The 57,671-nt window shown below is 60.1% G+C and carries 52 protein-coding genes and 2 pseudogenes (2 of these 54 only partly in view); 28 read left to right on the forward strand and 26 right to left on the reverse strand.

The window, feature by feature from the left end; genetic code table 11:
• The 7 genes from C5L13_RS09520 to C5L13_RS09550 form a co-directional block, all read right to left on the reverse strand.
• On the reverse strand, window positions 1-420 hold the 5' end (the start) of the coding sequence (locus tag C5L13_RS09520; protein ID WP_105383022.1) for an ABC transporter ATP-binding protein. 642 nt of this gene lie to the left of the window's left edge; only the first 420 of its 1,062 coding nucleotides appear in the window; the start codon lies at window positions 418-420; its stop codon lies off the left edge, out of view.
• A gap of 30 nt (window positions 421-450) precedes the next feature.
• A complete protein-coding gene (locus C5L13_RS09525) occupies window positions 451-1,272 on the reverse strand; it encodes a carbohydrate ABC transporter permease (RefSeq protein WP_105383023.1) in 822 nt (273 codons plus the stop codon).
• Window positions 1,272-2,210 carry a carbohydrate ABC transporter permease gene (locus tag C5L13_RS09530; protein ID WP_105383024.1) on the reverse strand — a complete coding sequence of 313 codons (939 nt, stop codon included), beginning with the start codon at window positions 2,208-2,210 and terminating at the stop codon, window positions 1,272-1,274. Before C5L13_RS09530 ends, C5L13_RS09525 begins: the two co-directional genes overlap by 1 nt.
• The gene (locus tag C5L13_RS09535; protein WP_105383151.1) at window positions 2,210-3,541 is read right to left on the reverse strand and encodes an ABC transporter substrate-binding protein; all 1,332 of its coding nucleotides are present in this window, start codon (window positions 3,539-3,541) and stop codon (window positions 2,210-2,212) included. The genes C5L13_RS09530 and C5L13_RS09535 overlap by 1 nt, the downstream gene beginning before the upstream one ends.
• 53 nt (window positions 3,542-3,594) lie before the next feature.
• Entirely contained in the window at window positions 3,595-4,254 is a 660-nt protein-coding gene (locus C5L13_RS09540) for a GntR family transcriptional regulator (protein WP_105383025.1), read from the reverse strand.
• A 22-nt stretch (window positions 4,255-4,276) separates the two neighbouring features.
• Entirely contained in the window at window positions 4,277-5,161 is an 885-nt protein-coding gene (locus tag C5L13_RS09545; protein WP_105383026.1) for a dihydrodipicolinate synthase family protein, read from the reverse strand.
• A 163-nt stretch (window positions 5,162-5,324) separates the two neighbouring features.
• Window positions 5,325-5,810 carry an Lrp/AsnC family transcriptional regulator gene (locus C5L13_RS09550; RefSeq protein WP_105383027.1) on the reverse strand — a complete coding sequence of 162 codons (486 nt, stop codon included), beginning with the start codon at window positions 5,808-5,810 and terminating at the stop codon, window positions 5,325-5,327.
• A gap of 122 nt (window positions 5,811-5,932) precedes the next feature.
• On the opposite strand from C5L13_RS09550, the gene C5L13_RS09555 reads away from it, so the two are divergent.
• The 11 genes from C5L13_RS09555 (at window position 5,933) to ehuA (ending at window position 17,861) form a co-directional block, all read left to right on the forward strand.
• Window positions 5,933-7,411, forward strand: coding sequence for an NAD-dependent succinate-semialdehyde dehydrogenase (locus C5L13_RS09555; RefSeq protein ID WP_105383028.1), 1,479 nt, complete (start codon window positions 5,933-5,935; stop codon window positions 7,409-7,411).
• Window positions 7,412-7,425: 14 nt separating this feature from the next.
• Entirely contained in the window at window positions 7,426-8,829 is a 1,404-nt protein-coding gene (locus C5L13_RS09560) for an aspartate aminotransferase family protein (RefSeq protein WP_105383152.1), read from the forward strand.
• Between the two features lie 174 nt (window positions 8,830-9,003).
• A complete protein-coding gene (gene ehuR, locus C5L13_RS09565; RefSeq protein WP_105383029.1) occupies window positions 9,004-10,452 on the forward strand; it encodes a MocR-like ectoine utilization transcription factor EhuR in 1,449 nt (482 codons plus the stop codon).
• A 66-nt stretch (window positions 10,453-10,518) separates the two neighbouring features.
• Window positions 10,519-11,538, forward strand: coding sequence for a hydroxyectoine utilization dehydratase EutB (eutB, locus tag C5L13_RS09570; RefSeq protein WP_105383030.1), 1,020 nt, complete (start codon window positions 10,519-10,521; stop codon window positions 11,536-11,538).
• Complete coding sequence (eutC, locus tag C5L13_RS09575) at window positions 11,535-12,548, forward strand: ectoine utilization protein EutC (protein ID WP_105383031.1); 1,014 nt, start codon at window positions 11,535-11,537, stop codon at window positions 12,546-12,548. The genes eutB and eutC overlap by 4 nt, the downstream gene beginning before the upstream one ends.
• A complete protein-coding gene (gene doeA / locus C5L13_RS09580) occupies window positions 12,545-13,723 on the forward strand; it encodes an ectoine hydrolase DoeA (RefSeq protein WP_105383032.1) in 1,179 nt (392 codons plus the stop codon). The genes eutC and doeA overlap by 4 nt, the downstream gene beginning before the upstream one ends.
• Before the next feature lie 4 nt (window positions 13,724-13,727).
• Entirely contained in the window at window positions 13,728-14,741 is a 1,014-nt protein-coding gene (gene doeB, locus C5L13_RS09585) for a N(2)-acetyl-L-2,4-diaminobutanoate deacetylase DoeB (protein WP_105383033.1), read from the forward strand.
• A 61-nt stretch (window positions 14,742-14,802) separates the two neighbouring features.
• A complete protein-coding gene (gene ehuB, locus C5L13_RS09590) occupies window positions 14,803-15,654 on the forward strand; it encodes an ectoine/hydroxyectoine ABC transporter substrate-binding protein EhuB (RefSeq protein WP_105383034.1) in 852 nt (283 codons plus the stop codon).
• A gap of 59 nt (window positions 15,655-15,713) precedes the next feature.
• Entirely contained in the window at window positions 15,714-16,379 is a 666-nt protein-coding gene (gene ehuC, locus C5L13_RS09595; RefSeq protein ID WP_105383035.1) for an ectoine/hydroxyectoine ABC transporter permease subunit EhuC, read from the forward strand.
• Window positions 16,380-16,392: 13 nt separating this feature from the next.
• The gene (ehuD, locus tag C5L13_RS09600; protein ID WP_105383036.1) at window positions 16,393-17,085 is read left to right on the forward strand and encodes an ectoine/hydroxyectoine ABC transporter permease subunit EhuD; all 693 of its coding nucleotides are present in this window, start codon (window positions 16,393-16,395) and stop codon (window positions 17,083-17,085) included.
• Window positions 17,082-17,861: an ectoine/hydroxyectoine ABC transporter ATP-binding protein EhuA gene (gene ehuA, locus C5L13_RS09605; RefSeq protein ID WP_105383037.1), complete on the forward strand. Its 780-nt coding sequence runs from the start codon at window positions 17,082-17,084 to the stop codon at window positions 17,859-17,861. The genes ehuD and ehuA overlap by 4 nt, the downstream gene beginning before the upstream one ends.
• A 461-nt stretch (window positions 17,862-18,322) precedes the next feature.
• On the opposite strand, the gene C5L13_RS28720 is transcribed toward ehuA, so the two are convergent.
• The gene (locus tag C5L13_RS28720) at window positions 18,323-18,490 is read right to left on the reverse strand and encodes a hypothetical protein (RefSeq protein WP_158693424.1); all 168 of its coding nucleotides are present in this window, start codon (window positions 18,488-18,490) and stop codon (window positions 18,323-18,325) included.
• Window positions 18,491-19,185: 695 nt separating this feature from the next.
• Between C5L13_RS28720 and C5L13_RS09615 the strand changes: the two genes are divergently transcribed.
• Genes C5L13_RS09615 through C5L13_RS09625 form a run of 3 tightly spaced genes read left to right on the forward strand, consistent with a single transcriptional unit; the run spans window position 19,186 to window position 23,095 of the window.
• Entirely contained in the window at window positions 19,186-20,181 is a 996-nt protein-coding gene (locus C5L13_RS09615) for a zinc-dependent alcohol dehydrogenase (protein WP_205836820.1), read from the forward strand.
• 20 nt (window positions 20,182-20,201) lie between these two features.
• Window positions 20,202-21,161, forward strand: a complete 960-nt coding sequence (locus C5L13_RS09620; protein ID WP_205836821.1) for a Gfo/Idh/MocA family protein — start codon at window positions 20,202-20,204, stop codon at window positions 21,159-21,161.
• On the forward strand, window positions 21,158-23,095 hold the full coding sequence (locus tag C5L13_RS09625) for a glycoside hydrolase family 36 protein (protein ID WP_105383041.1): 1,938 nt from the start codon (window positions 21,158-21,160) through the stop codon (window positions 23,093-23,095). The genes C5L13_RS09620 and C5L13_RS09625 overlap by 4 nt, the downstream gene beginning before the upstream one ends.
• 5 nt (window positions 23,096-23,100) lie before the next feature.
• Here the strand turns inward: C5L13_RS09625 and C5L13_RS09630 are convergent, their stop codons facing one another.
• The gene (locus C5L13_RS09630) at window positions 23,101-23,787 is read right to left on the reverse strand and encodes a PIG-L deacetylase family protein (protein ID WP_105383042.1); all 687 of its coding nucleotides are present in this window, start codon (window positions 23,785-23,787) and stop codon (window positions 23,101-23,103) included.
• 29 nt (window positions 23,788-23,816) lie between these two features.
• Here C5L13_RS09630 and C5L13_RS09635 point away from each other — a divergent pair, with 29 nt between their 5' ends.
• Window positions 23,817-24,680 (forward strand): DMT family transporter, encoded by an 864-nt coding sequence (locus C5L13_RS09635; protein WP_105383043.1) that lies wholly within the window; start codon window positions 23,817-23,819, stop codon window positions 24,678-24,680.
• 105 nt (window positions 24,681-24,785) lie between these two features.
• Here the strand turns inward: C5L13_RS09635 and C5L13_RS09640 are convergent, their stop codons facing one another.
• From C5L13_RS09640 to C5L13_RS09665, 6 genes are all read right to left on the reverse strand, one after another.
• On the reverse strand, window positions 24,786-26,063 hold the full coding sequence (locus C5L13_RS09640; protein WP_105383044.1) for an amylo-alpha-1,6-glucosidase: 1,278 nt from the start codon (window positions 26,061-26,063) through the stop codon (window positions 24,786-24,788).
• A 16-nt stretch (window positions 26,064-26,079) separates the two neighbouring features.
• The gene (locus C5L13_RS09645) at window positions 26,080-27,120 is read right to left on the reverse strand and encodes an ABC transporter ATP-binding protein (protein WP_105383045.1); all 1,041 of its coding nucleotides are present in this window, start codon (window positions 27,118-27,120) and stop codon (window positions 26,080-26,082) included.
• Between the two features lie 10 nt (window positions 27,121-27,130).
• Window positions 27,131-27,985, reverse strand: a complete 855-nt coding sequence (locus C5L13_RS09650; RefSeq protein ID WP_105383046.1) for a carbohydrate ABC transporter permease — start codon at window positions 27,983-27,985, stop codon at window positions 27,131-27,133.
• Entirely contained in the window at window positions 27,982-28,830 is an 849-nt protein-coding gene (locus tag C5L13_RS09655) for a carbohydrate ABC transporter permease (protein WP_105383047.1), read from the reverse strand. The genes C5L13_RS09650 and C5L13_RS09655 overlap by 4 nt, the downstream gene beginning before the upstream one ends.
• Before the next feature lie 77 nt (window positions 28,831-28,907).
• Window positions 28,908-30,176, reverse strand: a complete 1,269-nt coding sequence (locus C5L13_RS09660; protein WP_105383048.1) for an ABC transporter substrate-binding protein — start codon at window positions 30,174-30,176, stop codon at window positions 28,908-28,910.
• Between the two features lie 41 nt (window positions 30,177-30,217).
• Window positions 30,218-31,255, reverse strand: a complete 1,038-nt coding sequence (locus C5L13_RS09665) for a LacI family DNA-binding transcriptional regulator (RefSeq protein WP_105383049.1) — start codon at window positions 31,253-31,255, stop codon at window positions 30,218-30,220.
• Window positions 31,256-31,634: 379 nt separating this feature from the next.
• Here C5L13_RS09665 and C5L13_RS09670 point away from each other — a divergent pair, with 379 nt between their 5' ends.
• Window positions 31,635-31,841, forward strand: coding sequence for a hypothetical protein (locus C5L13_RS09670; RefSeq protein WP_105383050.1), 207 nt, complete (start codon window positions 31,635-31,637; stop codon window positions 31,839-31,841).
• 89 nt (window positions 31,842-31,930) lie between these two features.
• On the opposite strand, the gene C5L13_RS09675 is transcribed toward C5L13_RS09670, so the two are convergent.
• From C5L13_RS09675 to C5L13_RS09700, 6 genes are all read right to left on the reverse strand, one after another.
• On the reverse strand, window positions 31,931-33,244 hold the full coding sequence (locus tag C5L13_RS09675; protein ID WP_105383051.1) for an HlyD family type I secretion periplasmic adaptor subunit: 1,314 nt from the start codon (window positions 33,242-33,244) through the stop codon (window positions 31,931-31,933).
• Window positions 33,231-35,078, reverse strand: a complete 1,848-nt coding sequence (locus C5L13_RS09680; RefSeq protein WP_105383052.1) for a type I secretion system permease/ATPase — start codon at window positions 35,076-35,078, stop codon at window positions 33,231-33,233. Before C5L13_RS09680 ends, C5L13_RS09675 begins: the two co-directional genes overlap by 14 nt.
• A 17-nt stretch (window positions 35,079-35,095) precedes the next feature.
• The gene (locus C5L13_RS09685) at window positions 35,096-35,881 is read right to left on the reverse strand and encodes a hemolysin (RefSeq protein ID WP_105383053.1); all 786 of its coding nucleotides are present in this window, start codon (window positions 35,879-35,881) and stop codon (window positions 35,096-35,098) included.
• Window positions 35,882-35,971: 90 nt separating this feature from the next.
• Window positions 35,972-38,656 (reverse strand): TonB-dependent receptor, encoded by a 2,685-nt coding sequence (locus C5L13_RS09690; RefSeq protein ID WP_158693425.1) that lies wholly within the window; start codon window positions 38,654-38,656, stop codon window positions 35,972-35,974.
• Between the two features lie 149 nt (window positions 38,657-38,805).
• Window positions 38,806-39,540 carry a FecR family protein gene (locus tag C5L13_RS09695; protein WP_158693426.1) on the reverse strand — a complete coding sequence of 245 codons (735 nt, stop codon included), beginning with the start codon at window positions 39,538-39,540 and terminating at the stop codon, window positions 38,806-38,808.
• A 365-nt stretch (window positions 39,541-39,905) separates the two neighbouring features.
• Window positions 39,906-40,415, reverse strand: coding sequence for an RNA polymerase sigma factor (locus C5L13_RS09700; protein ID WP_158693427.1), 510 nt, complete (start codon window positions 40,413-40,415; stop codon window positions 39,906-39,908).
• A 182-nt stretch (window positions 40,416-40,597) separates the two neighbouring features.
• On the opposite strand from C5L13_RS09700, the pseudogene C5L13_RS29245 reads away from it, so the two are divergent.
• The 7 genes and pseudogenes from C5L13_RS29245 to C5L13_RS09730 all read left to right on the forward strand — a co-directional run.
• Window positions 40,598-40,815 (forward strand): annotated as a pseudogene (locus tag C5L13_RS29245) (AraC family transcriptional regulator); the annotation flags it as partial.
• A 59-nt stretch (window positions 40,816-40,874) separates the two neighbouring features.
• Window positions 40,875-42,080 carry an MFS transporter gene (locus tag C5L13_RS09705; protein ID WP_105383057.1) on the forward strand — a complete coding sequence of 402 codons (1,206 nt, stop codon included), beginning with the start codon at window positions 40,875-40,877 and terminating at the stop codon, window positions 42,078-42,080.
• A gap of 92 nt (window positions 42,081-42,172) precedes the next feature.
• Window positions 42,173-42,289, forward strand: a pseudogene (locus tag C5L13_RS29535) (nuclear transport factor 2 family protein); the annotation flags it as partial.
• A 221-nt stretch (window positions 42,290-42,510) separates the two neighbouring features.
• Window positions 42,511-42,735, forward strand: a complete 225-nt coding sequence (locus tag C5L13_RS09715) for a hypothetical protein (protein ID WP_105383058.1) — start codon at window positions 42,511-42,513, stop codon at window positions 42,733-42,735.
• Between the two features lie 79 nt (window positions 42,736-42,814).
• A complete protein-coding gene (locus tag C5L13_RS09720; protein ID WP_105383059.1) occupies window positions 42,815-43,087 on the forward strand; it encodes a hypothetical protein in 273 nt (90 codons plus the stop codon).
• Between the two features lie 207 nt (window positions 43,088-43,294).
• Window positions 43,295-44,017 carry a response regulator gene (locus C5L13_RS09725; RefSeq protein WP_105383060.1) on the forward strand — a complete coding sequence of 241 codons (723 nt, stop codon included), beginning with the start codon at window positions 43,295-43,297 and terminating at the stop codon, window positions 44,015-44,017.
• Window positions 44,014-45,507, forward strand: coding sequence for a HAMP domain-containing sensor histidine kinase (locus C5L13_RS09730; RefSeq protein WP_105383061.1), 1,494 nt, complete (start codon window positions 44,014-44,016; stop codon window positions 45,505-45,507). Before C5L13_RS09725 ends, C5L13_RS09730 begins: the two co-directional genes overlap by 4 nt.
• Before the next feature lie 64 nt (window positions 45,508-45,571).
• Here C5L13_RS09730 and C5L13_RS09735 read toward each other — a convergent pair whose 3' ends face one another.
• The 4 genes from C5L13_RS09735 to C5L13_RS09750 form a co-directional block, all read right to left on the reverse strand.
• Window positions 45,572-46,393 carry an alpha/beta hydrolase gene (locus tag C5L13_RS09735; RefSeq protein ID WP_105383062.1) on the reverse strand — a complete coding sequence of 274 codons (822 nt, stop codon included), beginning with the start codon at window positions 46,391-46,393 and terminating at the stop codon, window positions 45,572-45,574.
• Window positions 46,394-46,436: 43 nt separating this feature from the next.
• Complete coding sequence (locus tag C5L13_RS09740) at window positions 46,437-47,267, reverse strand: alpha/beta fold hydrolase (RefSeq protein WP_170117239.1); 831 nt, start codon at window positions 47,265-47,267, stop codon at window positions 46,437-46,439.
• A 494-nt stretch (window positions 47,268-47,761) separates the two neighbouring features.
• Entirely contained in the window at window positions 47,762-48,316 is a 555-nt protein-coding gene (locus C5L13_RS09745) for a type 1 glutamine amidotransferase family protein (protein WP_105383064.1), read from the reverse strand.
• A gap of 87 nt (window positions 48,317-48,403) precedes the next feature.
• Window positions 48,404-51,142 carry an ATP-binding protein gene (locus C5L13_RS09750; RefSeq protein ID WP_245571187.1) on the reverse strand — a complete coding sequence of 913 codons (2,739 nt, stop codon included), beginning with the start codon at window positions 51,140-51,142 and terminating at the stop codon, window positions 48,404-48,406.
• Between the two features lie 497 nt (window positions 51,143-51,639).
• On the opposite strand from C5L13_RS09750, the gene C5L13_RS09755 reads away from it, so the two are divergent.
• The 5 genes from C5L13_RS09755 to C5L13_RS09775 are packed head-to-tail and all read left to right on the forward strand — an operon-like array spanning window position 51,640 to window position 56,687.
• Window positions 51,640-52,467: a metallophosphoesterase family protein gene (locus tag C5L13_RS09755; RefSeq protein WP_105383065.1), complete on the forward strand. Its 828-nt coding sequence runs from the start codon at window positions 51,640-51,642 to the stop codon at window positions 52,465-52,467.
• Entirely contained in the window at window positions 52,464-53,630 is a 1,167-nt protein-coding gene (locus C5L13_RS09760; protein ID WP_105383066.1) for an ABC transporter ATP-binding protein, read from the forward strand. The genes C5L13_RS09755 and C5L13_RS09760 overlap by 4 nt, the downstream gene beginning before the upstream one ends.
• Window positions 53,623-54,555 carry a carbohydrate ABC transporter permease gene (locus tag C5L13_RS09765; RefSeq protein ID WP_105383067.1) on the forward strand — a complete coding sequence of 311 codons (933 nt, stop codon included), beginning with the start codon at window positions 53,623-53,625 and terminating at the stop codon, window positions 54,553-54,555. Before C5L13_RS09760 ends, C5L13_RS09765 begins: the two co-directional genes overlap by 8 nt.
• On the forward strand, window positions 54,552-55,388 hold the full coding sequence (locus C5L13_RS09770) for a carbohydrate ABC transporter permease (RefSeq protein ID WP_105383068.1): 837 nt from the start codon (window positions 54,552-54,554) through the stop codon (window positions 55,386-55,388). The genes C5L13_RS09765 and C5L13_RS09770 overlap by 4 nt, the downstream gene beginning before the upstream one ends.
• Window positions 55,389-55,415: 27 nt before the next feature.
• A complete protein-coding gene (locus tag C5L13_RS09775) occupies window positions 55,416-56,687 on the forward strand; it encodes an ABC transporter substrate-binding protein (protein ID WP_105383069.1) in 1,272 nt (423 codons plus the stop codon).
• 71 nt (window positions 56,688-56,758) lie between these two features.
• Here the strand turns inward: C5L13_RS09775 and C5L13_RS09780 are convergent, their stop codons facing one another.
• Window positions 56,759-57,671: the 3' portion of a substrate-binding domain-containing protein gene (locus tag C5L13_RS09780; RefSeq protein WP_105383070.1), read on the reverse strand. Its footprint extends 68 nt past the window's final position; the window shows 913 of its 981 coding nt (coding positions 69-981); its start codon lies off the right edge, out of view; it ends in the stop codon at window positions 56,759-56,761.

Consider the following 57,671-nt stretch of genomic DNA (forward strand, 5'->3'; position numbering starts at 1 on the left):
CTGGCGTTGACCGCCAGAGAGCTGGCGCGGATAACGCTCCAGCAGGCTCTCCAATCCCAAAATGGACGCAGCTCTATCGACTTTCGCCCTGGTTTCTTCCGCACCGGCCTTCTTCAACTTCAATGCGAAGCCCATGTTGTCCTTGACCGTCATGTGCGGATAAAGCGCGTAATTCTGGAAAACCATGGCGATATCCCGATCTCGGGCAGGCAGGTTGCTGACCTCGCGCGTGCCGATACGGATCTCGCCATCGCTCAATTCCTCAAGCCCGGCAATCATGCGCAGCAGCGTAGACTTGCCGCAGCCGGACGGGCCGACGAGTGCGACGAACTCCCCGTCTTGGATATCGATGTCGATGCCGTGGATCACACGGACTGCGCCGAAACGCTTCTGAACATTCTGAATATTGACCGATGCCATGGATATGATCCCGTGATGAAGCGTTTGATCTCAGCCGCCCTTGACGGCGCCGGCGGTAAGGCCCGCAACGATCTGTTTCTGTGCGAACATGGTTAGCAGCAGCACCGGCAGCGTCACGATCAAGGCGGCTGCCGCAAGAGGCCCCCAACTGACCTGCTCGAAGGAAAGCATGTTGTAGACGGCGACCGGCAAGGTGCGGGTCTCGCGGCTTGCCAGTACGATGCCGAAAACGAAATTGTTCCAGGAGAAGATCACCGCCAGGATGAAGGACACGACGATGCCGGGCTTTGCGATCGGTAGTGCGACAAGGCGGAAGACCTGCCAAGACGAGGCGCCATCGATGCTCGCAGCCTCCTCGAGTTCCTTGGGAGTGGTTTCGAAATAGCCGATCATAATCCAGACGACGATCGGAACGGTGACCACCAGGTGAATGATGATCTGCGGCCAGAGCGTGCCGAGAAGGTTCAGCCACTGGAACAGCAGGAAAAGCGGAATAAGGAAGGAGAGACCTGGCGTCATGCGGGCGATCATGATGACGACAGCCGACTTCTCCGCCTTGAGACGAGCGATGCCGTAGCCGGCCGGAACGCCGATCAGCAGCGCCAGAATGGTTGCGGCACCGGTGACCAGAACTGAATTCCAGAAGTAGAGGAAAAAGTTGTTCTCCTCGAAAACCCTCACATAGTTCGACCACGCAAACCGCTCCGGTATCAGGATCGGTGGGTAGGCACCGTTGTCGATCTCGTATTTCAGCGATAGCGAGATCATCCAGAGGAAGAACAGGACGACCGGCGATATCATAACCAGCGCCACGAAGAAGAGGCCGATGCGGTCGAGTGTCTTGCGTTTCATCAGCGTTCCTCCATCTCCGACCAGTTGGTGCGCTGGCGAACCATCAGCAGCACGAAGGAGAGCGCCACAATGGCTATGAAGAAGATGACGGCCATGGCTGAGCCGTACCCGATGTCGTAGTAGGCAAATGACGTGTTGTAGAGGTAGATGTTGATCGTTTCCGATGCCGTACCGGGTCCGCCCTGGGTCATCGCATAGATGATGTCGAAGCTTTTGACGGCGTCGATGGAGCGGATGATCAGGGCAATCATCAGGAATGGTGCGATCATCGGCAGGGTAAGATAGCGGAACTTTTGCCACGCGTTGGCACCGTCGATTTCCGCGCTCTCATAGGGTTCTCGCGGTATGGAGGCCAGCCCACCGAGCACGATCAGCATAACGAGCGGCGTCCACTGCCAGGTCTCGACCAGCACCAACGAGGGAATGACGGTAGACTGGTTGTAGATCCACTCCAGCGGCCCGATTCCGACGAGGGACAGCAGGTAGTTCAGCACGCCGAGCTGCGGATGAAACATCATCGTCCATACGAGCGCGATGGCAACCGGGGTCGCCATCATAGGCATGACGAATACGCCCCGCAGGAAACCGCGCAAGGGGAATTGCGCGTCGAAAACCAGAGCCGCTAGGGTTCCGAGAAACAGCGGCGCCACCACCGAAAGCACGGTGTAGAGAAGGGTGTGCCACAGGGATTCCCAGAACCGGGCGTCGCCGGCCAGCCGGATATAGTTGTCGAACCCGATGAAGCTCTGTTCCTGCCCCAGGGTCCACCGATGCGCGCTCATCCACAAGGTGAAGACCCAAGGAAACACGATCACGGCTGAAATAACGACAAGTGCCGGTATGACGAACGGCCAATAATTGGGAGCAAGCCGCACGGGCTTGCTCCCTTTTTCACGGCCGCTGCGTGCCGCCGTATTTTCCATGCCCACCGAGGCCATTATCCCTCGCTTCGCGCTAGAACCGGTGCAAACTGCTCCGTGGCCTTTTTGAGCTCGGTTGCCGGATCAGCGCCGCCGATCATGTTGGTGAGGCCAACGCCGAAGCTGTCGCGGAACTCCGTTACTGGAATGATGACGGGAAGCGCCAACTGCGAAATCTTGCCCGAACCAACGACGGCATCAAGCCAGGCAGCCGGCATCTTCACGCCCTCGCGCACCTTCCGGTCTTCCAGAATGGATTGGCGGAACGGAACGCCGGCACCGGCCTGAAGCAGCCGTGCGCCCATCTCATGCGAGATAGCCCATTGGCAGAAGAGATAGCCGGCTTCCTTCTTGGTACTGGCTTCCACGACACCGAGACCATCTCCGAAGGTGCCGGACGCTTGTGCCGACGGTCCCTTGGGCATGACACCGTAACCGACCTTGCCGACGACGCGGGATTTTTCAGGGTTTTCGATCGGCGGAGCGAAGCCCACGCCATCGAACCACATCCCGATCTTGCCCTGCAGGAAAGCAGACTGCGCTTCCGCCCAGTTGAAACCGGAAACGCCAGGAGGTGCCGCCTTCGTCATCAGGCGCTGATAGAGCTTTGCGGCCTCCACGGCTTCTTTCGAATCCGTTGCAAGCTTTCCGTCGGCACCGATGGGCTTTGCCCCATACCCCAGCATCAGCGAGGTCCAGACGGGGGTATTGGCGTTCTTGAGGCCCCGCGCGACGAAGCCATAGGTGTTGGTAGAGGGATCGGTGAGCTTTTCAGCCGCTGTCACCATCTCCTCGAAGGTTTCAGGATATTTCAGACCCTTTGCCTCGAAAAGCTCCTTGTTCCAGTAGATAATCCAGTAGTCGACCGAAAACGGGAGCGAACGCAGCACGCCGTCCGCATCCCTGGCAAACTGCATGCCGGCATCTGCGAAATCTGCTTCAACGAGAGAAGGATCCGTGAGCGAGGGATCTTTCAGAAAGCCGCTGATATCGGCCAGCCATTTGCCCTTTTCAAACTGCCGTTTCTGAACATGGTAGCTTAGGTGCACGACATCGAAGCTCGGCTTGCCCGAGGACAACTCTATCACGACCTTCTGGCGCTGCTGCTGCTCAGGCGTGGCCTCGGCATTGACCTTGATGCCCGTAAGTTCCTGGAACTCTCCCAGATATTTGATCAGCGTTTCGCTGCGCGGGCTCTTGACCAGATTGACCTCGAGCGTGGTGCCTGCGTGCTTCTTCCAATTGATCGCGGCCGATGCCGGGCGGATGCCAAGCAGGGCACTTCCGCCGATTGCCGTTGTACCCGCCAGAAACCCGCGGCGTGTAGGCTTGAGCAATGAATGTGTCATTTCCTTCTCCTCCATCTAGCCGGAAATTCTCCTCACCCCGGCTTGCTGCTTCTTTAAATTGCCAATGCCCTATCCCTTGCGCTGCGGATATGAGCCGTCAGCCGCTCCACGGCTTCTTCTACGGATCGCCTCTCGATGGCTTCGAGAATGGCGAGATGTTCCTTCATAACCGACCTCACGTGGCCGGCGATGCGGAAGCGCTCCTGATTGATGAGGCGCATTTTGATCGAATTGACGCGGTAGGCGTTCGAGATGATCGAGTTGCCGAGCGAGTCGATGAAAGCATCATGCATGCCCCAGTCCACAGCCTGGGCATGCTGATCCAGTTCCGGTGAAACGTTGCCGTTTTCTGCCGCCTCGGCGATGTCGCGATGCTCCTTAAGAAGCCTTGCGATCGTTTCGTCAGAGGCAGAAAGGGTAAATAGGGCCAAGGCTTCCTTTTCGAGAAAGATGCGGAACTGGAATGCCTCGCGGATGAGGTTGAGATCGATATGGGCAACCTGCAACCCCCGCTGCGGAACGGTCTTGATCAGCCCATCGGCTTCCAGCCGTGGAATGGCCTCGCGAATTGCTCCTAGCGGCAGACCCGTCAACTCTACCAGGCGGCGCTGAGAGATGAACTGTCCCGGGCGAACGTCACGCGACAGAAGGTGGTGCGTAAAGCTCTCATACGCCCGCTCCCTCAAAGTTGTCTGTTCACCGGTATCGTCCATACCCACCCCTTGTAGGCGGCCGTCAGGCTGCCTGCTTGCGAAATAGTGCGTCGAACGCGCCTTTAATCCTGCTTCGGTCTTCCGACGAGACCGCCACGAGCGGCGCACGCACGTTGAGCCAGATGTCTTCTCCCATCGTGTGGGATAGCAGCACCTTCACGGCAGGCGTCACCGGGAATTTCAGGAGTTCGACAACAAGATCCTCTACCCGGCGATCATTCTTGCCATCAACGGCCATCGCACGAACTTCGCCCGGCAGGAAATTGGCAACACCCGAAATGGCTCCCTGACCGCCGAGACGCACACCTTTTGCAAGGTCACGCTCGTCGCCGATCAAAATGATAAGGTCCCCATGATCCTTCAACAGCTGCTCGGTGTGAGCCCAGTTTCCGGAGGAGTCCTTAACTCCGGTGACGACACCAGGAAATGCGCGGCGTAGCCGCCCCACCAGCTCGACCGACAAGGTCACCATGGTGACGGAGGGTATGTTGTAGACGAGAACATCGCGGGCAGCCGTGCCTAGCTTCTCAAATACGGCCGAGAACCATGCAAACAGCCCATCGTCACTGACATTCTTGAAATAGGATGGCGGGGCAAGAAGAATATTGCGCACCCCAACTTCGAGAGCCTGGGACGCCTGATCTGCGGCATCTTCGATCGAATCCACCAGAACACCAGTCACGATTGCGGACGGCGCTATTCCCGCCTCGATGAACCGCGAGAGAACAGCCTGCCGCTCCCGGCTCCCGATCGAACACCCCTCCCCGGTCGTACCAAACAGGGTGACACTATCGCAGCCATTGGCCAGGCAACGACGTGCATGACCGATCATGACATCGACATCAATCATACCGTCAGCTTTGAACGGGCTTGTGAGAGCTGCCGAAAGGCCAAATTTGGTGGGCAATTAAGGTACTCCTCCATGAGATTGAAATCTGATACCTCACTAACATGTTAGTTGTAAACAGCCGATTTTCACTTTTCTCCTGATGCAGTTACCGGGGATACAAGATTCCCGCCGGGACCCTGCATTGCGCTGGTGATTGACAGCGAGAAACCGCTAACGACGACTATCGAAACTCTATCGGATCGTTGTCTATGGGAAAGGCGAATCCTGCCTTCACGCGATCCATGACGACCATCGTCTTGAAGCCTTTGATATCGTAGTTCTCGTAGAAGAAGCGGCGTGTGAAGGCTTCATAGTCCTCCATGTCCTTCGCCGTGATCACCAGGATAAAGTCGGCATCACCTGTCACGTAATAGCCGATCATCACTTCCTTGGTGGCGCGGATCGCTGCCTTGAACCGGTCAACGATATCCGCGCGCTCGCGCTCCAACGACACCAGAACGATCATGGTGATGCCGCGTCCCACAGCCTTTGGCGAGACAATCGCCACGTCCGCCTCGATGACCCCCTCCTCGCGCAACCGCTTCAGCCGCCTCTGGCATGCCGTCGGCGAGAGATTGACGATCTGCGCCAGTTCTTCCGAAGTCAGGCGATTGTTCTTCTGGACGGCGTCAAGCAGCGCTCTGTCGGCTCTATCAAGTCTGATCATGCAGAAATCCTGCGTAAGAATCCATAAATAAGCGTAGATCCTGCGCAAATGCAGGGCTGAACACTGCCAATTGATCATGACGCGCGGTTAGGGTCCTTGTAAACCCCAATCGGAGCCTCCCCATGAAAGGCATTGCCTCTGCTGCCCTGAAAAACCTGTCGCGACCCGACTTGATCGAGCGCCGTGCCTTTCTTAATGGCGCATGGGTTGCCCGCAACGAGGCCCATGAAGTTGTTGATCCTGCGAATGGCGAACGCCTTGCCGATGTCGCAGCTTGCTCGTTTGAAGATGTCGATGCAGCGGTCGAAGCTGCAAAGGGCGCTTTTCTCGATTGGCGCGACAAGCTTCCGGCCGAACGTGGGCAGATCCTACGCATATGGGGCAAGCTGATGCGCGACAACGCGCAGGACCTTGCAACCATCATGACCGCCGAACAAGGCAAGCCGTTGGCGGAAGCGCTTGGCGAAATCTCCTATGCCGCCAATTTCCTCGACTGGTTTGCCGCCGAAGGCGAGCGCGCCTACGGCGAAACAATCCCAAGCCACCTGCCTGGCAGCCGCCTTTCGGTACACATGCAACCGCTGGGCGTCACCGTCGCCATCACACCCTGGAATTTCCCCTCTGCCATGATCACCCGCAAGGCGGGCGCTGCTCTCGCTGCCGGCTGCACCATGATCGTCAAGCCTGCCCCGGAAACCCCTCTTTCGGCGCTCGCGCTGGCAAAGCTTGCGCAGGAGGCCGGCATTCCCGCTGGCGTATTTCAGGTTATCACCGGCGAAGCCGCACCGCTCGCGCGCCGTCTACTGGAACATGCGGATGTGCGGGCGTTTTCCTTCACCGGCTCGACTGAGGTCGGGAGGATCCTGCTCACACAATCTGCGGCGACCGTCAAAAAGGCTTCGCTGGAACTTGGCGGCCATGCGCCTTTCATTCTTTTCGACGACGCCGATCTTTCCAAGGCCGTCGTCGGCTGCATCGGCGCCAAATTCGCGACGTCCGGCCAGGATTGCCTTGCAGCCAATCGCATCTACGTCCAGCGCGGACTTTACGATCGGTTCGTCCATCGGTTCGCCGAGGCCACTTCCGAGCTCACCGTCGGCCATGGTTTTGAACCGGGCACCGATATCGGCCCCATGACGCGGGCATCGGTGGCCGAAAAATGCCGTCAGCAGATCGCACAAGCGCTTTCCGCCGGTGCACGCCTGGTATGCGGCGGGCAGGATAGCCCGCTCGGCGGCAACTTCGTCACACCGACCGTTCTTGCCGAAGTCACCGACGATATGCTGATCGCACGGGAGGAAACGTTCGGGCCGGTAGCCGCGATATTGCCATTCGATGACGAACAGGAAGTGCTGGTCCGCGCCAATGCCACCGAAATGGGGCTGGCCGCCTACGTCTATACCAATGATCTCGCTCGGGCGATGCGTCTGACTGACCGGCTCGAATACGGCATGGTTGCCGTCAACACGCCGAAATTCACCGGTGCTCCGATTCCGTTCGGTGGCTGGAAGCAATCAGGCCTCGGTCGCGAAGGCTCGCGCCATGGCCTCTCCGAATATCTCGAAGCAAAATATGTCTGCTTCGGCAATCTCGCTGCATGAAAGGATCCTTTGCCATGACCGTCAACCTCGACCAGATCGCCCAGATGGACCGCAATTCGGTTCTACATCCCTTTACGCAGCTCAAGGATTTTGCCAGCGGCAAGATGGGTGATCCGACGATCGTCGAAACCGGCAAAGGCATCCGCATCCAGGACGCTCACGGCAAGCAGTTGATCGATGGCTTTGCTGGTCTCTACTGCGTCAATGTCGGCTATGGCCGAACCGAGGTGGCCGAGGCCATTTCGCGCCAGGCCTACCGCCTCGCCTACTACCACTCCTATGCGGCGCACACGACCGACGAACTCGCGATCCTCTCCGACCGTCTGGTGAAGATGGCGCCGGGTAATATGAGCAAGGTTTTCTACGGCATGTCCGGTTCTGATGCCAACGAGACACAGGCCAAGCTCGTGTGGTACTACAGCAACCTGCGCGGCAAGCCGAACAAGAAGAAGATTATATCCCGCGAACGCGGTTATCATGGTTGCAGCGTCGTATCCGGCTCCATGACCGGCATGAGTTTCTACCATGACCACATGGACCTGCCGCGCGCCGGCATTCTCCACACGGGCGCACCGCATCATTACTGGGGTGCGAAGGCTGGCGAGACGGAACTCGAGTTTTCGAAGCGCCGCGCAGCGGAACTCGATGCTCTGATCCTGCGCGAAGACCCGGACACAATCGGCGCCTTCATCGCCGAGCCGGTGCTTGGTACGGGCGGCATCACCCCGCCGCCACAGGGCTATTGGGAAGAAGTGCAGGCGATCCTCAAGAAATACGACATCCTGCTCATCGCCGACGAAGTCATTACCGGTTTCGGACGCACGGGCTCGATGTTCGGCTCGCAGCATTACGGCATCGAACCGGACCTGATCACCGTCGCCAAGGGTCTGACCTCGGCCTATTTTCCGCTGTCTGGCGCGATCGTCGGGGAAAAGGTCTACAAGGTGCTGGAAGAAGGTGCCGATCGCGTCGGAGCTTTTTCGCACGGCTACACCTATTCCGGCCATCCGATCGGCGCTGCAGCCGCCAACGCCGTTCTCGACATCGTCGAGAAGGAGGACTTGCCGGGCAATGCGCGCGAAGTCGGCAGCTATTTCCAGGAACAACTGAAGGCGAAATTCGCACAACTTCCCATCGTGGGTGAAGTACGTGGGGTCGGATTGATGGGCGCAATCGAATTCGTGGCGGATCGTGAAAAAAAGACGCGCTTTGCGCCCGGCCTGACCGTTGGGGCGCGTGTCTCGAAGGCTGCGCGCAATCGTGGCCTGATTGCTCGTGCCATGCCGCACGGCGACATCCTGGGTTTTGCGCCGCCGCTCGTGACGACAAAGGGCGAAATTGACGAGATAGTCGCCATCGCCGAGTCCGCAGTCCGATCCGTCATGGACGAATTGGTGCAGGCTGGCGAAAAGATCTGACATAAATTAGCCGGGCGGGATTTTCTTGCGCGGCTGTGCCCGCTTTGCGGGCAGTATCGCCACGACACTGCTTATTTGCAGAGCAATCGCCACCGGCAATGTATAACGCTTCATCTTTTCGATGAAGCGTGCATAATGTCATGAAAATATCTTCGCCAAAAACGAGACAATTTCATGCGCCGCCAAGCCAATCCCGTCACCCTGACCCCTGTTCCCGCGACGAGACCGGTGGCGTGGCGACCGAACCTCGCCAAACAGAAGGGTGAAACGAAGCATGCGGCACTCACCGAGCGCATCATCGCCGATATTGATGCCGGTCTCCTCAAGCCGTTGGATCGCATGCCCACGCATCGCGACCTGGCGCGTGAGCTCGGCCTTTCAGTTCAGACCGTCAGTCTCTCCTACAAGGAAGCTGAACGCCTCGGTTATCTGAGCGGTGAAATAGGTCGCGGCACCTTCGTCAAGGCGCGCGTTACGGATCGGGCGGGACGCATGATGCTCGATCATAGCCCGAACGAGGTGCTCGACCTTTCGATCGTTCGCGGCGTTTATCTCGATGCACACGAAGCCGCCTCTCGCGAGATTTTTCGTGACATGTCCGAAGGCAGCGTCGCGGACTTCATGCGCCCATGCCGTCCGATCGCCGGCCTTGATCGTCATCGCGAAGCCGCCCGCATCTGGCTGCGCACTCTGGGCGTTTCTGCCGGAGCCGAACGCATCCTCATGACCAATGGCGCCGCTCACGGCATCTTCCTGGCGCTGAGCTGCATCATCCGTTCCGGCGACGTGGTCTTGAGCGAAAATCTTACCGACCATGGAACTATCGGACTTTCCAACATACTCGGCTTTAGTTTGAAGGGCCTCCCGACGGATAGTGAAGGTATTTTGCCCGACGCTCTGGAGGCCGCTTGCGCTTCGGGCGGCGTACGGGCGTTGGTGCTGATTCCGACGCTCAACAATCCGACCGGCCACGTCATGGGCGCGGGGCGCAGGCGTGAGATAGCCGCGATCGCGGAACGTCACGGGGTTTTCGTCATCGAGGACGAGGTCTACCGCCCTTTGATCGAGGAGGACCTGCCTTCAATCGCAGAGATGCTGCCCGATCTCGGCTTCTTCGTGACGAGCTTTACCAAGGCGGTGCTGACCGGGCTGCGCGTCGGATATCTCGTCGTCCCCCCAGCCTACTCCATCCGTGCCGCCTCTATCCTGCGCGTATCGAGTTGGAGCGGCACCTATCTGACCGGCGAGATCGCCACACGCTGGATAGAAAACGGCACCGCGCAGCGGTTGCTCGAACTCCAGCGCAACGAGGCTCGGACCCGCCAGGGCATCGCCACGGATATCATCGGGGACCATATCTCCTCCAGCCACCCGCTGTCGCTTTGCGCCTGGCTGAAGGTTCCAAAATACTGGACGGAAGACGGGCTGGTGCGATCGCTCGCCATCCAGAATGTCGCCGTCACGCCGTCCGACCCGTTCATCGCCGGGCCTGGCCACGGCGGGGGCATTCGGATCTGCCTCGGCGGGCGCATGAGCCACACGACGCTGACCAAGGCGCTGATGACGGTGCGCCAGGCATTCGAGCAATTGCCTCCGGTCTATGACATCGGCTCCATGGGGTAGGTTGACCGGCACAATCATTGAATCATGACAATATATTAATTGACATGATTTTGCTTCGCTCACAACATGACAATTATGATGAGCGACGCCCCACCCATTCTAACCGAGAAAAAGGTGCTGCCGGTCCAGTTGGCAGACATCGAGCAGGCGGCTGCACGCATTGCTGGTCGCGTCTCGCGCACGCCGCTCGTTCATTCGAAAACTCTTTCCGAGACCATCGGCCAGCCCGTTTTTCTCAAGCTCGAAACGCGTCAGGCAATCGGCGCCTTCAAGCTGCGCGGCGCTATGAATGCGATCCTGTCGCTCGACGACGCGGCTCGCAAACGCGGTCTCGTGACCGCCTCGACAGGCAATCATGGGCGCGCCGTCGCCTACGCCGCACGAGAACTGAGCGTTCCGGCCACCATTTGCATGTCAGCGCTCGTTCCAGCCAACAAGATCGAAGCGATCCACACACTCGGCGCCGAAATTCGGATCGTCGGTACTTCTCAGGACGATGCACAGGAAGAGGTCGAGCGCCTCGTCGAGAACCGTCGCCTGACCCCGATCCCGCCTTTCGACGATGCGAACGTCGTTGCCGGCCAAGGCACGATCGGTCTCGAGATTGTCGAGGACCTGCCCGACCTCGCTATCGTACTCATTCCCCTTTCTGGCGGCGGCCTGGCTGGCGGCATCGCCGCAGCCGTCAAGGCGTTGAAGCCGCAGGTCCGCATCGTCGGAATTTCTATGGAGCGCGGAGCAGCGATGCATGCAGCCATTGCTGCAGGCAAACCGGTGGCAATCCGCGAAGAAGAAACGCTGGCGGACTCGCTCGGTGGCGGCATCGGTCATGCAAACCGCGTTACCTTCGCGCTTTGCCGAGACCTTCTCGATGAGGTCGTGCTGCTCACCGAAGACGAGATCGCTGCCGGTATCCGCCATGCAGCGCGCGAAGAAGGCGAAATCGTCGAGGGCGCAGGGGCGGTTGGGATTGCGGCCCTCCTGGCAAAGAAGGTTCGCCCTTCCGGCCCGAGCGCGGTCATCGTATCGGGCGGCAATATCGACCCGAAAAAACACCGGAACATTGTCGAGGGGGCCGCAGCATGAGCCGCATCAGCATTCTGACGGAAAAAGACCTCCGCGCTACCGTCACCCTCGATTTGTCCGCGGTTGATTGCGTCGAGCAGGCCTTTGCGGCGCTCGCCACCAAAGCCGTCGCCATGCCGCCAATCCTGCGCCTCGACATTCCTGAGTTCCGCGGCGAAGTGGATGTGAAGACAGCCTATGTGCCGGGTTTTGGCAGTTTCGCGATCAAGGTCAGCCCCGGCTTCTTCGACAACCCGAAGCTCGGCCTGCCGAGCCTCAACGGTCTTATGATCGTCCTCAGCGCCAGGACCGGTCTGGTCGAGGCCTTGCTTCTCGACAACGGCTATCTCACCGAGGTTCGTACCGCCGCCGCCGGCGCCGTCGCTGCCCGGCATTTGTCACGCGAAGAAGCCTCTGTCGCCACGATCTTCGGCGCCGGCGTGCAGGCGCGGCTGCAGCTTGCTGCGCTGATGCTCGTGCGCCAGATCAGGTCCGCCCGCATCTGGGCGCGGGATCACGCCCGAGCGCAAAAACTTGCCGCCGATCTTGCGCGCGAATACGGCATCGAAATTTCGGCCGTTGCCGATCCGCGAGACGCCGTCACCGGCGCCGATATCGTGGTCACCACCACGCCGGCGGAAAAGCCGATTCTGATCGCCGAGTGGCTGGAACCGGGTCAGCACCTGACCGCGATGGGTTCGGATTCCGAGCACAAGAACGAGATCGACCCGGCCGTATTTTCCCGCGCGACCTATGTCGCCGATCGCATCAGCCAGACCCGGATTCTGGGCGAATTGCACCATGCCATCAAGGTCGGCGCCGTGCAGCCCGATCGACAGTTCGCCGAGCTTGGCGCCGTGATCGCCGGCAAGGCAACGGGCCGGACCAGTGCCGACGAAATTACCTTCGCCGATCTCACGGGGACCGGCGTGCAGGACACGGCAATCGCCAATCTGGCTCTCACCCGTGCGGGACAAGCAGGCCGTGGCCAGACGATCGAGAACGACACAAACATGGGAGATGCCGCGTGAGCGTAACGCTGAACTTTACGCGCGAGGAATATGCCGAGCGCCTTTCCAAGGCTCGCCGCGCCATGGAAACGGCAGGGATCGATCTGCTGATCGTCACCGATCCGTCCAACATGCATTGGCTTACCGGCTATGACGGCTGGTCCTTCTATGTGCATCAATGCGTGCTGGTACCGCCGAGCGGCGAGCCGATCTGGTACGGCCGCAAACAGGACGCCAACGGCGCAAAGCGCACCGCCTACCTCGACCACGCCAATATTATCGGCTACCCGGATCACTACGTGCAGTCGTCCGAGCGCCACCCGATGGATCTCCTGTCGCAGATCATCGGCGAGCGCAAATGGTCGGGCCTGACGGTCGGCGTCGAGATGGATAACTACTACTTCTCGGCCGCCGCCTTCGCGTCGCTAGAGAAGCATCTGCCGAATGCTCGTTTCAAGGATGCGGCAGGCCTCGTCAACTGGCAACGTGCTGTCAAAAGCCCGACAGAACTCGACTACATGCGCAAGGCCGGCAAGATCGTCGAACTGATGCACAAACGTATCGTCGATGTCGTCGAACCGGGCATGCGCAAATGCGATCTGGTCGCCGAGATTTATGATGCCGGTATTCGAGGGACCTCGGAATTCGGCGGCGACTATCCGGCGATCGTGCCGCTTCTACCCTCGGGAGCAGATGCTTCCGCGCCGCACCTGACCTGGGACGACAAGCCGATGCGGCTGGGCGAAGGCACGTTCTTCGAAATCGCCGGCGCCTACAAACGCTATCATTGCCCACTGTCGCGTACCGTGTTCCTGGGCAAGCCGACCCAGGCCTTTCTCGACGCGGAGAAGGCGACGCTCGAAGGCATGGACGCAGGGCTTTCCGCGGCAAAGCCGGGCAATACCTGCGAGGATATCGCCAACGCCTTCTTCGCCGTCTTGAAGAAATACGGGATCATCAAGGACAATCGCACCGGTTATCCGATCGGTCTCTCCTATCCGCCGGACTGGGGCGAACGCACCATGAGCCTACGCCCGGGCGACCGCACGGAACTGGTGCCCGGCATGACCTTCCATTTCATGACCGGCCTCTGGCTCGAGGACATGGGGCTGGAGATCACCGAAAGCATCGCGATCACCCAAACCGGCGTCGAATGCCTGTCGAACGTGCCGCGCCAGCTGTTCGTGAAGGGCTAACACCATGCTGACCACCGGGCTTCGCCCCTCGCCGATCACTCCTTCCGTCGATTTCGATGGAAAGGGCGTGCAGCACGGCCACCTGCGCCTGCCCTATAGCCGAGACGACAGCGCATGGGGCTCGGTGATGATTCCGATCTGCGTCATCGCCAATGACGAGGGGCCAACCGCCCTTCTGACTGGAGCCAATCATGGGGACGAGTATGAGGGACCGGCCGCTCTCTTCGAACTGGCGCAAACGCTCGATCCGTCACAGGTGAGCGGCCGCATCATCATCGTCCCGGCGCTCAACTATCCCGCATTTCGCGCCGGCACGCGCACCTCGCCGATTGATCGCGGCAACCTGAACCGCAGCTTTCCAGGTCGCCCGGATGGCACGGTGACGGAAAAGATCGCCGACTATGTGACGCGCCATCTGATCCCGCTGGCCGACATCGTGCTCGACTTCCATTCAGGCGGCAAGACGCTCGACTTCCTGCCCTATGCCGCAGCTCACGAGCTGCCCGACAAGGATCAGGAAGCGCGTTGTTTCGACGCGGTGGCCGCCTTCGCGGCCCCCTATTCGATGAGGATGCTGGAGATCGATGCGGTCGGCATGCTGGATACGACGGTTGAGGAGATGGGGAAGGTATTCGTTACCACCGAGCTCGGCGGTGCTGGCACGGCCAGCGCAAAATCCATCGAGATTGCGCGAAAAGGTAGCTTCAATCTCCTGCGTCATGCCGGAATCTTGAAGGGCGGCCTGAATGTTCAGCCGACGCGATGGCTGGACATGCCCTCGAACGATTGCTTCACGTTCGCGCAGGATGACGGGTTGATTGCGTTTGCACGTGATCTCGGTGACCCAGTTCAGATCGGAGAGATCATCGCCCAAGTCTACCCCATCGGCAAGACCGGCATTGCTCCGATCAAATATCGTGCCGCCATGGACGGCGTGCTTGCCGCCCGTCACGTGCCCGGTCTCATCAAGGCCGGCGATTGCCTTTCCGTCATCGCGACGATCGCGGAGAAACCTTAAGCCCTAACACGACGCGAGATCCGAAAACGGACCGCAAACCATCAACCAGAGGAGAATGAACATGCACATCATGAAAATCGCCGGGCTTTCGGCCCTCGCCCTCAGCCTGACCATCACATCTGCCAGCGCGCTCACCGTCAAAGAGGTCAAGGAGCAGGGTTACATCCGTGCCGCGACCGCCAATGAAGTCCCCTATTCCTACATGCAGCCGGACGGCACGTCCGCCGGCATCGGACCGGATGTCGCCAACGCCGTCCTGAAGTCTATGGGTGTAGAGGAAGTCAATTGGACGGTGACGCCCTTCGGCACGCTCATCCCGGGCCTGAAGGCACGGCGTTTCGACTTCGCCGCAGCCGAGCAGAATATCTCGCCCGAACGCTGCAAACAGGTCGCCTTCACCGAGCCGAATTCGTCCTATGGCGAAGGATTGTTGGTGAAGAAGGGCAATCCGAAAGGCCTGAAGACCTATGCCGACATCGCGAAAGACCCATCGCTCAAGGTCGCGGTGGTTTCGGGTGCCAACAATGTCGACTTCCTGCGCGCCGTCGGCGTCAAGGAAGAACAGATCGTCTTCATTCCAGCCAATGCCGATGCGATCCCGACTGTGCAGAGCCGGGCCGACGCCTATGCGGCGACGGAGTTGACCGTCTCAGAACTCGCGAAGGCCCAAGCCCAGGTCGAGCAGGTAGCCCCCTTCGAAGATCCTATCGTCAAGGGCGCACCGGTCCGCAATTATGGCGGTTTTGCCTTCCGCCCGGAAGACAAGGAACTGCGCGACGCCTTCAATGCAGCCCTTGTCGAGTTCCGCAAGACGGACGGTTACAAGAAGATCCTCGCCAAGTACGGCCTCTCGGAACAGAGTATCGCTGCGGCTGCGGAAAAGAACGTCGCCGATCTTTGTGCTGGCAAGTAACGGAAAAAGGCGCTCGGCTCTGGCCGGGCGTCATCCGTTGAACCCCGGGAGACTTCCAGATGGACTGGACAGCCTACCTGCCTATGCTCTGGCAAGGCGCGACCGTCACCATGACGATCACCCTGGCGGCGATTGTCGTAGGCACCGTGCTTGCCTTCTTCTTCGGAATCCTGCGTGTAGAAGGCGGGCCGATCCTGTCGGCTATCGCGCTTTGTTACACGGAGGTGTTTCGCGGTACATCGCTGCTCGTCCAGCTTTTCTGGTTCTACTATGCACTGCCGTTGGTTGGTTTGAGCTTCGACCCGATCACGACCGGCATTCTGGTGCTGGCAGCCCATGCGGGCGGCTATGGCGCGGAAATCGTGCGCGGTGCGCTCTCGTCAGTCTCGGTGCAGCAGTTGGAAGCGGCCCGCGCGTTGAACTTCAACCGGTTTCAGACGCTGTTTCGCATTTCGTTGCCGCAGGCGGTCGTTGAGATGATGCCGGCCTTCGGCAATCTCGCCATCGAGACGCTGAAGCTCTCGTCTCTCGTATCTCTGATCTCCATTGCCGATCTCACTTTTTCAGCCCAGTCGATCCGCAACATCACCCTCGACAGTACGAGCATCTATTCGATCACGCTCGTCTGCTACTTCGCCATGTCGCTCGTGCTGATGGTCGCGATTCGAGTGATCGAGCATTTCGTGCGGCGCGGCAACGTTTTCCCGCGCTCGGCCCATTCCTAAGGATTGTATCTCCATGATGTATGGCTACGAGTGGGACACGACCACCTGGATCACCTACACGACCTCGATCCTGCCCATCATCCTGATCGGCCTGACGGTGACGTTGAAGGCCGCCGCCGCCGGCTTTTCCATCGCGCTTGTGCTCGGCCTCGTGTTTGCACTGCTGCGCCGCAGCCGGGTCAAGGCAATCTCCTGGACTACGGCCTTCATTGTCGAATTCCTGCGTGACACGCCGCTTCTGGTGCAGCTATTCTTTCTCTATTACGTGCTGCCGGATTTCGGTGTCGTGCTACCCGCCTTTCTCACCGGTGCACTCGCGCTCGGTCTGCAATATGCGGCCTATACGTCGGAGGTCTATCGCGGCGGCATCGAGGCTATACACTATGGCCAATGGGAGGCCTCGACCGCGCTCAATCTGACACGGGCGCAGACCTATCGCGACATCATCATTCCCCAGGCCATCCCTCGCATCGTGCCCGCCATGGGCAACTATCTCGTCGCCATGATCAAGGAAACACCGGTTCTTTCCGTGGTCACCGTTCTTGAAATGATGGGCCTCGCCAACATGATCGGCGAACGCACCTTCGAGTATCTCGTGCCGCTGACGCTTGTCGGCCTAATCTTCCTTCTCCTGACGCTTATCTGCTCGGCCGGCCTCCACCGCCTGCAGCAAGTTCTTCCGAAAGCAGGAATACCCTTGCGATGACCGACAACATCAACCCGCCCATCATCGAGTTTTCCGACGTCAGCAAGCGCTTCGGCATTCTGACGGTGCTCGACCAGTTCAATTTCAGCGTCGCGAAGGGCGAAAAGGTCACCCTAATCGGCCCCTCCGGCTCTGGAAAATCGACAGTTCTGCGCATCCTGATGACATTAGAGCCGTTCCAGGAGGGCAAGCTGACGCTCGCCGACGTTTCCTATCACGAGGCGGGCGGCAAAGGCCCTTTTCGGGCCTCGGAAAAACATCTGCGTCAGATCCGCAATCATGTCGGTATGGTCTTCCAGAGCTTCAATCTCTTCCCGCATATGACGGTTCTTCGAAACGTTGTCGAAGCACCGGTTCGAGTGCTGGGAATAGCGCGTGCGGAAGCTGAGGAGCGTGCGAATGAGCTGCTCCGGATGGTTGGACTTGCGGATAAGAAAGACCACTATCCGGTGCAACTATCCGGCGGACAGCAGCAGCGCGTCGCTATCGCTCGCGCTCTGGCCATGCGTCCGCGTGTCCTGCTTTTCGATGAGCCGACCTCGGCGCTCGACCCGCAACTGGTTGGCGAAGTGCTGTCGGTCATCCGCGGACTGGCGCATGAGCACGATCTGACCATGTTGCTCGTCACCCACGAGATGCGCTTTGCCCGCGAAGTGTCGGATCGCGTCTGCTTTTTCGACAAAGGTCGCATTTGCGAGCAGGGAACACCCGAAGAGATTTTCGAAGCACCGAAGCAGGAGCGAACTCGCGAGTTTCTCTCTTCGGTACTGCGATAGCTCAAACTGCTGGCTATAATATCGCGCCCGATACAAAGCAAACGACCCCGGTGCTCTGAATGCCGGGACGCTGACCTTCACTCAGTGGACTTAAGGCATCTGCTCCGTGGCCTTTGCAACAAACCAGCACGACTTGCACGTCAGCCATTTGGGCGAGATCGCAAACAAGGATGCGCTGCGCAGCCATTGTATCGGAACAATTGTCATCCATCCCGAGCTACATGGTGAACCGCCTCGAGAAAATAATCAGGAGGGCAAGCGGCCCTCCGAAAAGGGCGGCCATCAGGATGGCGGAAAGGAGAAACCTGCCGAAGAGGCGGAGAATGGCGGTACGGGTCATTGCTTTGCCTGTTTCGGCGATTGACGTTCGGTCTGGCCGGTGGAATGCGTCAGCACTCTCCCTGCAATCCAGTGGGTCAGACTGTCGATGTAGGAGAGGATGACAGGCAACGCGATCAGGGTCAGCGCGGTTTATCGAGCTGGCTTGCCGCAACCGCCCTCACGACCTCTTTCACCCGTTCATTCGTATCGATCGTTCCGCGTGCGGGATCGATAAACACGACGGCGACGTAGACGCCTCCCAAAAGCATCCCTGCCTTGGTCAATCTCATCGTCCATTTCAAAGCCATAAGCGACATTCCTTGGATGTGAAGCACGACCACCCACGGATGGCGTGTCGCACTTCGCTACTGAATGGCTCCGGTTGCTAGGCTTAGACAATTGCGGCAGCATTACCCGATGGTCCGCTTGTCCTCGGAATGTTGCTGCAACTTTCGCAGCCGAAAAGAACGGGACAGGAAACTCCTCCCACCGTTTGACGTGGGAAAGCCCTCATTTGATGCGCCGGCCCGGATGTTCTCCGTATTGAATGGATGGACGGATGAGGTCCGCTCTGTCACAAGCTGATCAGGACGCGACCGCCGATAGATTTAGATCGGGGTCGGGCAACCGATTGACGTCACGTTGCTGCCGCGAGATCACGCAGGCCGTCCTCATCGACCATGCATACTGGCGATGCGCATTTCGCGATCTCGACCGGGGTCCAACAGCCTTCCGTTGCCCGCCCTCGGCCACGCGTCGGCTGAAAACCTGCGGTTCCTCGATTACCTGATCTACGAGTCCGCGCTGACAGGCACTGGGAAGCCTCTCGCTTGGCGCGCAGCAGCGCGTTGCAGGTCCAGACAGCGCGCTTCTGCGCAAAGCCTAAATGAGATTGCAAACGTTTGAAATGCTGGTTAACTAGTCGAAGGAGCGATTTGGAGGAGAAATCGTGGAGGAGTGCCGTCTTGTGCTTGCGGCAGAGCGCCGGCTGGCGTTCGAGCCATTGGCCCTTTCGACCTTACAGGCCGGAGATGTATTAATCCGCACGCTCTATTCCGGAGTGAGCGCCGGCACGGAACTGTCGCAATATCGCGGCACCAGCCCGTTTATGAAACGCCAATGGGACGTCGAAACCCGCATGTTTCGCGACGGTACGCCGAGCTGGACCTACCCAGTGCGAAATCTTGGCTATGAGGAAGTCGGCATAGTGGAGCTGGTCGGAGCCGCGGTGACGCGGATTAAACCCGGCGACCACGTCTTCGGCACCTGGAACCATTGCACTGCGCATGTGATGAGCGAGGCGGAGGCCGCGATGCGACTGATGCCCGCCGGAGCCGATCCGCGCATCGGCGTGTTCTCCCATATCGGCGCGGTGGCGTTGAACGGCATCCACGACGCTCGCATTCGTCTCGGCGACCTGGTCGTCGTGTTTGGCCTTGGCGTCCCCGGACAGATTGTGGTGCAAGCCGCGCGCGCCTCGGGAGCGACCGTCATCGGTGTAGATCCCCTGGAGAACCGGCGCGCACTGGCGGCCACGCTCGGCGCGCATCGCGTGTTTGATCCGAACGAAGGCTCCATAGCCGATATCATCAAGGGCGAGACAGGCGGACGCGGCGCAGACATCTGCATCGAGGTCTCCGGAGCGCCGCTTGCCCTGGCGGAGGCAATACGTACGGTCGCCTATTCAAGTCGTGTCGTCGCAATGGGTTTCTTTCAAGGGGAGACGCGCGGGTTGCATCTTGGCGACGAGTTTCATCACAATCGCATCGAGCTGATCTGCAGCCAGATCTCCGGCGTCGCACCCGAGGCCAGCCATCGCTGGTCAAAGCCGAGGCTCTGGCAGACAGCAGTCCGGCTGCAGCACGAGGGCGTACTGGACCTGATCCCGTTGATCACCGACGAAACCCCGTTCGCCGAGGCACCGGCGCTGTTTGACCGGCTCGACAAAGGGGATCCGAACGTGCTGCAATCGGTTTTAACATTCAAGGCCGGCCAATGACTGCGCGATTGAGGGTTGCTTTGCTCGGCTGCGGCGGGATAGGCGCGCGTCATGCGGATGCGGTGGCCAAGTTGCCGGGGGAGATGCATCTGGTCGCCTGCTGTGGAAGGGAGGCCGATAAGACCGCTGCCTTTGCCGCGCGCTACCTTGCGCAACCCTTCGTTGATTTCGATCGCATGCTGGAGATGACCCAGCCGGACCTGCTTATCGTCGCCTTGCCACCCTTTGCGCATCAGGGGCAGGTCGAGGCGGCAGCCCGCGCTGGCGTCAATCTGCTGGTCGAAAAGCCGATCGCGCTGACGATGGAGCGCGCCGAAGCGCAGGTCGCGGCGACACGCGACGTCGTCGCCGCCTGCGGCTTCATGTATCGCCATGGCGCGGCGACCCAGGCTTGGGATACAGCACGCGCCCGCGGCGAGAGCGGCGTGGCAGGGCATTTCTCGGCGCAGTTTCATTGTAACGCACTGCATGCGCCATGGTGGCGCGAGCGAGACAAGGCCGGCGGGCAGATGGTCGAACAGATAATTCATCTGATTGATCTGGCCCGCCACACGCTCGGCATGCCTCAGACGGTCTATGCGCGCGCTGCAAACCTCTATCACCGCGACGTCGAGCGCTATGACACGGAGGACGTCAGCGCGATCATTCTGGGCTACGACGATGGCCGCATCGGCGTGCTTCACGCCAGCAACGCCGCTGTTCCGGGCCGATGGGCCAAGCAATGGCAGATCGTCGCCGGGCGCATGACCGGGCAATTCGCCGACTGGAACAATGCCGAATTCTTCGTCACCGGCACGCCGTCCGCACAGATCAGTATTCGCGACGAGCGCGACGTCTTCGTTGCGCAACTCGGCGATCTGGCCGAGGCAATTCGCCAACGCCGCGCGCCGCTTGTTCCCCTGGCCGACGGGGCGGCATCCCTGAAGATCGCGCTCGCCGCCCGTCAATCGGCAGAAGAGCGCCGGGAGATCGCGTTATGATGCCAAGCTTCAACGCCGATCAAGGAGCAATTGAGATTGGTTCGATCAGACTGGACGACCTCGCGCCGATCATCGACGGCGCTGTCGTGCCCGGTACACCTCAGATTGTCGAGAACACCGGCTCATATCTGCTGAGATGGCCGCTGGAGGACGGCACGCGGTTTGAACTCGACCTCACGGCCGGCGACGCGGCGCGGCTGTCGGGTCGATTTCGCCTGACCGGTTTCTCTGGCGAGCGACGGCTGCGATCGCTCGGCCTTGCCTTCGGTCGCGCATGCAATGTGCAGCGCTATCTGCGCAATGGATATATGAGCTGGGACGGAAGCTATTTTGTCGAGCCTGCCAATGCTCGCGAGGCCGCCAAGGCAGATCCTACGGTCCTGTTGGGGTATGCTGCCACCGCGCTTGTTTCGATGCAGGACGACGTCGCGGTCGTGGGCTTTGTCAGGCATGATCGCTTCCAGAGCCGGCTGGCTTTCGATTTTGCAGACGGACCCTTGTCTTTCACGCTAGAGACGCTGATCGACGAAGTACCGCGCCAGGGCGTGGTGGAGGGTGAACCCTTCATCATACTCACGGCTTCCACTTACGAGGATGGCATGCGCGCCTGGGCCCGGGCTGTCGCAGCCGCGGCACCGGTTCCACCTCGCTTGCCCGAGTACCGGCTGACCGGCTGGTGTTCATGGTACAATCTCTACGCATCGCTCAGCCCGCCCGTGCTGATCGAGCATCTGGAGGCGGCGCGACGTTACCGCTGCTCAAGCGGCGCGCCGTTCGATATGTTCCTGGTTGATGACGGTTTTACGCCAGAAATGGGCGACTGGCTGGAAACCAAGCCGCAATTTCCCGATGGCATCAGGCCTATCCTTGAGCTTATCTCCGCCGCCGGCTTTACCGCGGGTCTGTGGGTTGCCCCCTTCATGGTCGGCAACCGCTCGAACCTCTATGCGGCGCATCCCGACTGGGTGGTAAGGGATCGGCAAACCGGCAAGCCGCTCGCTCCAATGACCTTCTATGGCGAATTTCGCTGGCACAAGCGCAGCGAGGAATATTACGTCCTCGACGTGACCCATCCCGATGCGGAGGCTTACATCCGGAAGGTGTTTCGAACCTGGAGGCATGATTGGGGCTGCCGCTATTTCAAGGCCGACTTCCTGCATCTCGGTTCGACCTATGGTCCCGAAGTCGCGCGATGGCATCGCGATGATCTCAGCCGCATTGAGATATGGATGATCATGACGCGCCTGATGCGCGAGGAAATTGGCGATGCTCCGCTGCTACTATGCGGTGCGCCTCTCTGGGCTCCTGTGGGTTTGGCCGACGCCATGCGCATCGGGCGCGACATCGGCGTTACGTGGAAGGGACATTACTCCGCCGAATCCCTGCTGCGCGACCAGACGGCGCGCAACTTCGGCAATGGCATCCTGTGGCAGGCCGATCCTGACTGCATCCTGCTGCGCGATCGGTTCCATGATCTGACGGATGCTCAGGTGCGTTCGCTGGCCTTGTTCGCAGGATTGGCCGGCGGCGTGCTGATGACGAGCGACCAGCTCGACGAAATACCCGCGGAACGCCGCGAACTGCTGGCACGGCTCACCGGCGACGGCAAACCGTTTGCCTGCGATTTCCCGCTTGCCGGCACCTTGCAGCTGACCCACGGCGAGGGCACCGGACCCACCGGCAAGCCTATAATGACGACGACGGCCGATCCCGTCATCGTGCAGCGCCTGCAGCACGGGGACGAGACAATCCTCAATATTTTCAACACCGGCGAACATCACCTCGATCGCTTGGTTCCGTGGACGCTGGCGCAGCGCGGCGGTCCTTGCTCGGTCACCGAAGATGGCCGCTCCGTGCAGGCCAGTGAAGCCGGCGTGCAACTGTTGCTCGAACCGTTCCAATCGCGCGTTCTGTCGTTCCGGGACGGCCCATGATGACGTCAGCGAGGTTTGCTTCGGTTGCGAACCGGGCGCACCGCCGGCGCAGGCGGCAACATTGCGCGAATATCCACAAAAGGATAGATCGGCTTGAAGCTGTATGCCTCTGCGTAGGCGCCGGCTGGCGCGTTGCATTGACCGGCGCGAAATGCATTGTGAGCTCCAGCCGCCAGGACAAATCGCTCCGGGTCCTGAGAAACATGGCACCGGATCGCCTGTGCCTTCAGCGCGAAATGCTCGCTGATATCGACATAGAAGAACGGTTCGGATCCCACCCCCTGCAGCGTGTCGGCATAGATGACCGGCGCGGTGAAGGACGCGGCGAGAGCAACAGCTTCGGACAGAGCGCGGTGATCGCCGTGATAGTCGTTTCCCCCATGGGTGATGACGATGTCAGGCAAGACATCGTCAATGAGCGCCTTCAACGCCGCATCGAGTGCACTGTCGGCGACCAGCGCGCCGTCAGGGAAATCGAGGAACCTCAGATCGGCGCTGAGAAGATCGGCCGCGGTTTGCGCCTCCTTGCGTCGCGTGCGCGCCAGCTCGACCGGGTCGCCGGCTCCGCCCTTCGCTCCATCGGTGGCGATGGCGATGATCAGGTCGGCGCCCATCACCTTCCATGCGGCGAGCGCACCGAACATGAAGATCTCGATGTCATCGGGATGCGCGCCCAGCGCCAGTACTTTCATTTCCGGTCCTCTCGCCTGTCGCGCCTGTCATGAAGAATGGCGTCCTGATTGCCCTCTTGTCCTACGCGACCTTTTCATGGGGTGACGCCTGCATCAAGGCGTCTCGCGGCGGTATGTCCGTGTTCCAGATCGGCTTTCTGGTAGCGGCGGCCGCTGCGTTCTTCCTGTTTTTCGCGCATGGTCCCGAGGAGCGTTGGCGCGATTTCTGGCGTACCAAGCGGCCATGGCTGGTGCAGGCGCGCGCGATCACCGGCTCAGGTGCTGGAATCCTCGGTGTCTATGCTTTCACCACCATTCCGATGGCCGAAGCCTATTCGCTTATCTTCCTCTCTCCCTTTTTCGTCACGCTCCTGTCGACATTGATTCTGAAGGAGCAGATCGGCCCGTGGCGCTGGGGCGCGGTATTTGCCGGCTTTTGTGGCGTACTCCTGGTGGTACGCCCGGGCTTTCGCGAATTGTCGCTCGGTCACCTTGCGGCCCTCGGCATCGCCTTTCTCACCGCCACGACCGTGATCCTCCTGCGCTCGCTGTCCCGCACGGAAAAGCGTACGACGATCCTAGGGGTCATGATGATCTATGCGCTTGTTATCAACGCTGCCGGCATGATGCTGACCGGAGCGAAAGTGCCTTCCGTCAGGGAAATCTCCCTTGTCCTGGCGGCCGGCGCGTTCTCCGCCTGTGGTCAAGTGCTGCTCCTTCAGGCCATGAAACTCGCACCGGCCAATCACGTGGCGCCGACGCAGTACTCGCAGATAGCATGGGCGGCAGCAATCGGCGCGGCCGTGTTCCAGGAATATCCCGACCGGCTGGCGATAGTCGGCCTGGTCATCGTCGCACTTGCCGGCCTGACGACCCTCATCCGCGAGAAGACGAGGCTCGGCAAGGTTCGCTGAAACCGCGGAGCCGAAACAGGCTATAAGGCGCCCTTGTTCAGGCATGAAGACTAGCGGCGTCGAAGCTCCCTTTCGCCAGGGAGCGTCGGGACCGGGAGCGTTCCATCACGCCGCCTGGACGAACTCCAGCACCATAGCCGCAGTCCAGGTGAAGCGTCCGCCGCCGAGTGGCTCGCCATCCAGCGGATCGTAATATTCGGCAAAACCGCTTTCGGCGATCAGGTCGAGGCTGGACTGCGTGATGCGTTCGGCCATCGCGGTTTGCCCGGCGACAGCAAGACCATCGGCGATCATATAGTTCACGACAAGCCAGCACGGCCCACGCCAATACCGCTTGGCGTCGAAGCGGGGATCGGCGGGATCGTGCGAAGGCACGAGGAAACGCGCCTTCTCCGCCAGCTTGCCAATGGTATTGGAGATCACTTCCGCGCGAGCCTTCGGCACGGCGCAAAAGGCCGCCAGCAGGCCGCCGATCGAGGCACTGTCGATCAGCTTGCCGATGACACGGTCGAGGCAGAGATATTGCCCGTGTTCTTCGCTCCACAACTTTTCCATCGCCTCCTGTCCCTTCTCGGAGCGATCGCGGTTTGCCTGCGCCAGCGCCGGCTCCCCGAGTTCCGTGGCAAGCACCGCCAGATCGGCGCAGGAGCGGATCAGGATCGCATTGAAGCCGGGATCGACTACCTGAAACGGCGAGGCGTCGTGCAGTTTGGAATTGTTCCAGTCGAGGCTGCGAAAATGCTGTAGCAGCCAGAGATAGCGGTCATACTGTTCCTTGGTCGGACGGTGTTTCGGATCGGCATGTTGGGTATCGCGGCGTACATAGGGCTCGACGCCGTGGGTCGGCACGCGCTCGAAAGCCTCGTCCCAGTCGATGGAATTGTCGCGACCGGCCTCCCACGGATGGATGATGGCGACGAGGCCTTCCTTCTGCGGATCGCGGTTTTCGTAGAACCACCGATGCCAGGCATCGATCTTGGGCAGCAGCGCCCTCGCCCGGCGCGCCGCCGCCTGTTTGTTCCTGGCATTGTCATAGAGTCGACGCACGGCAAAACCGGCGACCGCAGGCTGTGTGATGCCTGAAGTCGGCGTCGGACGACCGGATTTCCACACGTCAGGGCCGGGGAAATAACCGTCGTCATACACATGGAAGATAATGTGTGGCACCATACCGTCGGGCCATTGATGCTGGAACAAAGTCTCGATCTCGACCCAGGCGCGATCTTCGTCAAAATGACGCTGACCAAGGGCGGTGAGGCAGGAATCCCAGTTCCACTGGAAAGGATAGAGCCCCTTGGTGGGCACAGTGTATACGCCCCGATCGTTTTCCTTCAGTACCTCGACAGCGCGGTCGATGACGTCCTGTTTCTTGAGCGTCGTCATGGTGGCTTCTCCTAAATCATTGTATGGCGGATGTTGACTGGGGATCGAACCAGCGAATGCGGTCGGCTCGTGGCACGAGCGACAGCATGTCGCCGGTTTTGGCCTCCGCGTTGGAATCGAGCACGACCCGGAAAATCTTGCCTTCGACATCAGTGGTGATCAGCGTGTGCGCGCCCAGCGGCTCGACCACGCGCACGGTGGCGGGAATGCCGCCTGGGCCGATATCCATATCTTCGGGGCGAATGGCAAATTCGATGTCGCCCGAAGCCTTCGGACCTTTCAGCATGCTGCCGGCGACGATAAACCGCTCCTCGCCCGACTTGGTCGCCGGCAAGAAATTCATCGGCGGGTTGCCGATGAAGGAGCCTACAAAACGCGCGGCCGGATTGCGATAAACTTCCACCGGCGAGGCTGCCTGCACGATGCGGCCCTGATGCATGACGGCGATGCGGTCGGCCAGGCTCATCGCCTCGACCTGATCATGCGTCACATAGATTGCCGTGGTCTTGGAGTGAGCCAGAACGCCCTTCAGCTCGGCGCGCATTTCCAGACGCAAGAGCGCGTCGAGATTGGAGAGCGGCTCGTCCATCAGGATCACGTCGGGCTCCATGGCGAGGGCGCGTGCAACCGCGACGCGCTGCCGCTGCCCGCCGGACAGTTGGCCGGAGTATCGCTGCAGGAGCTGTTCGATATGCATCAGTTCCGCGGTGCGTTTGACGCGATGGTCGACTTCCGACTGCGGCTTTTTCTGCATGCGCAGGCCGAAAGCGATGTTTTCATAGACGGTCAGGTGAGGAAATACCGCATAGTTCTGGAAAACCATCGCGATACCGCGTTGGCGCGGCGGCAGGTGATCGACCCGACGCCCCCCGATCCAAACCTCGCCCTCGCTGGGGGTTTCGAGGCCCGCAATGATACGCAACAGCGTGGTCTTGCCGCAGCCCGAAGCGCCGAGCAGCACCATAAACTCCTGGTTGGTGATGGTGAGGTCGATCTGATGCAGCGCTGTGAAGGCCCCGAACCGTTTGGCAACGCCCTTGATCTCGATTTCAGCCATTGTCTTCCTCCTAGCGGTTGGCGATGCCCCACATGGCGAACAGATATTTGCGCACGGCGAAGATGAAAATCAGCGCCGGCACGACGAGCGCCGCGCCGCCCGCGAACTTGAGATAGAGTGGCGAGACGTTGATGGATTGCAGCAGGAAAGCTGTGAGTGTTCGATTTTCAATGGTGAGTACGGCGGCTGCGAAAACCTCGTTCCACGATATGGTGAATGCAAATACTGCCGATGCTGCAATCCCGGGCAGCGCGAGCGGCAGGACGACCTTTCGGAAAGCCTGCCAGCGATTGCAGCCGAGCGTCCAGGCGGCCTCCTCGAGTTCCACCGGAATGCCCGAGAACAGAGAAAAGGTGATCAGCACCGCAAAGGGTAACGACAGCGTCGTATGCACGATTGCGAGTCCGAAGGCGGTATCGTCGAGCCCGGTGCGAATGAAAAGCACCGCCAAGGGCAGGGCCAGCAGGGGCAACGGGAAGGCGCGCGTCATCAGCACAAGGAAGCGAAACGCTTCCTTGCCCGGAAAATCGAACCGCGACAGCGCGTAACCCGCAGGCGCGCCGATGCCGATAGAAAGCACCATGGTCAGAAGCGCCACCACGACCGAATTCCACAAGGCCTTGCCGACGCCCTGGAAGTTCAGGAAGAACGAAAGCGAACCAAAATCAAAGGATGGGATCATCCGTTTCGGAAAACTGGTCACCTCGGCTGGCGAGGAGAGCGCGTTGACCAGCAGGAGGTAGATCGGCAGCAGCACCCAAACACACAGCACCACAATGCAGGCGATCAGGAGCCCGCTGCCGGCCTTGCGAGCATCGGTTACGGCAGCCGGCACAGCCGGCAGATCGTTTGTCACGACTGTCATAGGCGGGCCTCCTTGGGAACACGCAGCAGATAGAGCAGCAGCAGTGTGAATGCGATGGAGATTACCAGGATCAGCATGGCGAAAGCTGCAGCTACGCCACGATCTTGTAATGCGAACTGCCAATGATAGGTCTCTCCCATCAGGACGGGGAACTGTGTGCCCGCGAGCGCGGCGACGACGGCGAAGACCTCGAAAGCAAGGATGACGCGCAGGATGAGCGCGGTCTGCAGGCTGGGCCTGAGCAGAGGCAAAGTGACCTTGACGAAACGCTTCCACGGACTGGCGCCGAACACCTCCGCAGCCTCGTAATATTCCTTGGGAATGAGCCCCATGCCGGCCACAAGGATGACCATCATGATCGCCGTGGCACGCCAGACCTCAGCCAGCACGACGGCAATAAAGATCACCCACTTGTTCTGGTAGCCGAGGAACATGATCGGCTTGTCGATGAGACCCAGGCTCACGAGCCAGCTGTTCAGAAAACCGGACTGCTCGAAGATGGCGAGCCAGATCAGGCCCGCCGCAAGATCGGACAGGCCAAGCGGAATGGCGAAGATATAGAGAATGGCGCTTCGCCCCGTCGAAAGCTTGGAGACGATGGTAGCCATCGAGAGAGCCATGGCCAGTTGGATCGGCACGACAACGGCCGCCAGCAACATGGTATTGCGGAAGGTCTCGGAAAACTTCCAGTTGCTCGTCATCGTACGGAAGTTGTCGAGCGTCACCGCTCCACCTTTGGTGAAGGCGTCAATAGCGACCAACACGAAAGGATAAAGAAAGAACACGACCAGAAAGACCGTGGCCGGCGCCAATAGAAAGTATGGTAAGGCTTTCGTTGAGCGCATGGCGCCGCCTCCATCGGATCAGCATGGATCGGGTCGAGGCGTCCGAGCATCAAGTGCCCGGACGCGATAAAGGCTCCCTACTCCACCGGGCAGGCACCCTGCGACACCGGATCCGGCTGCCAGCACGGCGCCTTGGCCTGATCGATCAGCGCCTTCAGTGCTTGAGCCTGCTCGTCGAGCGCCGGACGGATGTCCTGACCGCCGAGAATGATCCGTTCAAAGGTGTCGTTGTAGATCTGGTTGAACTTGCCGCCGAGATTGCCGAGGCCGGTCGGCAGAAGCGCGGGCACCGCGTCCTTGGCGCCGGTCTGAGCGGCAATCGCCGGACCGGATACCTTGACCGAATTCGGCATGTCGTCCGGCAGGTTCACGTTCACAACGGGAAAGAAATTAGTGGCGCGCAGGGTGGCGATCTGCGTTTCCGGCTTCATCATATAGGCGATGAGCTCCTTGGACTTCTCTATATCAGGCGCGGTCTTGGGAATACCGATGCCGGCGATGACCGGCATGAAGCCGCGACCGGCAGGACCAGCAGGAACCGGGAAGGCGACGAAGTCGGCAGGTTTCTGGTTGAAGGCATCGGCGAGACGCGCAACATGGTCGAACGCGACCCAGACTTCCTCTGAAAGCAGCGGCTGCTGCATGAAGGCGTAGGTGGTCGAGGCCGGGTTGGTGTACTGCCAGAGCTCCTTGAATTTACCCCAACCGGCTTCGGCCTCCGGCGAGCGGAATTTCGTCACCATCGACTTCGTGTAGGAAGGCAGCAGGAAACCCTGAAAGAAGCGGTGCTTCAGGCCTTCCGGACCGGCTGGGAATCCGAACTTCGGCGAGCCGGTCTTTTCTGCCATATTCTTCGCCCACTCGATCAACTGATCGTAAGTCAGCGCATTTATGTCAGCACCTTGCGGCAGAAATTCCAAGGCTTTCTTGTTTGCGGCCATGATGTAGGTCGCCTGCATCCACGGAAGATACTTCTGCTCCGAGGTGCCAAGCTTGGCGAGTTCCCTGTACTGGTCGTTCACACGCACGTCGCCGAGCTTGATGCCCGAAAGGTCGACCAGATCGCCCGACATCGACGAGAACGAACCATGCAGAGCGCCGAGCACCGCGATCGTGCCCTTACCGGCCTGGATCTCGGCCTGCAGGCGGGTTAACCAGGGACCATCGTCGGAGGGCTGGTAGTCGACGCCGCCGGGAAAGCCCTTCAGCACGATATCGCGCATCTTCTGCGCTTCCTCGACTGGCTTAGCCTGAGTCGACCAGAACAGTGCCTGCGCCGAGGCGGCGCCCGATAGCAGCGCCGTGGCGAACGCCGCGCCGGCAACGAGTTTAAGCAGCTTTTTCATCGTTCTCCTCCCTGATGAACGTTTCGAAAATTGCAGTCTGGTTATCGATGCTTCCTGGGTGCCGGGCCGTGACTGGCGCGCGCCGTCAGCATCGGCTGCACCAGTTTGGTGCGCGGTGGTTGACCGGGATTTTCAATGACATCCACCAGCATCGCCGCCGCCTCGCGAGCGCATTCGCGGATCGAGGCGTCGAAAGTTGTCAGGCCCGGCGGCGCATAGGCCGCAGCGGCGATATTGTCGAAGCCGATCACCGAGAGGTCACGAGGGATCGAAAGCCCTATGCGCGAGGCCTCTTCCATAACTGTCAGCGCCAGTTCATCGAATAGACCGATGATGGCGGTGGGACGCTCCGGCGCATTGAGAAGACGATGGGCGGCCTGAATGCACGCTCCGCGATCAAAACGCGGTGTCGTCATGACATCGAGCTTTAGCGAAGGATCGCCGCATCGCGAGATTGCGCCTGCGAGGCCATCCTGGCGCAAGTGGCGGAAGGTCATCGGTTCGGAAATCGTTAAAAGGCCGAAATGCCGATGTCCCAGTTGATACAGCATGTCAAAGGCCTCGGCGAACGCTCGTGCGCCATCGGTATCAACCCAGTTGTAGGCGCGCTCGGACTCAAGCAGCCGGCCATGGGCGACGAACCGCGCGCCGCGGTCGATCAGATAGTCGACCCGTTGGTCGACCTCGGCGATGCGGGTAATGACCACGCCGTCGGCGCGACCGGAATCGACGAGATGACGCAAGACATCGAGTTCTGACTGTCCCTGCGCAACGGTCGCCAGAATGAGATCATTGCCGCGCTCGGTCAGGCCCTCGCCCAGCCCCGTAACGAACTCCCCAAGGAAGGAGTCCACAAGCTTCGGACCCCGAACGGCGAGGGTCATTCCGACAAAGCCGGAACGGCCCGACACGAGCATGCGCCCTGCCATGCTCGGAACATAGCCAAACTCCCGCGCCGCTTTCGCCACGCGATCACGAGTTGCCTGGGCGATCCTTTCATGCCCGGCGAGCGCCCTGGAAACGGTGGCAATCGACAGATCAAGATGGGACGCGAGTTCCTTCAGCGTTTTCGGGCGCAAATGCTCCTCCCAAAGCACCGACCAATCAATCTGTGCAAACGTTTTAAATCTAATCTGCAGGCATGTCAATGAGCTCCGCAGGCGTGCGCACGAGATCGGATTTTATTGAACATTTTCGGCAACTCCGCCTCGCAGAAGTGCTAAACGATGGCTAGCGTGCGGATTTGATCGACAGCAGGCCGTCCGCCGGAAATCACCTCGACCGCGTCTGCAGACCAGGCGAAGATGTAACAATCGTATCCGGCTCGCCTGCATAAGACGAGCGACGGAGGGGCGTACCACGTTCCCGCGGGGCGAGCTTATTTCCAAAACGACGGTTCGGAATGCATTATTTTTCAAGTCCGCTATAAGACGGTCGCTCGATGAATCAGGAGAAATTATGGAAACCGTCGAAATCAGCAGTCGCAGCGATTTTGCGCTGTGGGCGATCCAGCGCGCACAGGAGATCGTGACGACCGAGGGCGCAGCCTTTGCGATGGCCGCGCGTGATATGAACGAGGAAGTGCTGGCACAGACTGCGGCCGCACTTGGCAAGGCCATAAGCAACGCAATGCTCGAGGTTTTCGACGGGCTGACAAGTGAGTAATTTCCCGGAACGGGGGTTCTCAGAGGGCTGACCCGAAACCGCGCGTAGATCGGTCGACTTCTGCGTTTCGCAGCAGGCCCCGCTTTCAATCACTCTTCCAGAAAAGCATGACTGATCTGGTCGGAAAGCGGTTTCACGAAATATGAAAGCGCGGTCCGCTCGCCTGTCTGGATCAGAGCCTCGGCTGGCATGCCCGGAACCAGCCTGAGGTCGCCAAGCTTTTGCAATTCCTCAACCGGAACCGACAGTCTTAAGAGATAATAGGACAGCCCCGACCTTTGATCCGTTGTAAGATCGGCGGCGATACGAATTACATCGGCGTTGAGTTCCGGCGTTGTGCGCAGGTTGAAGGCCGACATACGCAATACGGCCTTTTGGCCAAGATGGATTTGGTCGATGTCTTTCGGCAGGACTTGCACGTCAAGCGCCAAGTCCTCACCCTCCGGAACGATCAGCATGATGGTGTCGGCAGGCGTGATGACCCCACCGACGGTATGCACGGAGAGTTGGTGCACGATACCGGACTGCGGAGCGATGATATCGATGCGTTTCAATTCGTCCTCGGCCACGACCTTGCGCTCGATATACTCGCCAAGCTGCGCCTGCACCTCCCTCAGCTCCCGGCCGACCTCCGTCCTCAGATCCTGATCAATCTGTAGAATCTGCAGTTTCGTCTCGGAGATGCGGCCGGCGGCCTGCGCCTGAAAGGCGATCTTCTCCCCGCGCTCGCCACCGAACGTGGCGACCTGCGTCTTCAGCGCATTCAATCGCTGATCCGAAACGATGCCCTGCTCACGCAAGCCGGAAAGCGCTGCAATCTCCCTGTCCAGCACCTCGATGCCCTGTTTGAAAGCGATCTCCTGCGCCCCCAGACCTCTGATCTCGTGCTCGAACTGGGCGATTCTCTCACGAAGCTGCGCCTTGCGCCCATCTCGCGATTCTTTGCGAAACTCGAACAGCCGAGTTTCGCTGTTGATGGCCGACGCGACGTCAGGATCTCCTTGGCGGGCTAACAACCAGGCGGGGAAAACCATCTCCTCGCGGTCATCACGCTCCGCCTCCAACCTGGCCAAGCGAGCCGACAGCTCATCGATGCGCCGCGTGACGACGGCGAGACTGGCTCTTGTTTGGGTCGCGTCCAGCCGCATCACGATGTCACCTGCCTTCACCTCATCGCCTTCGCGGACGCGGATTTCCCCGACCACACCTCCGGTCGGATGCTGGACTTTCTTGACATAGGAATCGACCACGAAATGCCCCGACGCCACGACCGCGCCAGCGAGGTTCGTTACTGTAGCCCAAGCGCCGGCGCCGCCCACCAGCGCAAAGCTTGCGAACAAGCCCACCAGCAAATGAAGCCGAACAGAGCGGGAAATGCCGCTGTCGTCGTCAATATTTGGCATCCGCCTCCTCCGCACTGTTTTCATTCCCGGTCGTAGCATCGTCATTGCCAGCCTGTTTCTGATTTGCGACGACACGCAGCGGCACGACGCCCTGCCCTGTGACGGAGAAACCCTGAGGGACGACCGCGGGTTGCGGCTCAGGCTTGAGAATCTTGGCTAGCACCTGATCGCGTGGCCCGAAGGCTTTCATCTGGCCGCCATCCATCATCAGAACCATATCGCAGGCCGCGATTGCGCTCGGACGGTGGGCGACGATGACGGCGATGCCCCCGCGTTCACGTACCGACGCGATTGCTTTCACAACCGCAATTTCCCCGTCCGTGTCGAGGTTGGCATTCGGCTCGTCCAGCACCACCAGGAACGGGTTTCCGTAAAGCGCCCTCGCCAGGCCGATCCGCTGGCGCTGACCGGCCGACAGCGCTGACCCGCCTTCGCCTATCTGCGTTTCATACCCCTGCTCGAAGCGCAGGATGAGTTCATGTGCCCCTGCCGTCTGCGCGGCTTCGACGATCGCTTGCGGATCGGCGTTTTCGTCGAAACGGGCGATGTTCTCTGCAATCGTCCCTTCAAAAAGCTCGACGCCCTGAGGCAGATAGCCGATGTGGCATCCGAGGATCTCCCGGTCCCACTGATCGAGGCTGGCGCCATCGATGCGCACCTTACCGGCGGCCGGAAGCCAGGCGCCAACCAAGATACGCGAGAGAGTCGACTTTCCGGACCCGGAAGGCCCGATGATGCCGAGCGCACTGCCGGCGCGGATCGCAAACTGGACGCCGGTTACCGACGGCTTTTTCTCTCCCGGCGGAACAATTGCGACATTTTCCACGCGCAACTCCCGTTCAGGAACCGGGAGTTCCATAACCGACACTTCGGCAGGCATCTTCGCCAGCAGTGCATCGAGACGCGCGGAACTCTGCCGCGCCATCAGGAAGGGCTTCCAGCTCGAAATCGCCAGATCGACCGGCGCGAGCGCCCGTCCCATCATGATCGAGCTTGCAATCATCACGCCGGCGCTCACCTCCTGCCGGATGACGAGCCATGCGCCCACTCCCAGCATGGCGGATTGAATTACCAGGCGCATCGACCTTGATATCCCTCCGAGCGTCCCGGCAACGTCGCCCGCGCGACGGTTGGCGCCGAGATAGGCGGAATTGGACTTTTCCCAACGATTGGCGATCCGCCTGCCAAGCCCCATGGCGTGAATAACCTCGGCATTACGACGCGCAGCTTCCATCAAGGCATTGCGGCTGATGTTGTGCTGCACCGTCTCGCGCGCCGGCTTCTGCGAGAGAGCGTTGGTGACCAGCGTCAGGGTTATCAAAACCAGCGCTCCGATCAGCGCGGTGGTGCCGATCCAGACATGAAACAGGAAGCATATGCCGAGATAAAGCGGCATCCACGGCAGGTCAAAAAAAGCAGTCGGAGCCTGGCTCTGCAAGAAGCCGCGGGCATTGTCGAGGTCCCGCAAGGGCTGCAGGCCGTCGCCCGGCATACGCGTCAATAGCGGAAGCCGAATTATGGCACCGTGGACCCGCCCCGAAAGCCTCCTGTCAAAGCTTTCGCCGATACGCAGCAACACACGGGCGCGGACGACATCAAGCAGGCACTGGATTGCGAACAGCCCCGCCGTAAGAATGGCGAGACCGATCAATGTCGGAAGGCTGCCGCTCGTGAGGACACGGTCGTAGACTTGCAGCATGAACAACGGCGAGGTCAGCGCCAGCAAGTTTACAACGCCGCTGATCAAGGCTATCCCGAGGATTGCCAGTCTGGAGGCCGGGACGACCGCCGCAGCTTTATGCTGCGGCGGCGTCTGTTGGGAAAATCCGAACAAGTTTCGTTTCCGTGGGTTCAAGCGACGAATTCGAAGTTGCCGGCAACCAGATTGGTCTTGGTAACGTTGGCGAGCGTGATGTCGCCCAGCGAACCAAGATTGATCACGGTATTCGCACCGACCTGCGACGCGGCCGCATATACCTCCGCGAAGGTATCGAATGCGGTGCTCTGAAGGGCGAAGCGAAGGAAGTCTCCAGTCGCGCCGGCGGTGAAGCCCGTGACGGTGTCATGGCCGATGGTCGTGGAAAGAGCTCCGTCGATATCGCGGTCGAACACGAAGCGGTCACGGCCTGCGCCACCGTTCAAGGCATCGTTGCCATCGAAACTGTAGAATGTATCGGCAGCCGCGGTGCCGTTCTGCACCGTTCCGACCTCGCCGAAATAGTCGTATAGGCCAGGCTGCGCAGTGCCGCTTGCCGCGGTGACGCCCGTAAAGCTGCCGCCATGCGAGAGTGAGTAGATCGCACCATTGAGCGTGGCGTTCGGGGCGTCACCAATCTGCACGGTAAGACCGGCGGTCGCCAGGCTGTAGCCCGTCAGCGCGGAGCCGTTGAGGTCGGTACCGAACTGGAGGTTGTTCACCGTGCCGGTGAAGCCGCCTGGCGGAACGTAGGCGAAGTTGCCATTCATGATGACGCCGGTATTGGTCGTACCGGCGGTGTTTCCAGCAGCCCATTGAGTGGCCGCTGCCGCGCTGGGGCTAAAGTCGCCGTTGCCGTTGTAACCGAAATTGGCTGTCCAATTGTTGAAATATCCGACCAAATCGCGATTGGCCAACGTCAGGTTGATAGTCGCAACCATTGTTCATCTCCTTGGTTTTACTATTGTCCGCCGTTCTGGCGAACCTCGTTTTCACGGCGACATCGCCGCGAATGGCTCGTTTGCGCCGCGTCAGAACTTCATTTTCAGGGAGGCCGTAAATGTTCGACCGGGCGCCGGATAGGATTGAATGCCGAGCGACGGGACGTAACGCTCGTCCGTCAGGTTTGCGACGCCGAAGCGTAGCTTGGCTTCTGGAGTTATGTCGAACGAACCATAGAGGTCGTAGGTCGTATAAGCTTCGTTCGTGTAACCGCTGAGCTGGCCGAACCCGGTTTCGGTTTCGCTGACATAGTTCACCCGCACACCGAGCATGAGCCGCTCGTCGAAGAGGCGCGTGCCGGCATCGATCGTGAACTTCTGCTCGGGCGGAAGATAGAGAATGGTCGGACGCGGCGTGTTGCCGGATCCTCCGTCCGGCCCATCCATCGCATAGGTGTCCGCCCAGTCCGTCTCAATATTGGTGTAGGAACCGCCAATATAGACATAGCCAAGATCGTAGCTTGCCTCGATCTCGACGCCGCTCATTTTCGTCGTGCCTTCGAGGTTGACGCTGCTCGTATAATACCTTCCTGCAGGCTCGAAATATCGGTAACCCATCGAGATGTAGTTCTCGATGTTTCTCCGGAAGTAGACCGCCTTCATGCGGAAGGAATCGTCGGCCGTGAACATGGCATTTTGCGAGATATTGACGCCGAGCTCCCAGGTTTCGCCCTTTTCAGGTTCGAGGTCGGGATTGGGCGTATTCTCGAATGGCAGTCCTGGATGCCCGCCCGCCACCAGTGCTTCGAAAACGGCCGGTGGTCGATAGCTGCGCGAATAACTGACGAACGGCTGAAGCCATTCGAAAGGCTTTACAGCAATGGTCGCCGAGGGAAGCCAGGCGCCACCGGACTTGTCCACGTCGACCGGGAAGGCGTCATAGACCGTTTCCGACCCACCGGGATTTTCCCAAACATCGCAGCTAGGCGGCGCAAATTCCCGATCGGGGCCGGGTTCCGTGTAGATGTTGCCGTCATAGCCAAACCAGAGTCCGTTCGGATCCGGCGTGCCGTCGCCATCAATGTCGGACCATTGCTGGCAGTTGCTGGGCGGTGTCACAACCGTTCGCTGGTTATGCACGACTGTCGAGCCCCACAGTCGGTAATAGTCATACCGCAGGCCACCGGTCAGCGTCAGCCAGTCGTTGTGCTCCAGCGTGGCGCTGGCAAACCCGCTCGCCATCAAGCGTTTTCCCGGCGGATTGGCTCCTCGCAAACCCCAGCCCGGGTCGTAACCCGGATCGGATGCGGGCGGTGTCAAGCTTCTCGTATCGCCGGTATCCTGGTAGGCCTCAGCACCGTAGTGCAGCGCCAGATCGCCAATGGGCAAGGTAAAACGGCTGGTATTCTCAAGGCTGCCACCGAGGCTTTTCAGACCATAGGAGTAGTCGTCAGTCGTGCCGGTGCCGTAGTCGCGCTTCTCGTCGTTGACGGTGTCGTTATACCAGAGGCGGGCCTTTGCATCGATCAGTTCGGACTCGGGATCGTAGGTGAAGGTCGCCGTCAGCGTGTCGTTGAAATAGTCCTGCTCGTTCGTCCTTAGGCCGCTGACGATGCCGTTATAACCGCCGGTCGCTCCGGTTGCTTTGTAGTGCATCCAGGAGCCAACGAAGTTGAGATCGTCGGTGATGTCCCATTCCGCCTTGAGCAGCGTGTTGAGTATCTCGCGGCGCGAAAAGATCACGTCGTCGTCGACCACGGTCAGGTCCGGCAGGGTCAGATCTTCTCCTCCGTGAGTGCCGATCTTGTAATCGCCGATATTGCGCGTCGCGATGCCACCAAGGATGGAAAATGTATCGGACAAGCGCACCGCACCGATGGCAGAGCCGGCGAAATTGTAATTGTTCGTACCGGTGCCAGCCTCGACTTCAGCACCGTAGTCCTTGCCCGCCTCGATAATGTCGTCCACGCCGACGGAGCGAAAATCCACGAGGCCACCGAGCGATCCGGCGCCGCCGACGCCCCTCACCGCCCCCTTCTCCACCTCGATCGCGCGGATAAAGGCCGTATCGACGAAAGTCTGCTGATAGCCGCCATGGCCGGATCGCTGAAAATTCTGCCGGGCACCGTCGATGCTGGTCGTCACGCGACCCATATCCTGGAGGCCGCGCACATTGACTGAGATTCCGGGTTTCTGACCTTCCGCCCGGTTGGTGATGACCCCCGCCACCGAGTCCAGCGTATCGGCGGCGCTACGCGTCGCGGGATTGTTCTGGATCGCCTCACGCGACACCACGCTGACGCTGGACGGCTCTTTGTAGACCCAATCCGGCGTGCCTTGATAACCCGGCCCTGTATTGGCGTTCCGTCCCGTCTTGAGGACGATCGGCCGCAACGTCGTCTCATTGGCGGCACCCTGGGCGCCTTCCGAATTAAGGATCGCTTCCCCCGACTGACCAAATCGGTAGGTGACGCCGGTCTCTTCCAGCATGAGCCGCAGCGCTTCATTCGGCGGGTAGCTGCCGCGCACCGCATTGGTTCTGACATTGGAACCCACACTTGCGGGCAAACTCACCTGGAGACCCGTCTGCCGGTTGAAGGCACTGATTGCACTTGAGACCGGAAGAGCTGGAATATTGAAAGCCCTTGCCTGAGGCGTTCGCGCGCCTTGCGAAGCTACGGCTTGCTGCGCGTGAGCGTGGCCGGCCCCGACAATCTGCAGCATCGCAAGCGCCGTCGTCGCCCAAAACCCCATAACGATGCGATCTCTGCGCATCGAACTCGATACCAAACCCGTCATCCTGCCCCTGTCTCTTCAAAGTCTCGCCCGCCCCATCGGACGCTCGAAATCTAGACAAATTGGCTCAGGATATTTTCCGGAAATTGAACTCAAAAATTCAAAAAATCTTGTTGCTCGCGAAAAGTTCAAAATCGCGTGACGAACCGCCCCATCCCGGCAAAGCTACGGACCTTACCGCCGAAGGGGCTGACCAGGGCGGTCAACGCCTTGTCCGGATCGGACAGGTCATAGATACCGGTCACCCGCGTGTTTGCGAGCGTCTGATCCGGGACGGTGATCCAAGCCGGATGATATCGCTGGATCTCTTCGACGGCGGCGGCGATGCTGGAATTGACGACGAACAACCGGCCGCTTCGCCAGGCGCCGATATCCTCCGGCAGAAGTTTTTCGATGGAGATGTCTCCCGATTGCCGGTCTATCGTCAGCCGGTCTCCCGGCGAAAGCAGTTCGCTCTTTGTGGGATCTTTCCAAAATGCCGATGCACGAACTGCACCGCGCGCGAGTGCGACCTCGGTCGCATCTTCGCCGAGTCTCACGTCAAAAGCCGTCCCAAGGACTTCGACTTTTAGATCTCTGGTGTCCACGACAAACGGGCGGGCGACATCGTGAACAACGTCGAAGAATGCTTCGCCCGCAAGAAGTGTAATCTCCCGCCGACCTTCCTCGAAGTTTGTTTTGATAGCGCTCTGTGCACCCAGATGCACAATGCTTCCGTCTTCCAATGTGACGGCACGGGTCTCAGCAACCGATGTTCGATAATCAGCCTGCCATCCGATCATAAGGCTCGGAACCGTAAAAAAGGCTGCGAGGCAAAGCATGGCAATCAGGACACCCCCGGCAACGAGCCTTCCGCCGGACATCCTCCATCCTGCTCGGCGACGGGCGCGTTCAGGCGCCCTCGGCAAACTCGGAATTGACGCGACCCGAGGGGACGTCAACCGTTCATAATGTGGAGGCGTTTCTCCAAGTAGCTGCCACGTCAATTGCGCCTCTTCCCAGGCGCGCTGGTGCTGAGGCGACGTTGCCAACCATTGCTCGAACTCTCCATTGTCTCGACAGTGCAGCACTTCAGGGCGAAGCAGCCAGGCCGCCGCTTCCTCCCTCACGATGTCAAGGGCGTGTTCGTCCTGATGATCTGATGGTTTCATGCGCCTTTAGCCTTGGGTGTGAGGAACGGTTCCCGGTACGAATCGATAGACAAACTGCGCAACAGTTTTTTCCATTCCTATCTCAGCCCCTCGCTCAGCCGCTTCGTTAGATCCGCCATTGCGGAGGTCAATACGCGGTGCACGGCCGTCACCGACATATCGAGGCGGCTGGCGATTTCTTGTAAGGTGTAGCCATCAAACCGATGCATTTCGATGATCACGCGGGTCTTTTCGGGATAGCTTTGCAGCGTAGCGGCCAGAAGCCGAATCTGATCGCTGAACACTGCCTGTTGCTCCGGGGACGGTATCTTGAGCGGCTGGATCCATTCCGGTGCATGTATGGTGGCCTGCTCGAGTTCGTATCGTTGCTTTCGTCTCCGGTTGATTGCGAGGTTGCGGACGATCGTGCGAAGATAGGCGATAGGGCTCTCTATCCCTTTCAGGCTATCCGGTACGAGCTTGGCAAAAGCCTCTTGAACAATCTCCTCGGCCTCCTCACGCGATCCGACAAACGGGGTAGCGTAGGAAACCAGGGCTGCTCGGTACTGCAAATACAGGCCGTCCGTCCCATCGCTTTCAACACTCATGATCCGACCACCAGTCTCCGCCATGCCGACCCGTGCTCTACGCCAGAAAGCACAGGTCGCACAGCAAAAGATGAGTCATTTACTCAAATATTTTCGAATTGGCAGGGCAAGTCATACGAGCCTGACTTCCGCAGCAATACTCGTCTTGAAGGGATTGGAGCCCACAGCGGCAGGCCAATCGCGCTGTTTTAAGGGAGGGCGCCGCACGTTATTCTGGCCGTCTGCGGATGCGGCTTACTCGCGAATTGCTTGGCCAAAACGGCATGTCAGTTGCCGAAGTTGCTGCCTGTTTTAGCCTATGGGTCGAAGGCATCCGTCGCACGCTCCTGCGTTCAAGCGCCTCACCGGCGCTGTGCGTCGCACAAATTTTGGACGAATAGACATGAATTTCGGATTTTAGGATACATATCATCCCAAGAAGTTCGTCTATGAACTCCCATTAACGTGGGAGATAATTCAATGACGGACACGACATCGGAACTCAACGAAGCAATAGCCTTCGATACCGCCGAGCCGGCGGCCTGGAGCGCCGCGACTTGGTTCGCCGTTCTGTCGATGGCGGCCACCAGCTTTGCGCTGGTATCGGCTGAGTTCCTCCCGGCAGGCCTGCTGACGCCAATGGCGCGCGATCTCGGGATTACCGAGGGAACAGCCGGACAGGTGGTCACCGCTACCGCTTCCGTCGGCGCTGTGGCGGCCCTATTGAGCAATGTTCTCATCGGCAGATTGAACCGCAAGACGGTGCTGGTCAGTCTCAGTGCGCTGGCGATCGGCTCCAATATTCTTGCGGCGTTCGCGACCGATTTTTGGCTATTGTTGTTGGGACGGGCTGGATTGGGCATCGCGCTCAGCGGCTTTTGGGCGCTTTCGGTCGCGGTCGTGGCGAGGTTGGTTGGTGCCAATGCGACCGGTCGGGGCATGGCTATCGTCACCCTCGGTGTCTCGCTCGCCACCATAGCTGCGCCATCGATGGGCGCTTTGATCAGCGATTGGCTGGGATGGCGTATCGCCATGGCGATGACCGCCGGACTTGCCGCACTTGCTATGCTTTTGCAGGCGCTCAGCTTGCCGACGCTACCCGCAAGCACAAGCAACAGCCTCGTCGACGTGTTCCGTTTGACAGGACGGCGTAGCGTTCAACTGGGAATGCTTGCCATCCTTTTGCTGATGACGGGGCATTTTGCTGGCTCGGTTTATGTCCGCCCCTTCCTCGAACAAGTGACGCTCCTGGAAACAGAATCGATTGCCCTAACGCTGCTTGGGTTTGGCATCGCCTCTGTGATCGGGAACGTCGCCGGTGGCCGAATGGCCGACGCAAGTATCCACCTGGCGCTCGGGGTCACCGCCGCACTGATGGCGGTTGCGGCGCTCGCCTTGGTGCTTTGGGGTGCTCATATCGGTGTTGCGTTTGCCCTCGTCGCACTTTGGGGCTTTGCGTTTGGCATGGCGCCGGTGGTGCTGCCGACCAACCTGTCCCGCGGAGCACCTGACGCTCTGGAGGCAGCAGGGAGCCTGATGGTGGTCTCTTTTCAGGTCGCCATTAGTATAGGCGCCGTTTTTGGCGGCTATGTCGTCGATCACTACGGCGCTGTTGGGCCCTTGACCCTTACTGCGGTTCTCGCCGCTTCTACAGTCGCCCTGGCGTTCCTGCAGCCCCGCAACTGACCCTCGCCTTCCAGGTTGAGCGAACAAGCGCAATCGGGACGACGATGTGGAGAGCCCTTTGTGCATCTGTAAGCCACTAGATGGTAGCGCTTAACCAGTTCGTTTGGATGTTCCGGATGAAAGACGGTGTGGTCGTCGAGGCCGAGGCTTTCCTTGACCTCATGGCCTACCAGCAGGTTGTTGGCAACAACGAGCCGAAGGTGAAATAGCCAGCAGCCGGTAAGCTCTGCGGGATTCGGCCTGTTGCGTCGTCTACCTGACCCCAGCGGACGGCGTCGGGATCACTCAGCGGTCTAACGCCCGCAAATACAGGCTCACCCACGGCGCGACATTTTGATACAATTTCGGTGCACCGCGGCATAGCTCTGCGACAAATGAGGGTTACTCCTTTCTCGTGCCCAAGAGGTACGGCTAACCAGAAAGGAACCCCATGTTCAGGCATCTCATCATCGCACTTATCGCAGGTCTGTCCTTCACCAGCGTAACGCTCGCAGAAGAAGGCGAAGTCCGGCTGGACCGGACCCAGACGAACAGCATCGAAACGGATACCTATCGCAGCTCAGAGCAAACGCCTTTTGGCCCTCGCACCAGCCGCGACGACCGCCGCATCTTCGACAGCGGTGACTACTACGAGGGTGCGTTTCGACCCAACTAACCGCAGTTCATTCAAGACCCCGATTGCCGCAAGGTCGCAAACTCAAGCGCAATCATAAAAGCACAAGGAACTTCATCCAATGACCAAGATCACCAGCATCACCCTGCTGCTCGCATCGGCAGCTCTGACCACGCCGGCGCTCGCCGAAGGCGACTACTACCAGGGCGTTCAGCGCCAGGAGCCGGGCGCGATAACCTCCCCAGCCCGAAATACTATTGGCGATCACAGCAGGACCTTCTATTTTCCAAAATCTGGGCCTGCCACACCAGCGTGGGATACGACCCGCGACGACCGCAAGATCGGCGACAGCGGTAGCGACAGCACCGGCGACCACGGAGGTCTCTCGCGCTAGAGCCGAATGAAATGACCTCAACCGCCAAGGCTGTGCGAGGTTACTGGCCAGACCGTCCCAGCAGTCGCCTGCTCATCCATGCAGAGGACTGGTGGGACGCGGCTTTCGACAGGGAGGCCGCAGTCCGGTTATGCAAACTTAAACTCGCCTTTCCGGGCAAAGCTTGATCACCGGGGTGCGACTGAATTGGATCTCGTAGGAATTGCAATGGAGACTTCGCCGCATATCGCTGTCGTGGATGACCATCATGACATCAGGGATCTGGTCGGCCAGTACCTTACAAGGCATGGGTACAGGGTAAGTCTCGCCGAAAGTGGGCAGACGCTGCGTGAGATTTTGGAGCGCGAGGCCATCGACCTCATCGTGCTCGATATCATGATGCCTGGCGAGGATGGCATCAGCGTTTGCCGGCAGCTTCGCGCATCCATGACCACCCCAATCATTTTCCTCACGGCAATGTCGGAAGACACGGACCGTATTGTCGGTCTTGAAATCGGTGCGGACGATTATCTCGCCAAGCCCTTCAACCCTCGCGAACTGCTTGCGCGGGTGCGCGCCGTCCTGCGCCGGGCCCAAGGGGCTGCGGCGCGACAGAGCACGCCAATGAAGGGAAACACCATTCGTTTTGATCACTGGACCTTGGACTTCGGCCGGCAGGAACTCACTGGCAGCGATGGTGTGGGAGTGGCACTGAGCACGGTGGAATTCCGGCTGCTCAAAGCATTTCTCGATCATCCTGGAATGATCCTCAGCCGCGACCAGCTTCTTGACCTTACCGCCGGGAGAATGGCTGATCCTTTCGACAGGAGTATCGACAATCAGGTCAGTCGGTTGCGCAAGAAAGTCGAAGCAGACCCAAAGAACCCGTCTATCATCAAAACCCATTGGGGCGGCGGCTACAGCCTTTCGGCGAACGTGGTGAAATTATGATCTCGTGGTGGAAACGAAGTCTGGCCAGACAATTTATCGGCTTCATTCTTTCGGCGCTCGTCGTGTCGCAGGTGCTTTCGTTTCTCATCTCATGGGACGAGCAGGACAAGGCGTTGAAGGCGGCCTCCAAAAGCGAGTTTTTCACACGGACGGCCTCTATTACTCGGCTTCTGGAGGTTATCCCTGGGGAACTCCGCGAAGACGTTCTGCAGGCCAGCGAGACGTCTACCTCGCGTTTCTGGTTGACGACTGATCCACCGACAGACCTTGTAACGTGGCGGCGCAGCGCAACCTCGCAGCTGGTCCGTCCGATCCGCAATGCCGTAGCCCTGCCTCCCGAGTGGGGGCTCGGCTCCGTTTCAGGACAGGTGGAAGCGGCGCGAAGCGTGGAAGCCAAGATCACGCCCACCGCCGGAAACCTCGAATGGATTCAGGCTGGAGGTACGCTCTGGCCCTTGGATCAATCCGCTAGATACACGGATCTCGTGACGTCGAACGGTGGCGGCTCGGGAATGGGGATGGCCGTTCAGCTCAAGAGCGGTCTTTGGCTGAATACGGCCTACTTCAAGATAGCCGGAACGCCTTGGTGGCGTTCGCCATCGCTCTATTCATTCGCACTGAGCGCCGTCATCCTTTCTGTTATCGTGATCCTCGCGACAGCGCGCATCACTCGGCCCATGCGCGAGCTGGCCGTCGCTGCCGATGCGCTGGGGCGCGGCGAGAACGTCTCACCTATTCCCGAAACTGGCCCGGACGACATCCGCTTGACGGCTGTGTCGTTCAACCGAATGCAGCAGCGGCTGCATCGCTATGTCGAAGACAGGGTTCGGATGCTTGCGGCGATCGGTCACGACTTGCGAACGCCGTTGACCTCACTGCGGCTACGCGCTGAATTCGTGTCTGATCCCGACGTTCAGCAACGAATGCTCGACACCATTGACGAGATACAGGCGATGACGGAAGCGACCATCGCCTTTGCCAAGGGCGAGGCGTCCACTGAGGAAACACGCACCATCGATCTATGTGCGCTGGTGGAGAGCCTTTGCGACGACCTGGGCGACCTCGGTCACAAGGTCGAATTCACGGAAAGCAAGAAGGCGCACTATCGCTGTCGTCCTGGGGCCTTGCGTCGCGCCATACGCAATCTCGTCGAGAATGCTGTCAGGTATGGCGGAGGTGCCAACGTATCGATCGTCGAAAAGGCGACCGCATTCGAAATTCTGATCAAGGATAGCGGTCCCGGTATTCCGAAGGAGATGCAGGACAAAGTGTTTTCGCCCTTCTTCCGGATGGAGAAGTCACGCAATCGCCAAACCGGCGGTATCGGCCTTGGAATGTCGATCGCGCGCGCGATCGTGCGGCACCACGGGGGTGACATCGAGCTTTCCTCAAACAATCCGGGGTTGACGGTGTGCCTCCGTCTGCCGAAAGCCGACCGCACAAGTATCGAACATCGCGCGGAAGCGATGGCCGCTCATTGGACGCTTTAAGTGCTCGCTGAAGAGCATCCACCTTGGTGCTAGAGTGAGGCCATCGCCGCCCGCACGGGACCCGTCAAGCGGCTCTGATGACATCCAGCGGAGTCACGTTCGATGTGTTGGACCTCGCATGGCGCATGGCCCAATCGAGTGCGAAATCCGCAACCTCTTCCCAGCCAGGATCGATGCAGGTCCAGTGGGAACGATTCTTGAATATCTTGAAAGCGGTAGCCGATGGCGCCCGCTTCTGCTTGTTATAGATCGACTTGGTCATGCTGGCGTCGGCGATCAAGTCCAGCCCACCGCCGATGAGGAGCAACGGTGCACGGTTGGGATTGTCCCAGCGAACCTTGCCGACCGAGGTCAGAATGCCGTCCCAGTAGACCTTGCCCGCCGTCGGCACGATATAGCGATCGTAGTAGTATTCGACCTGATCCGGAGGCAGCGTGTTCGCGAAGCGCTTGCCGAAGAACCTGCGCGACATGTGCATGACACGGCTCCAACTTCCCCACGATCCCAGCACCGGGAGCGCCGAGACGATCGCATGGATGCCGAGCCGGACGCCCGTTGTCGGCGCGGGGTCGATAGCGACACCCGCAACCCCCAGACTGCGATCGAGCAGCATCTGCGTGAAGACGCCACCTGCGGAATGTCCGATTAGGATCGGCTGCTCCGGCAACTTGCGGATTTCCGCCTCGAGATGGTCGACGATGCCTTTGACGCCGATCGTCTTGAGCTTGGGATGCGGGCTGGCGCGGAGGTCGCCCGGGTCGCGGTCGTTATAGGGCCAGTTCGGCGCGACTACGTTATAGCCCTTCGCTTCGTAGTGGGCTTTGAAGCCTTCCCAGCTCTTCGCATTGAGCCACGCCCCATGGATAAGCATGATAGTCTTGGTCATTGAAATTCTCCAAGTTATCTGATGGAAACACACGCCCGCTGCGTCAGCTCTGGAAGAAGGCCAAGAGATCGGGATTGACGACATCCGGATGCGTCGTGCACAGACCGTGCGGCAGACCCGGATAGGTTTTCAACATTCCCTTCCTAAGCAACTTGACGGAGAGCGGCGCGGAGTCGGCGTAAGGCACGATTTGGTCGTCGTCACCATGCATCACCAGGACAGGCAGATCGATCCTCTTGAGGTCCTCGGTGAAATCTGTCTCCGAAAAGGCCTTGATGCAGTCATAGTGCGCCTTTGCGCCGCCCATCATGCCTTGCCGCCACCAATTCTGGATGACGCCTTCGGAAGCCTGTGCGCCCGGACGGTTGAACCCGTAGAAAGGGCCGGCCGGTACGTCGCGGAAGAACTGAGCGCGGTTTGCGATGAGTGCGGCGCGGAAGCCGTCGAAGACTTCGATAGGCAGGCCGCCCGGGTTCTTTTCGGACTTTACCATGATCGGCGGGACGGCACCGATGATGACGGCCTTCGAGACACGGCCGGGTTTGGCGCGGGCAACATAGTGGACAACTTCGCCGCCGCCCGTCGAGTGACCAACGTGGATGGCGTTTTTGAGGTCGAGCTTCTCGGCGAGTGCCGCGACGTCGGCCGCGTAGGTGTCCATCTCATTGCCGATGTAGGTCTGCGTCGAACGCCCGTGGCCGCGCCGGTCGTGGGCGATGACACGGAAGCCCTCCCCAAAGAAGAACATCATCTGATTGTCCCAGTCGTCAGCCGAGAGCGGCCAGCCGTGATGGAAGACGATCGCCTGGGCGTCCTTCGGGCCCCAGTCCTTGTAGAAGATTTCGGTGCCGTCGGTCGTGGTGATGTAGGCCATTGTCATATTCCCCTGTTCGGTTGCGGTGGATTGGATGGCTGCTGAGGCCCTCTTCGGAAGCGACGCGAACGCCGCCGCAGCACCTCCTGCGAGGAGGAAGTCACGCCGGGTGGCGCCCAGTTGCATTGCGATGGCGGTACCATTCATGTCCGTCTCCCTGGAAGCTTGGATGCCTCTGTTGACGAAGATCAACGTGCCTGACGGACGGCAGTAAAACGAGTTAAGGGTCGTAAATTGATGAAAATCAAAACCCTCGCCGCTGCGAAGGAAAGAAAAAGGGGCCGGAAATTCCCGCCCCCTGAAGAAAGAACGGTAGGCATTGTTGGTGTCGAAACCGAAGTGTCAGTCCGGCCTTGCGAAGAAGATCGTGTCGTTAGTGCAGGCGTCGCCCGTGATGATCGGTCACGGGGTCGTGATGTCAGGAGGGTAGTCGCCGGTTCAGACGCGCGCGAATTAGGCGTCGTAAATCGATGAAAGCCTGGCCGCCGGGCGCGTCAGACGTGGCCGTCCCGGCGCATATCGACGACGACATTTATCAAGGCGCGGGCGGCGCAGAGCGGAGATTCGTCGTTGTCGCCGAGGATCAGCAATCCGTTGCCCGCACCCTCCGGCGCAAGGAGTAGGTGCTTGCCTGGGACCAGCGCCACGGGTTTGCCGACATCAAGGAAATCCCGAACAAGAGCAGCGACCCCGAAGTTGTCGTCGGTCCATATCTTACCTGACAGGCCGATACAGAAGGCGGCCGCGAAGTCATCGACGACGATTTGATCAAGTCCGAGCGTGTCGGCGAGGTCGTCGCGAGCTATGCGATCGCTCCTGAACCGCTGGACCGCAGTATCCGACAGTCCGGCGGAATGCATCCCCTCGATGAGGTTGGGTGGACCACCCAAGGGTGTGGCCAAGACTACCTCCGACCCAAGTTTCTTGAACGCGTAGTAGGGTGTCGCGATCCTCGCCAGGTCCACTTCCGGATTTCCTGCCCCGCCCTCGCCCTCGCCCTCGCCCTCGACGATCAGTATCAGAAAGCGCGTAGCGGCCTCTTCGTTCATCTTGTTCTCCTGCTCTGCGCATAATCATCGTGCGTGCAAGGACGGAGAACGAGTTTAGAGTTGTAAATTCGTGTAAATTCAATGCCGTCAGGGAGAGACCGCGCTGGTCAGGACTGGTGCCGAAATGCCTGCCCCGCCCGCGGCAATCGCCGCGAGGTCACGTTCAATCCGCCATTTCCACGCATAGGCGCCATCATGCCAAGCGGCCTCGGCTCCCACCTTCAGCTGTTCCATCGCAAACGCGGTCGCCTGGTCCTCGCGACCTTCGGACAGAATGACCACCGCCTTCACCCGATGGAGTTCCGGTAGGCACCACCTTTCGCCGGAATTCCCACACTGCTCAATTGCGCCATCGATCATCCTCCCTGCCTCGGAATGACGCGACAGCGCGGCGAGCGCTCGGGCTGCGACCGATTGGAAGTAGGTCTGAAACAACGTGAAGCCCGCAGCCGAAAGCGTTTCCATCGCCGATCTCAGCAATCGCATGCATTCATCCGGGTGGCTCTGCCGAAGCATCAATTCGGCCTCGAAGCAATCGGCGTAGCGGTGCCAGACATCGAGCGACAGCGCCTTCGTTTGCTCTCTGAGTTGGGAGATATATTCTGCCGCGAGGTCATTGCGGCCGCCCAGGAGCGCAATCGGGCAGGCAGCCTCGGCGAGGACGTTCGAAAGCGAGAGTGTGTGGCCGATATCCTGAGCGTAGTGCACCGTCTCGCGCACTTCACCCAACGCCTCCTCTTCCTCGCCGATCGCCCACAAAGCCCGGGCGAGGATGATGCGGGCCGTGACGCGCTGATCGAACTGGAACCGAATGGAATGTTGACCCCCTCGAAGCCCCGAATACTCCCGCAGCATCTGCCGAAGTTCGTCGATGGATTCCGAGTGACGGCCCTGCCAATGAAGCGTAGCACCGCGCATCCGCCTTCCGATGATGGCGTCGGTGGGATCGGCGGAAGAACCCGCTAGCGCTCCGAACTTGTCGGCGAACTCCATCCCCAGCGCAGGCTGGGCGCGATTGATGGCGTCTACCCACAAGGCCCAGATGGCGCGCAGCTGATGATCGACATCGCCGATTTCCTCGGCGATCGTGAGCGCCGTAGACCACGCCCGGATTCCGTATTCCGGCGCGTCGGTCGACCGCATCTGCGGCCAGCCGAGCGCGGCATAGAGCTTCATGCGGCGGCGCTCATCCAGTCCGGGGTGTTCCTCCAAATAGGCTATCGCACGGGTGACTGCGACGAAGCACTCGTCCAGCAACGACAGCCTGAAGAGCAACGGCAGGCTCGCCACCGTAAGCCTCACGCCAAGCAGTTGGTCGCCCTGGTCGCTGAACGACCAATCTAGTCCGGATCGCAGGTTCGCCACGAGCGAGGCATAGTCTTCCGACCAGTCGTCGACCGCGGTCGAATAGAGTTCCTGTTCGGCGCGCCCAAGCCTATCCTCGATATATCCGGCGAGGCGGGACATCGTCGTGTTCGTGCCGTCTGACTCTGCCAGCTTCTCGGTCGCATAAATACGTGTCGTGTCCAGCAGGCGATAACGTGTCCCCGCCGAATGCGTATCCGCGCTGACAAGCGATTTAGAGACGAGAGAGGCGAGGTCGTCCTCGGGGAATTCTCCCGAGAGCACCTTTTCGGCCGCGTCGCCGCCGAACCAACCGCGGAACACGGAAAGCTCCTGCAGCGCCGTGCGCTCCGACGGCGAAAGGATTGTGTAGCTCCAATCCAATGTCGCACGTAGTGTCTGATGCCTCGGCAATGCGGTGCGCCGGCCTCGTGTCAGAAGGCGGAAGCAGTCGGAGAGCGACGCAGCCAGCCCCTGCACGCTGATCGCCTCGAGCCGGCCCGCCGCCAGCTCGATCGCGAGCGCGATACCGTCCAGCCTCGAGCAGATGTCCATCACGTGTGGCGCGTCGTCGTCGGAGAGTTCGTAGCTCCCGAGACACGCGTCGGCGCGCTCGACGAACAATTGCACCGCTGGCGATGCCAAGGCATCTCTCGCATTGCCTATCGACGACGGCACCTCGAGCGGTGGCAGGCGATGGACCCGCTCGCCGTCCGCCCTGAGCGGCTCACGGCTGGTCGCGAGAATGCGGGTGGACGGCGATGCCGCCGTTATAGCCTCCACCATCGGTGCCACGCCGTCGACAGCCTGTTCGCAGCTGTCCAGCACCAGAAGCACCTCCCGCTGCGAAAGGTATTCGCCGATGTCGCGGATGATGTCGTTCGAACGGGCAAGGATTCCGAGCGCCGACGCGATGGTGGTCGGGATTAGTCCGGGTTGGGCGACTTCGGAGAGATCGATCCAAACCGCTTCGGGCATTCCCTCGCCCGCGATTACGGCCCGCGCCACCGTCGTTTTCCCGATACCACCTGGCCCGACGATGGTCAGCAGCCGGGAGCGACGCAGTTGCGCGGCCACAAGAGCGATGGATTGCTCCCGCCCAAAAATTCGGGGCGCCACCGGATGGCCAGAAGGAAGCGCCGGAGGGGCTGCCGAAGACGTGCCGACCCGCTCTGGGATCATTTGCGCGATGAACGTATAGCCCCGTCCGGGAACGTTCGCGATGAACTTCGACTCCCGTTGCGTGTCGTCCAGCGCCTTCCTCAGCGCGGATATGTGGACCCGCAGATTGGCCTCCTCTACGAAGGTATCCGGCCAGACGTGTTTGATGATCTCGGCGTTGGTCTTCAGCTCTCCGGAATGCGAAGCAAGGAAGATAAGGATGTCGGCGGCCCGGCTGCCGAGCGGCACCGTTCGGCCGTCGCGAAGAAGCGTGCGTCGGCTCGGTGCTATCGTGAACGGTCCAAAATGTATGTCGCTCACCGGATGTCTCGCGACTCGATTATAAAACTGCTGTAATCGGAATATGGGCACTGCTCAATCAGCTGCATTTTTGCAAGCAGTCACCAGGACTTGCAACCGCCACGATGGAGATTTAACGAAAGTCTTATTGGTTTTTTCGGTCCGGCTTTGCCTATTCGAGCTAACCCTGCTCGATCGCCGAAAGAGGCTGGCATTAACTGCATCAGAATCCGCGATCGAAAATTGATCAGCCGAACGGGCCGCAATTCGCGATCTGGAAACGGTCTTCGCTAAGGCACTTCTTGAATCCACCAAGGCACTGTCGGCGCTACTGCGCCTTCACTCGATGAAATTGTTTTGTCTTCCGGGGTCTTCGGGAGGACGGCCCGTTTTACAGTCCTGTGACAGAACTGAAAGAAAGCTGGAAAACTCTGTAACCGGCCTGACACGATAGCGCTCTAAGGAACCGTAAACACCTTCGCCCCTGCGGAAGGTACTTGCGAGACCGGAGAACTGCCGTGAAAATCATCCAGATTACCGACACCCATTTCAGCCCGGAAAAGCAGCACTTCAACGGCAATTGGGCGCCGCTTCTGAACTGGATCGAAGACGCTGGCGCCGATCTCATCATTCATACCGGCGATCTCACGGTCGATGGCGCAGACAAGGCGGAAGACATTACCTTCTGCATGGATCTGATGCGCCAGGTATCGGTCCCGATGCTGATCGTGCCCGGCAACCACGATGTCGGCCATTTACCCGGCTCCGCCCAGCCGGTGAATGCCGAGCGTCTCAAGCGCTGGCGTGATCTCGCAGGCGAGGACCGTTGGTTTCACGACGCCGGCGAATGGCGTGTCGTCGGGCTTAATTCGCTACTCCTCGGCCAGGAGAACCACGAAGAAGAGACACAATTCGAATGGCTCAGCAAAACACTGGAAAACGCGAAAAATCGCCGCATCGCCCTCTTTGCTCATAAGCCGCTTTTCGTCGACGAACCATATGAGGGCGATACCGGTTACTGGGGCGCGCGGCCGAAGGAACGGGCCCAGCTTTTCGACCTGCTCGCCGCGCATGACGTGGCGCTTTTTGCCAGCGGCCACCTGCATTGGGCATGGCAGGGCCGTCATGAGAATATGGCACTCACCTGGTGTCCCTCGGCTGCCTTCATCATCGACAAGCTGGAGCGTGAAATGCCGGGCGAGCGCCTGATCGGTGCCGCTGTTCACACCTTTGGCGACGACGTACAGACTGAGATCGTCGCCGTGCCCGGCATGACCGCCTATGTCATCGACGACGTTATCGACGAGGTTTATCCGCGTCCGGTGAAGACGGAGGCGGCCGAATGAGTGCGCTTTCCCTTCGCGGCATCCACAAGTCCTTTTCCGCTAATCAGATTCTCAAGGGCGTCAGCCTGGATGCCGGCGAGAACGAATTCATCGCGTTGGTGGGTCCTTCGGGCTGCGGCAAGAGCACTTTGCTCCGCATCCTCGCGGGCCTGGAAAGCGCCGATGGCGGCGAGATTGTCGTCGGCGACCGCGACCTCTCGCCCGTGCCCGCAGCGGACCGCAACATTGCCATGGTGTTCCAGTCCTACGCGCTTTACCCGCATCTGACGGCCGCGCAGAACATCGCCGTGCCGCTCGTCATGCGCAATCTGACCCGCCTACAACGGCTGCCGCTCGTCGGCCCGCTGATGCCCGGCCAGCGCAAGGCAATCGCCAACATCAAACGCGAAGTGCGCGACATGGCAGCGTCACTGAAGATCGACCACCTGATCGACCGCAAGCCCGGCCAGATGTCCGGCGGCCAGCGCCAGCGTGTCGCGCTCGGCCGCGCCATGGTGCGTCGACCGGCCGTCTTCCTGATGGACGAGCCACTGTCGAACCTCGACGCCAACCTGCGTGTTCACGCCCGCGGCGAGATCGTCGAACTGCATCGCCGTGCTGGCGTTCCGACCATCTACGTCACCCATGACCAGGCCGAAGCCCTCTCCATGGCCGACCGTGTCGCTGTGATGATCGGCGGCTCGCTGCTGCAACTCGCCTCGCCGCAGGTGATCTACGACGATCCGCAGCATGTCGAGGTGGCAAAGTTCATCGGCCAGCCGCGCATCAATCTTTTCGCATCACAGGCCGCACCGGACGGTACGGTCGCGTTCGGCGATATCCGCCTTAGGTCTGCCGAAAAGCTTACCCCAGGCACGCCCGTCACGATCGGCATTCGACCGGAATTCGTGGCCGTCAACCGCAACGGTCAGCATGGCCTGCCCGCCCGCATCGACCGTGTCGAATTCCTGGGTTCGGAAATCATCCTTTATTGCCGCCTCGATGCGATCGGCGAAACGGTGATCGCCAAACTGTCGCCGGCCGAAGGTACAGGCCTTGCCGTCGGGATGTCCGTGCGCCTGGAATTCGCACCCGACCGACTGTTCGTCTTTGCCGAAAACGGCCGACGCCTTCCCTCTTTCCCCATGAGCGCAGACGTCGCGCTGGAGACGGCTAATGGCTGAGGTAATTGCCATTCCGAGCTCCTTCGGCAAGGCGACGACACGTTCGGCAGCCGAACGCCACGAATCCCGCACAGGCTGGCTTCTGTCCATGCCGGCCATAGTCCTGCTCTTCATGTTCATCCTGGTTCCGGTGGCGGCCGTCATCTTGATGAGTTTCACCGACTACGAGCTTGGTTATACCGGCTTCAAATGGGTGGGCTTCGACAACTACGCCGACCTCGTTACCAACCGCACCTTCCGCCGCTCGCTGTGGAATACCACCGTCTACACGGCGATCGTCGCTCCTGTCTCGATCTTCATGGCGCTCGGCCTTGCTATGCTGATCGAGAGCGAAGGCATCGGCCGCTCGTTTTTCCGTACCGCCTATTTCCTGCCTGTCGCCTCGCTGCTCGTCGCCATGGCAACCGTCTGGCAATATCTCTTCCATCCGACCATCGGCCCGGTGAACGCGCTCCTGCGGCTCGCCGACATCGAGGGGCCGAACTGGCTCGGCGCCTCGAGCTATGTGCTCTACGGCCTTTCGATCATCGGCGTCTGGCAGTCGGTCGGGTTCAATCTCGTACTGTTCCTCGCCGGTCTGACCGCCATCCCACGCGAACTTTATGCCGCTGCTCATGTCGACGGCGCTCGCTCCGCCTTCGACCGGTTCCGGCTGGTCACCTGGCCGATGCTCGGACCAACGACGCTCTTTGTCACCACGATCAGCGTCATCAATGCAGTCAAGGTGTTCGAGACGGTCAAGACGCTGACCGAAGGCGGACCTAACAAGGCTTCGGAAGTGCTGCTCTTCACCATCTACCAGGAAGGTTTCGTCTATCTGCGCGTCGGCTACGCCTCGGCCATGACGGTCGTCTTCCTGATCATCCTCGTGATCCTGATGTTCCTGCAATACCGGATCCAGGACCGGCAGGTGCATTACACATGAGCGCGCAGACCTTCACCCTCGGGCGGGCGATCCGCCTCTTCCTCCTGAGCTTCGGCGCGCTGATCTTCCTGGCACCCTACATCTTTATGATCTCGACCGCCGGCAAGGCGCAGAGCGACATCTTTTCCTCCTCGCTCTCGCTCATTCCCCAGCACTGGTCCTACATCGCGAACTTCACCAAGGCGCTGACCCGCGTTTCGATGACGACGCTGCTCTGGAACGGCGTGGTGGTCTGCGCGCTGATCTTCGTTTTCCAGGTGATGATCGCCATCCCCTGCGCCTATGCCATGGCGAAGCTGAAGTTCCGTGCTGCAAGGCTGATGATGGTGCTCGTCATGCTCGGCCTTTTGGTGCCGATCCATGCCACCGCCCTGCCGCTCTACGTCGCCTTCGACCGCATGGCGGTGCTCAACAGCTATTTTGCGCTGGTCGCCCCCTTCACCATCTCGGTCTTCGGCATCTTTCTCTTCCTGCAGTTCTTCCGCGCCATACCGGATGACCTGATCCACGCCGCCCGGCTCGACGGCATGTCGGAACTCGGCATTATCGGCCGCGTGATCGTGCCCAACGCCTGGCCGGCAATCACCGCCTTTGCGATCTTCTCGGTCGTCGCCCACTGGAACGACCTCTACTGGCCATTGATCGTCATCTCCAACCAGACCTACGCCACGCCGCCGCTCGGCCTCCTCTACTTCCGGGCTGCCGAGGCCGGCGATGATTACGGCGCGCTGATGGCGGCCACTCTCATCATCACCTTTCCGCTCGTCGCGGCCTTCCTGCTTGCCCAGAAGCGCTTCGTCGAGGGCATCACCATGACCGGTCTCAAGGGCTGACCGGCATCAACTCAAGGAGAACATGCTATGAAGCATCTCACCAACATCCTCGCCGCCGCTGCTACGGCGGTCGCCATGACGGTATCGCTTCCGGCCCACGCCGAAACGACATTGACCGTGCACTATCCGATGCCGGGCTTCTTCAAGGACGTAATGGACACGATCTCGAAGAAATTCATGGAAGAAAACCCTGATATCAAGATCCAGTTCGCCAACCCCTCGGCCACGTATGAAGAAGGCATCCAGCTGATCATGCGCCAGGCCGGCACAGCGGAAATGCCGGACCTGACCTTCATCGGACTCAACCGCTTGCGCATGGTGCAGGAGCGTTCGATCCCGGTCGATCTCGGTCCCTTCATCGCCAAGGAACGCGACATGGGCAAGCTCGGCTTCTCCGACAACATCCTGAAGCTTGCCCAGGTCAAAGGCACACAGGTCGGCCTCGCTTTCGCGACCTCCAACCCGATCATGTATTACAACGCCGATCTGGTGAAGGCTGCCGGCGGCAATCCCGATGTCCCGCCGAAGACCTGGGACGAAGTCATCGCGCTCGGCGCCAAGATCAAGGCGCTTGGCAACGGCGTCGAAGGCATCGACTTCCGCTGGCAGGGTGACGACTGGATGTTCTCCGCTCTCCTGTTCGGCGCTGGCGGCCAAATGCTGGGCGGCGACGAGAAGTCCGTCGCCTTTGACAGCCCGGAAGGTGAAAAGGCCGTTAACGTCCTAGATCAGATGGTCAAGAAAGGCGGCCTGCCGGTCTTCACCGCCGCTGCCGGCGAGCAGGCCTTCTTCGCTGGCAAGGTCGGAATAGAGTTCAAGACGACCGGCGCATTGCGCAACACGATCAAGAGCGTTGGCAACAAGTTCGACCTGCGCACCGCCCAGATCCCGTTGATCGATCCGGTCAAAGGCAAGCTGCCGACCGGCGGCAATGCCGTCGTCATCCTTGCCCGCGATACGGCCAAGCAGGAAGCTGCCTGGAAATTCGCCAAGTTCGCCGCCGGCCCTTACGGCGCCTCGGTCGTCGTTCCTGGCACCGGCTACGTCCCGAATAACGAACTGGCGGCCAAGTCGCCGGAATATCTCGGCAATTTCTATAAGGAGAACCCGCTCTTCGTGGCTGGTCTCAGCCAGATGGACCGAATGGTTCCGTGGTACGCCTTCCCGGGCACCAACGGCGTGAAGGTCACCCAGGCGATCGTCGAGAACCTGTCGCGCATCGTGGAGCAGCAAGCTGCCCCGAAGGAAGCCCTGCAGGACGCCGCCGATGAAGTGGAAGGCCTGCTGCCTCGCAGCTAATTTGACCTAGGCCACCGACAAATCGCCGCTTCCGGTCCCGGAAGCGGCGATTTTGCATGGAGGGAAGACGTTCAAATTGCGCGCACCGTGCCGCCCCGACGCAGCATATAGGCGAGATCGAAGTGGCGAGCGGGTGCTGCGTTTTCCGCAATGTCCAGCAGCAGCGAAGCCGCCGCCGCTCCCATGCTCGCATCCGGCATCTCCACCGTCGTCAGCGGCGGGTCCATCAGCCGTCCGATGGCTATCCCGTCGAAACCAGCCACGGAAATATCGTGTGGCACGGAAAGCCCCTCACGCCGCAGCGCTCCGATGACGCCGAGTGCAAGAAGATCGTTTGAGGCGATGATCGCCGTCGGCGATACGGTCGCCAGCGCCGCGCTGAGATCAATCTGATCGTAGCCGTTGACGAAGGAAATCTGGACCGCTTCCAACGGTGCAATGCCATTCTCGATCATCGCATCGCGATAGCCCTCATGCCGGCGACGCGCGCGGTCGGAAGCAGCGAAGTTTCCGGAAACGAACAGGATGCGCCGATGGCAGAGACCGATCAGCATCTGCGTCAGTTCGCGGCCGGCACCGCGATTGTCCACCGTCACGGCTGCAGGAAACAGGGAGGTCGGCATGTTGTTGAGAAGCACGGTTGGCGGCAGCGACGACATGAGGGCAACGCTCGTGCCGGGATCGCAGACGGTCAGGATCAGGCCGGTCGGCCGGTCGTTGAGAAGCGAGGCAACTGCGTCCGCTTCGCGTGCAGGGTCGTAGTTCGACTGAGCAATCAGCACGCCATGGCCGGCAACCAGCATGCGGTTCTGGATGCTGGAAAGCGACGAGGCGAAGACGGGATTGGTGATGCTGGGGATCAGCACCCCGACGATCGGTCGCTGTCCGCCCCTGCCGGGAGCAGAATTTATCGGTCGATAACCGAGTTCTGCCGCTGCGCGGCGAACTCTACGGACCATGTGGTCGCTGACATTGCCGTTGCAA

It is taken from the genome of Neorhizobium alkalisoli, assembly GCF_002968635.1.
GTDB lineage: Bacteria > Pseudomonadota > Alphaproteobacteria > Rhizobiales > Rhizobiaceae > Neorhizobium > Neorhizobium alkalisoli.

Excerpts from the sequence above, each read along its gene's own strand:
- C5L13_RS09525 (WP_105383023.1), bottom strand. The coding sequence starts at position 1,272 with ATGAAACGCAAGACACTCGACCGCATCGGCCTCTTCTTCGTGGCGCTG.
- C5L13_RS09530 (WP_105383024.1), bottom strand. The coding sequence starts at position 2,210 with ATGGCCTCGGTGGGCATGGAAAATACGGCGGCACGCAGCGGCCGTGAA.
- C5L13_RS09535 (WP_105383151.1), bottom strand. The coding sequence starts at position 3,541 with ATGACACATTCATTGCTCAAGCCTACACGCCGCGGGTTTCTGGCGGGT.
- C5L13_RS09540 (WP_105383025.1), bottom strand. The coding sequence starts at position 4,254 with ATGGACGATACCGGTGAACAGACAACTTTGAGGGAGCGGGCGTATGAG.
- C5L13_RS09550 (WP_105383027.1), bottom strand. The coding sequence starts at position 5,810 with ATGATCAGACTTGATAGAGCCGACAGAGCGCTGCTTGACGCCGTCCAG.
- C5L13_RS09555 (WP_105383028.1), top strand. The coding sequence starts at position 5,933 with ATGAAAGGCATTGCCTCTGCTGCCCTGAAAAACCTGTCGCGACCCGAC.
- C5L13_RS09560 (WP_105383152.1), top strand. The coding sequence starts at position 7,426 with ATGACCGTCAACCTCGACCAGATCGCCCAGATGGACCGCAATTCGGTT.
- ehuR (WP_105383029.1), top strand. The coding sequence starts at position 9,004 with ATGCGCCGCCAAGCCAATCCCGTCACCCTGACCCCTGTTCCCGCGACG.
- eutB (WP_105383030.1), top strand. The coding sequence starts at position 10,519 with ATGACAATTATGATGAGCGACGCCCCACCCATTCTAACCGAGAAAAAG.
- eutC (WP_105383031.1), top strand. The coding sequence starts at position 11,535 with ATGAGCCGCATCAGCATTCTGACGGAAAAAGACCTCCGCGCTACCGTC.
- doeB (WP_105383033.1), top strand. The coding sequence starts at position 13,728 with ATGCTGACCACCGGGCTTCGCCCCTCGCCGATCACTCCTTCCGTCGAT.
- ehuB (WP_105383034.1), top strand. The coding sequence starts at position 14,803 with ATGCACATCATGAAAATCGCCGGGCTTTCGGCCCTCGCCCTCAGCCTG.
- ehuC (WP_105383035.1), top strand. The coding sequence starts at position 15,714 with ATGGACTGGACAGCCTACCTGCCTATGCTCTGGCAAGGCGCGACCGTC.
- ehuD (WP_105383036.1), top strand. The coding sequence starts at position 16,393 with ATGATGTATGGCTACGAGTGGGACACGACCACCTGGATCACCTACACG.
- ehuA (WP_105383037.1), top strand. The coding sequence starts at position 17,082 with ATGACCGACAACATCAACCCGCCCATCATCGAGTTTTCCGACGTCAGC.
- C5L13_RS28720 (WP_158693424.1), bottom strand. The coding sequence starts at position 18,490 with ATGGCTTTGAAATGGACGATGAGATTGACCAAGGCAGGGATGCTTTTG.
- C5L13_RS09625 (WP_105383041.1), top strand. The coding sequence starts at position 21,158 with ATGATGCCAAGCTTCAACGCCGATCAAGGAGCAATTGAGATTGGTTCG.
- C5L13_RS09630 (WP_105383042.1), bottom strand. The coding sequence starts at position 23,787 with ATGAAAGTACTGGCGCTGGGCGCGCATCCCGATGACATCGAGATCTTC.
- C5L13_RS09635 (WP_105383043.1), top strand. The coding sequence starts at position 23,817 with ATGAAGAATGGCGTCCTGATTGCCCTCTTGTCCTACGCGACCTTTTCA.
- C5L13_RS09640 (WP_105383044.1), bottom strand. The coding sequence starts at position 26,063 with ATGACGACGCTCAAGAAACAGGACGTCATCGACCGCGCTGTCGAGGTA.
- C5L13_RS09645 (WP_105383045.1), bottom strand. The coding sequence starts at position 27,120 with ATGGCTGAAATCGAGATCAAGGGCGTTGCCAAACGGTTCGGGGCCTTC.
- C5L13_RS09650 (WP_105383046.1), bottom strand. The coding sequence starts at position 27,985 with ATGACAGTCGTGACAAACGATCTGCCGGCTGTGCCGGCTGCCGTAACC.
- C5L13_RS09655 (WP_105383047.1), bottom strand. The coding sequence starts at position 28,830 with ATGCGCTCAACGAAAGCCTTACCATACTTTCTATTGGCGCCGGCCACG.
- C5L13_RS09660 (WP_105383048.1), bottom strand. The coding sequence starts at position 30,176 with ATGAAAAAGCTGCTTAAACTCGTTGCCGGCGCGGCGTTCGCCACGGCG.
- C5L13_RS09670 (WP_105383050.1), top strand. The coding sequence starts at position 31,635 with ATGGAAACCGTCGAAATCAGCAGTCGCAGCGATTTTGCGCTGTGGGCG.
- C5L13_RS09675 (WP_105383051.1), bottom strand. The coding sequence starts at position 33,244 with ATGCCAAATATTGACGACGACAGCGGCATTTCCCGCTCTGTTCGGCTT.
- C5L13_RS09685 (WP_105383053.1), bottom strand. The coding sequence starts at position 35,881 with ATGGTTGCGACTATCAACCTGACGTTGGCCAATCGCGATTTGGTCGGA.
- C5L13_RS09690 (WP_158693425.1), bottom strand. The coding sequence starts at position 38,656 with ATGCGCAGAGATCGCATCGTTATGGGGTTTTGGGCGACGACGGCGCTT.
- C5L13_RS09695 (WP_158693426.1), bottom strand. The coding sequence starts at position 39,540 with ATGTCCGGCGGAAGGCTCGTTGCCGGGGGTGTCCTGATTGCCATGCTT.
- C5L13_RS09700 (WP_158693427.1), bottom strand. The coding sequence starts at position 40,415 with ATGAGTGTTGAAAGCGATGGGACGGACGGCCTGTATTTGCAGTACCGA.
- C5L13_RS09705 (WP_105383057.1), top strand. The coding sequence starts at position 40,875 with ATGACGGACACGACATCGGAACTCAACGAAGCAATAGCCTTCGATACC.
- C5L13_RS09715 (WP_105383058.1), top strand. The coding sequence starts at position 42,511 with ATGTTCAGGCATCTCATCATCGCACTTATCGCAGGTCTGTCCTTCACC.
- C5L13_RS09720 (WP_105383059.1), top strand. The coding sequence starts at position 42,815 with ATGACCAAGATCACCAGCATCACCCTGCTGCTCGCATCGGCAGCTCTG.
- C5L13_RS09725 (WP_105383060.1), top strand. The coding sequence starts at position 43,295 with ATGGAGACTTCGCCGCATATCGCTGTCGTGGATGACCATCATGACATC.
- C5L13_RS09730 (WP_105383061.1), top strand. The coding sequence starts at position 44,014 with ATGATCTCGTGGTGGAAACGAAGTCTGGCCAGACAATTTATCGGCTTC.
- C5L13_RS09735 (WP_105383062.1), bottom strand. The coding sequence starts at position 46,393 with ATGACCAAGACTATCATGCTTATCCATGGGGCGTGGCTCAATGCGAAG.
- C5L13_RS09740 (WP_170117239.1), bottom strand. The coding sequence starts at position 47,267 with ATGGCCTACATCACCACGACCGACGGCACCGAAATCTTCTACAAGGAC.
- C5L13_RS09745 (WP_105383064.1), bottom strand. The coding sequence starts at position 48,316 with ATGAACGAAGAGGCCGCTACGCGCTTTCTGATACTGATCGTCGAGGGC.
- C5L13_RS09760 (WP_105383066.1), top strand. The coding sequence starts at position 52,464 with ATGAGTGCGCTTTCCCTTCGCGGCATCCACAAGTCCTTTTCCGCTAAT.
- C5L13_RS09765 (WP_105383067.1), top strand. The coding sequence starts at position 53,623 with ATGGCTGAGGTAATTGCCATTCCGAGCTCCTTCGGCAAGGCGACGACA.
- C5L13_RS09770 (WP_105383068.1), top strand. The coding sequence starts at position 54,552 with ATGAGCGCGCAGACCTTCACCCTCGGGCGGGCGATCCGCCTCTTCCTC.
- C5L13_RS09775 (WP_105383069.1), top strand. The coding sequence starts at position 55,416 with ATGAAGCATCTCACCAACATCCTCGCCGCCGCTGCTACGGCGGTCGCC.